The organism is Bradyrhizobium sp. AUGA SZCCT0177, assembly GCF_018130125.1.
GTDB lineage: Bacteria > Pseudomonadota > Alphaproteobacteria > Rhizobiales > Xanthobacteraceae > Bradyrhizobium.
Genome location: NZ_JAFCMA010000040.1, coordinates 1 through 57,354, shown reverse-complemented (window position 1 = coordinate 57,354; position 57,354 = coordinate 1). Strand labels below are relative to the sequence as shown.

The 57,354-nt window shown below is 60.3% G+C and carries 52 protein-coding genes and 3 pseudogenes (1 of these 55 only partly in view); 26 read left to right on the top strand and 29 right to left on the bottom strand.

Features of this window, described 5'->3' with window-relative positions; translation table 11 throughout:
- Positions 1 to 1,777 carry the 5' portion of an adenylate/guanylate cyclase domain-containing protein gene (locus JQ597_RS32805; RefSeq protein ID WP_249148390.1) on the bottom strand. The gene continues 11 nt to the left of window position 1, outside the view, so only the first 1,777 of its 1,788 coding nucleotides appear in the window; its start codon is at positions 1,775 to 1,777; the stop codon falls past the left edge of the window.
- A 399-nt stretch (positions 1,778 to 2,176) separates the two neighbouring features.
- Between JQ597_RS32805 and JQ597_RS32800 the strand changes: the two genes are divergently transcribed.
- Together JQ597_RS32800 and JQ597_RS32795 are read left to right on the top strand one after the other, a co-directional pair.
- Entirely contained in the window at positions 2,177 to 2,473 is a 297-nt protein-coding gene (locus tag JQ597_RS32800) for a hypothetical protein (protein ID WP_212269559.1), read from the top strand.
- A 347-nt stretch (positions 2,474 to 2,820) separates the two neighbouring features.
- Positions 2,821 to 3,510 carry a cyclase family protein gene (locus tag JQ597_RS32795; RefSeq protein ID WP_212269558.1) on the top strand — a complete coding sequence of 230 codons (690 nt, stop codon included), beginning with the start codon at positions 2,821 to 2,823 and terminating at the stop codon, positions 3,508 to 3,510.
- 494 nt (positions 3,511 to 4,004) lie between these two features.
- Here the strand turns inward: JQ597_RS32795 and JQ597_RS32790 are convergent, their stop codons facing one another.
- The 3 genes from JQ597_RS32790 to JQ597_RS32780 all read right to left on the bottom strand — a co-directional run bounded on the left by JQ597_RS32790 (position 4,005) and on the right by JQ597_RS32780 (position 9,659).
- On the bottom strand, positions 4,005 to 5,792 hold the full coding sequence (locus tag JQ597_RS32790; RefSeq protein WP_249148388.1) for an adenylate/guanylate cyclase domain-containing protein: 1,788 nt from the start codon (positions 5,790 to 5,792) through the stop codon (positions 4,005 to 4,007).
- Positions 5,793 to 6,035: 243 nt separating this feature from the next.
- Positions 6,036 to 7,826, bottom strand: a complete 1,791-nt coding sequence (locus tag JQ597_RS32785; RefSeq protein ID WP_249148385.1) for an adenylate/guanylate cyclase domain-containing protein — start codon at positions 7,824 to 7,826, stop codon at positions 6,036 to 6,038.
- Between the two features lie 264 nt (positions 7,827 to 8,090).
- On the bottom strand, positions 8,091 to 9,659 hold the full coding sequence (locus JQ597_RS32780) for a winged helix-turn-helix domain-containing tetratricopeptide repeat protein (protein ID WP_212269555.1): 1,569 nt from the start codon (positions 9,657 to 9,659) through the stop codon (positions 8,091 to 8,093).
- A gap of 169 nt (positions 9,660 to 9,828) precedes the next feature.
- Here JQ597_RS32780 and JQ597_RS32775 point away from each other — a divergent pair, with 169 nt between their 5' ends.
- The gene (locus JQ597_RS32775; RefSeq protein WP_349628930.1) at positions 9,829 to 10,062 is read left to right on the top strand and encodes a DUF1127 domain-containing protein; all 234 of its coding nucleotides are present in this window, start codon (positions 9,829 to 9,831) and stop codon (positions 10,060 to 10,062) included.
- Positions 10,063 to 10,251: 189 nt separating this feature from the next.
- On the opposite strand, the gene JQ597_RS32770 is transcribed toward JQ597_RS32775, so the two are convergent.
- Positions 10,252 to 10,509 carry a DUF1127 domain-containing protein gene (locus tag JQ597_RS32770; protein ID WP_212269554.1) on the bottom strand — a complete coding sequence of 86 codons (258 nt, stop codon included), beginning with the start codon at positions 10,507 to 10,509 and terminating at the stop codon, positions 10,252 to 10,254.
- Between the two features lie 148 nt (positions 10,510 to 10,657).
- Between JQ597_RS32770 and JQ597_RS32765 the strand changes: the two genes are divergently transcribed.
- Entirely contained in the window at positions 10,658 to 12,235 is a 1,578-nt protein-coding gene (locus JQ597_RS32765) for a winged helix-turn-helix domain-containing tetratricopeptide repeat protein (protein ID WP_212269553.1), read from the top strand.
- A gap of 152 nt (positions 12,236 to 12,387) precedes the next feature.
- Here JQ597_RS32765 and JQ597_RS32760 read toward each other — a convergent pair whose 3' ends face one another.
- Complete coding sequence (locus tag JQ597_RS32760) at positions 12,388 to 14,349, bottom strand: adenylate/guanylate cyclase domain-containing protein (RefSeq protein WP_349628929.1); 1,962 nt, start codon at positions 14,347 to 14,349, stop codon at positions 12,388 to 12,390.
- A 171-nt stretch (positions 14,350 to 14,520) separates the two neighbouring features.
- On the opposite strand from JQ597_RS32760, the gene JQ597_RS32755 reads away from it, so the two are divergent.
- Positions 14,521 to 15,483 (top strand): ABC transporter substrate-binding protein, encoded by a 963-nt coding sequence (locus tag JQ597_RS32755; protein WP_212269552.1) that lies wholly within the window; start codon positions 14,521 to 14,523, stop codon positions 15,481 to 15,483.
- 153 nt (positions 15,484 to 15,636) lie between these two features.
- Here JQ597_RS32755 and JQ597_RS32750 read toward each other — a convergent pair whose 3' ends face one another.
- Positions 15,637 to 16,611 (bottom strand): ABC transporter substrate-binding protein, encoded by a 975-nt coding sequence (locus JQ597_RS32750; protein WP_212269551.1) that lies wholly within the window; start codon positions 16,609 to 16,611, stop codon positions 15,637 to 15,639.
- Positions 16,612 to 16,891: 280 nt separating this feature from the next.
- Positions 16,892 to 18,445 carry a winged helix-turn-helix domain-containing tetratricopeptide repeat protein gene (locus JQ597_RS32745; protein ID WP_212269550.1) on the bottom strand — a complete coding sequence of 518 codons (1,554 nt, stop codon included), beginning with the start codon at positions 18,443 to 18,445 and terminating at the stop codon, positions 16,892 to 16,894.
- Positions 18,446 to 18,586: 141 nt separating this feature from the next.
- On the opposite strand from JQ597_RS32745, the gene JQ597_RS38390 reads away from it, so the two are divergent.
- The gene (locus JQ597_RS38390) at positions 18,587 to 19,054 is read left to right on the top strand and encodes a DUF1127 domain-containing protein (RefSeq protein WP_349628928.1); all 468 of its coding nucleotides are present in this window, start codon (positions 18,587 to 18,589) and stop codon (positions 19,052 to 19,054) included.
- Positions 19,055 to 19,470: 416 nt separating this feature from the next.
- On the opposite strand, the gene JQ597_RS32735 is transcribed toward JQ597_RS38390, so the two are convergent.
- The 3 genes from JQ597_RS32735 to JQ597_RS32725 all read right to left on the bottom strand — a co-directional run bounded on the left by JQ597_RS32735 (position 19,471) and on the right by JQ597_RS32725 (position 23,031).
- Positions 19,471 to 20,901, bottom strand: coding sequence for a citrate transporter (locus JQ597_RS32735; protein WP_249148383.1), 1,431 nt, complete (start codon positions 20,899 to 20,901; stop codon positions 19,471 to 19,473).
- 247 nt (positions 20,902 to 21,148) lie between these two features.
- Complete coding sequence (locus JQ597_RS32730; protein ID WP_212269549.1) at positions 21,149 to 22,156, bottom strand: ABC transporter substrate-binding protein; 1,008 nt, start codon at positions 22,154 to 22,156, stop codon at positions 21,149 to 21,151.
- A 251-nt stretch (positions 22,157 to 22,407) separates the two neighbouring features.
- Complete coding sequence (locus JQ597_RS32725) at positions 22,408 to 23,031, bottom strand: tyrosine-type recombinase/integrase (protein ID WP_212269548.1); 624 nt, start codon at positions 23,029 to 23,031, stop codon at positions 22,408 to 22,410.
- Between the two features lie 142 nt (positions 23,032 to 23,173).
- Between JQ597_RS32725 and JQ597_RS38555 the strand changes: the two are divergent.
- Positions 23,174 to 23,418, top strand: a pseudogene (locus tag JQ597_RS38555) (hypothetical protein).
- A 656-nt stretch (positions 23,419 to 24,074) separates the two neighbouring features.
- Positions 24,075 to 24,251 carry a hypothetical protein gene (locus JQ597_RS32720; RefSeq protein ID WP_212269547.1) on the top strand — a complete coding sequence of 59 codons (177 nt, stop codon included), beginning with the start codon at positions 24,075 to 24,077 and terminating at the stop codon, positions 24,249 to 24,251.
- Between the two features lie 24 nt (positions 24,252 to 24,275).
- Here the strand turns inward: JQ597_RS32720 and JQ597_RS32715 are convergent, their stop codons facing one another.
- Positions 24,276 to 24,491 carry a hypothetical protein gene (locus JQ597_RS32715; protein ID WP_212269546.1) on the bottom strand — a complete coding sequence of 72 codons (216 nt, stop codon included), beginning with the start codon at positions 24,489 to 24,491 and terminating at the stop codon, positions 24,276 to 24,278.
- Here JQ597_RS32715 and JQ597_RS32710 point away from each other — a divergent pair.
- Positions 24,458 to 25,169: pseudogene (locus JQ597_RS32710) on the top strand (restriction endonuclease); the annotation flags it as partial. The gene JQ597_RS32715 and the pseudogene JQ597_RS32710 overlap by 34 nt on opposite strands.
- 128 nt (positions 25,170 to 25,297) lie before the next feature.
- Here the strand turns inward: JQ597_RS32710 and JQ597_RS32705 are convergent.
- Complete coding sequence (locus JQ597_RS32705) at positions 25,298 to 27,571, bottom strand: M10 family metallopeptidase (protein ID WP_212269545.1); 2,274 nt, start codon at positions 27,569 to 27,571, stop codon at positions 25,298 to 25,300.
- Between the two features lie 381 nt (positions 27,572 to 27,952).
- Between JQ597_RS32705 and JQ597_RS38550 the strand changes: the two genes are divergently transcribed.
- Positions 27,953 to 28,390, top strand: coding sequence for a YgjP-like metallopeptidase domain-containing protein (locus tag JQ597_RS38550; RefSeq protein ID WP_502754754.1), 438 nt, complete (start codon positions 27,953 to 27,955; stop codon positions 28,388 to 28,390).
- Positions 28,391 to 28,504: 114 nt separating this feature from the next.
- A complete protein-coding gene (locus tag JQ597_RS32695; RefSeq protein WP_212269543.1) occupies positions 28,505 to 29,212 on the top strand; it encodes a hypothetical protein in 708 nt (235 codons plus the stop codon).
- Between the two features lie 59 nt (positions 29,213 to 29,271).
- On the opposite strand, the gene JQ597_RS38545 is transcribed toward JQ597_RS32695, so the two are convergent.
- On the bottom strand, positions 29,272 to 29,403 hold the full coding sequence (locus tag JQ597_RS38545) for an HGGxSTG domain-containing protein (protein WP_502754752.1): 132 nt from the start codon (positions 29,401 to 29,403) through the stop codon (positions 29,272 to 29,274).
- 102 nt (positions 29,404 to 29,505) lie between these two features.
- On the opposite strand from JQ597_RS38545, the pseudogene JQ597_RS32690 reads away from it, so the two are divergent.
- The 10 genes and pseudogenes from JQ597_RS32690 to JQ597_RS32650 all read left to right on the top strand — a co-directional run.
- A pseudogene (locus JQ597_RS32690) lies at positions 29,506 to 29,742 on the top strand (transposase); the annotation flags it as partial.
- 175 nt (positions 29,743 to 29,917) lie between these two features.
- Positions 29,918 to 30,358, top strand: a complete 441-nt coding sequence (locus JQ597_RS32685; RefSeq protein WP_212269542.1) for a hypothetical protein — start codon at positions 29,918 to 29,920, stop codon at positions 30,356 to 30,358.
- Between the two features lie 46 nt (positions 30,359 to 30,404).
- Complete coding sequence (locus JQ597_RS32680) at positions 30,405 to 31,046, top strand: hypothetical protein (protein ID WP_212269541.1); 642 nt, start codon at positions 30,405 to 30,407, stop codon at positions 31,044 to 31,046.
- Positions 31,047 to 31,155: 109 nt separating this feature from the next.
- Positions 31,156 to 31,377, top strand: coding sequence for a helix-turn-helix transcriptional regulator (locus JQ597_RS32675; RefSeq protein ID WP_212269540.1), 222 nt, complete (start codon positions 31,156 to 31,158; stop codon positions 31,375 to 31,377).
- A 125-nt stretch (positions 31,378 to 31,502) separates the two neighbouring features.
- Positions 31,503 to 32,246, top strand: a complete 744-nt coding sequence (locus JQ597_RS32670; RefSeq protein WP_212269539.1) for an LvrA C-terminal domain-related protein — start codon at positions 31,503 to 31,505, stop codon at positions 32,244 to 32,246.
- Entirely contained in the window at positions 32,236 to 32,700 is a 465-nt protein-coding gene (locus JQ597_RS32665) for a hypothetical protein (protein ID WP_212269538.1), read from the top strand. Before JQ597_RS32670 ends, JQ597_RS32665 begins: the two co-directional genes overlap by 11 nt.
- The gene (locus JQ597_RS38540) at positions 32,600 to 32,995 is read left to right on the top strand and encodes an HGGxSTG domain-containing protein (RefSeq protein ID WP_502754750.1); all 396 of its coding nucleotides are present in this window, start codon (positions 32,600 to 32,602) and stop codon (positions 32,993 to 32,995) included. The genes JQ597_RS32665 and JQ597_RS38540 overlap by 101 nt, the downstream gene beginning before the upstream one ends.
- On the top strand, positions 32,992 to 33,561 hold the full coding sequence (locus JQ597_RS32660; RefSeq protein ID WP_212269537.1) for a hypothetical protein: 570 nt from the start codon (positions 32,992 to 32,994) through the stop codon (positions 33,559 to 33,561). Before JQ597_RS38540 ends, JQ597_RS32660 begins: the two co-directional genes overlap by 4 nt.
- A gap of 2 nt (positions 33,562 to 33,563) precedes the next feature.
- Positions 33,564 to 33,755, top strand: a complete 192-nt coding sequence (locus JQ597_RS32655) for a hypothetical protein (RefSeq protein ID WP_212269536.1) — start codon at positions 33,564 to 33,566, stop codon at positions 33,753 to 33,755.
- An 8-nt stretch (positions 33,756 to 33,763) separates the two neighbouring features.
- On the top strand, positions 33,764 to 34,786 hold the full coding sequence (locus tag JQ597_RS32650) for a tyrosine-type recombinase/integrase (protein WP_212269535.1): 1,023 nt from the start codon (positions 33,764 to 33,766) through the stop codon (positions 34,784 to 34,786).
- 257 nt (positions 34,787 to 35,043) lie between these two features.
- Here JQ597_RS32650 and JQ597_RS32645 read toward each other — a convergent pair whose 3' ends face one another.
- From JQ597_RS32645 to JQ597_RS32625, 5 genes are all read right to left on the bottom strand, one after another.
- Positions 35,044 to 36,012, bottom strand: coding sequence for a tripartite tricarboxylate transporter substrate-binding protein (locus tag JQ597_RS32645; protein ID WP_212269534.1), 969 nt, complete (start codon positions 36,010 to 36,012; stop codon positions 35,044 to 35,046).
- 156 nt (positions 36,013 to 36,168) lie between these two features.
- Positions 36,169 to 36,936, bottom strand: a complete 768-nt coding sequence (locus tag JQ597_RS32640) for an RraA family protein (RefSeq protein WP_249132889.1) — start codon at positions 36,934 to 36,936, stop codon at positions 36,169 to 36,171.
- 97 nt (positions 36,937 to 37,033) lie between these two features.
- On the bottom strand, positions 37,034 to 37,918 hold the full coding sequence (locus tag JQ597_RS32635; RefSeq protein ID WP_212269532.1) for a CDP-alcohol phosphatidyltransferase family protein: 885 nt from the start codon (positions 37,916 to 37,918) through the stop codon (positions 37,034 to 37,036).
- 79 nt (positions 37,919 to 37,997) lie between these two features.
- Positions 37,998 to 38,702 carry a phosphatidylserine decarboxylase gene (locus JQ597_RS32630; protein WP_212269531.1) on the bottom strand — a complete coding sequence of 235 codons (705 nt, stop codon included), beginning with the start codon at positions 38,700 to 38,702 and terminating at the stop codon, positions 37,998 to 38,000.
- Between the two features lie 57 nt (positions 38,703 to 38,759).
- On the bottom strand, positions 38,760 to 40,706 hold the full coding sequence (locus tag JQ597_RS32625) for an ABCB family ABC transporter ATP-binding protein/permease (protein ID WP_212269530.1): 1,947 nt from the start codon (positions 40,704 to 40,706) through the stop codon (positions 38,760 to 38,762).
- A 213-nt stretch (positions 40,707 to 40,919) separates the two neighbouring features.
- On the opposite strand from JQ597_RS32625, the gene JQ597_RS32620 reads away from it, so the two are divergent.
- Positions 40,920 to 41,525: an LOG family protein gene (locus tag JQ597_RS32620; protein ID WP_212269529.1), complete on the top strand. Its 606-nt coding sequence runs from the start codon at positions 40,920 to 40,922 to the stop codon at positions 41,523 to 41,525.
- Between the two features lie 21 nt (positions 41,526 to 41,546).
- Positions 41,547 to 41,948 (top strand): RidA family protein, encoded by a 402-nt coding sequence (locus JQ597_RS32615; protein WP_212269528.1) that lies wholly within the window; start codon positions 41,547 to 41,549, stop codon positions 41,946 to 41,948.
- 45 nt (positions 41,949 to 41,993) lie between these two features.
- Here JQ597_RS32615 and JQ597_RS32610 read toward each other — a convergent pair whose 3' ends face one another.
- From JQ597_RS32610 to cysS, 4 genes are all read right to left on the bottom strand, one after another.
- A complete protein-coding gene (locus JQ597_RS32610) occupies positions 41,994 to 42,371 on the bottom strand; it encodes a VOC family protein (RefSeq protein ID WP_212269527.1) in 378 nt (125 codons plus the stop codon).
- Positions 42,372 to 42,483: 112 nt separating this feature from the next.
- Complete coding sequence (gene cimA / locus JQ597_RS32605; RefSeq protein ID WP_212269526.1) at positions 42,484 to 44,082, bottom strand: citramalate synthase; 1,599 nt, start codon at positions 44,080 to 44,082, stop codon at positions 42,484 to 42,486.
- Complete coding sequence (locus JQ597_RS32600) at positions 44,079 to 44,588, bottom strand: GNAT family N-acetyltransferase (RefSeq protein ID WP_212269525.1); 510 nt, start codon at positions 44,586 to 44,588, stop codon at positions 44,079 to 44,081. Before JQ597_RS32600 ends, cimA begins: the two co-directional genes overlap by 4 nt.
- A gap of 117 nt (positions 44,589 to 44,705) precedes the next feature.
- The gene (cysS, locus tag JQ597_RS32595) at positions 44,706 to 46,121 is read right to left on the bottom strand and encodes a cysteine--tRNA ligase (protein ID WP_212269524.1); all 1,416 of its coding nucleotides are present in this window, start codon (positions 46,119 to 46,121) and stop codon (positions 44,706 to 44,708) included.
- 287 nt (positions 46,122 to 46,408) lie between these two features.
- Here cysS and JQ597_RS32590 point away from each other — a divergent pair, with 287 nt between their 5' ends.
- Positions 46,409 to 46,717, top strand: a complete 309-nt coding sequence (locus tag JQ597_RS32590) for a hypothetical protein (protein WP_212269523.1) — start codon at positions 46,409 to 46,411, stop codon at positions 46,715 to 46,717.
- Between the two features lie 168 nt (positions 46,718 to 46,885).
- Positions 46,886 to 48,088, top strand: a complete 1,203-nt coding sequence (locus JQ597_RS32585; protein ID WP_212269522.1) for a DUF2865 domain-containing protein — start codon at positions 46,886 to 46,888, stop codon at positions 48,086 to 48,088.
- Positions 48,089 to 48,150: 62 nt separating this feature from the next.
- Here the strand turns inward: JQ597_RS32585 and JQ597_RS32580 are convergent, their stop codons facing one another.
- The 6 genes from JQ597_RS32580 to JQ597_RS32555 form a co-directional block, all read right to left on the bottom strand.
- Complete coding sequence (locus JQ597_RS32580; RefSeq protein ID WP_212269521.1) at positions 48,151 to 49,707, bottom strand: GMC family oxidoreductase; 1,557 nt, start codon at positions 49,705 to 49,707, stop codon at positions 48,151 to 48,153.
- A 58-nt stretch (positions 49,708 to 49,765) separates the two neighbouring features.
- Positions 49,766 to 51,184, bottom strand: coding sequence for an aldehyde dehydrogenase family protein (locus tag JQ597_RS32575; RefSeq protein ID WP_212269520.1), 1,419 nt, complete (start codon positions 51,182 to 51,184; stop codon positions 49,766 to 49,768).
- Positions 51,185 to 51,294: 110 nt separating this feature from the next.
- Positions 51,295 to 52,242, bottom strand: a complete 948-nt coding sequence (locus JQ597_RS32570; RefSeq protein WP_212269519.1) for a helix-turn-helix domain-containing protein — start codon at positions 52,240 to 52,242, stop codon at positions 51,295 to 51,297.
- Positions 52,243 to 52,335: 93 nt separating this feature from the next.
- Positions 52,336 to 54,087, bottom strand: a complete 1,752-nt coding sequence (locus JQ597_RS32565) for an NAD+ synthase (protein WP_212269518.1) — start codon at positions 54,085 to 54,087, stop codon at positions 52,336 to 52,338.
- A gap of 44 nt (positions 54,088 to 54,131) precedes the next feature.
- On the bottom strand, positions 54,132 to 54,485 hold the full coding sequence (locus JQ597_RS32560; protein WP_192740447.1) for a diacylglycerol kinase: 354 nt from the start codon (positions 54,483 to 54,485) through the stop codon (positions 54,132 to 54,134).
- A 1-nt stretch (position 54,486) separates the two neighbouring features.
- Positions 54,487 to 55,875: a class II 3-deoxy-7-phosphoheptulonate synthase gene (locus JQ597_RS32555; RefSeq protein ID WP_192740448.1), complete on the bottom strand. Its 1,389-nt coding sequence runs from the start codon at positions 55,873 to 55,875 to the stop codon at positions 54,487 to 54,489.
- A 221-nt stretch (positions 55,876 to 56,096) separates the two neighbouring features.
- On the opposite strand from JQ597_RS32555, the gene JQ597_RS32550 reads away from it, so the two are divergent.
- Complete coding sequence (locus tag JQ597_RS32550; RefSeq protein ID WP_349628927.1) at positions 56,097 to 56,999, top strand: alpha/beta hydrolase family protein; 903 nt, start codon at positions 56,097 to 56,099, stop codon at positions 56,997 to 56,999.
- Positions 57,000 to 57,354: the final 355 nt, after the last annotated feature.

Genomic DNA, 57,354 nt, shown 5'->3' with positions numbered 1-57,354 from the left:
ACCCGGCTCGCCGCAATGCTTCTCTGTATCGCGAGAGGTCTTCGGCATGCCGATAGGGGCTCAGCACGTCTTTGAGATTGGAAACACGTAGCGTGGGATTGAGTTGCCGCAGCCGAGCCATTGCGTTGTGTGCTTGCTCCGGCCGTCCGGCCATTGCGTTGCTTGCGGCGGCCTGGCGTAATCCAGGTTGATAGTCCGGATTATCCTGCAATGCCATCGCCGCCCACGATGCCGCTTCGTCATAGCGGCCCAGGAGGAAGTGGGCAAACGCGGTCCCGGCTCGCATTGCTGTCACCCGCGGATCAAGTGGGCTCAGGCGCATGGCACGTGCGAAGCGTCCGATCGCCGGTTCCGGCTCGCCAAGAAAGGTTTTTACCCAGCCACCGTAAAGCCATGCCTCGGCCGAATTGGAATTGAGCCCAAGCGCGCGATCGATTAAGGCGGCGCCTACCTCGAGATCGCGAACAACATACACTAACGCCCACCCGCTGGCGGTGAGCGCGATCGCGTCATCCTTGCCCAACTCAACCGCCCGCTGGGCGAGCCTCGTTACTTCGGCGATATCGTTCGGTGTAACTGAAATCCAGCCATTGACCTTGGCTTGGGTGTAGCAAGTGGCAGCACGACCATAGGCCGAAGCAAAATCCGGGTCGAGCTCGATCGCGCTGTTGAACAGGCGCAGTGCCTCGCCGTTTGCTTGCCGGTTACCAAACTGATAAAGGCTGGCCAAACCGCGTAAATAGAGGGCATAGGCGTCGAGACTTTCGGTCGGCTTGCGCTTGGCACGCTCGATCTCGGCTTTTTCCACCGCTGGCGCGATCGCCCCGACAACGCTCTCGGTCACCTGGTCCTGCAGATCGAAGACGTCGCCGAGCCCGCCGTCGAACCGTTCCGCCCAAAGATGTGCCCCAGTGGCGGTGTCGACGAGCTGTCCCGTGATGCGGACTCGATTTGCCGCTTTGCGAACGCTGCCTTCCAGAACATAACGCACCCCAAGGTCGCGCCCGACCTGCTTCACGTCGACGGCGCGCCCCTTGTAGGTGAAGCTCGAGTTGCGGGCGATGACGAACAGCGCCTTGAAATGAGACAGCGCCGTGATGATGTCATCGACCATTCCGTCCGCGAAATATTCCTGCTCCGGATCGGAGCTCAGGTTGGTGAATGGCAGAACAGCAATGGAGGGTTTATCGGGGAGCGTTAGGGCGGGGTCATCAACACGCAGACGGGTCGGCACAGCTGGCACGGCGCGATCGCGTGGGACGCGCCAGACCCGCATCGGTTCGGCGATATTCTTTAGGGATTGCGAACCCAAATCCTCAAACGCTACATCTACCTTGCCACGAATTTGCCGACGAGCGTCGTCCGAAATGCTGATACCGCCCGGCTCTGCGATCCCTTCGAGACGCACTGCAATATTGACCCCGTCACCAAAGATATCGTTCTCTTCGATAATGATATCACCGACGTGAATGCCGATGCGGAGTTCGATCCGCTTGTCCTGCGGCACGTCGATGTTTTGTTCGGCCATGCCGCGCTGAATTTCGTCGGCACATCGCACGGCGTCGACCACGCTGGCGAACTCAGCAATAGCGCCGTCCCCGGTATTCTTGACGATGCGTCCGTGATGCTCAGCGATTTTGGGATCGAAAAGTGTCTTTCTGAGAGCTTTCAGTTGCGCCAGCGTGCCTTCTTCGTCGATCCCTATTAAGCGGCAAGAGCCCGCGACATCCGCCGCCAGAATAGCCGCCAGTCGCCGCTCTACGTGCGCGCTGCTCAAGATCGACCCCCGGGCTCGGGGAAATTGAATGGTTATATAGCAGGATTGTGGGCCGATGTCCGGCTATGCTCACGTCCGAAACGGGTCAATCGCGTCGCTTTGGCCGCCCGCCGACCTTTTCCGATCTACCCCCATAAACAGACGTTACCGGGGTCGGTCGGCATGTCTCAAAGGTGCCAATAGGCGACATCATTCGATGATCTTGTCGTCCCTAGAGAGTGACATGCCCGGCACGTCGACTACGAGCGCTCGCGGTGGTGGCAGAAATACTGTTCGTTTCGCGGCTGCGAGCAATGCAGTAAGCCCGGACAAAGCGCTGCTTGGGCTGCGCAAACGCATACCTGAAATCCTCCTAACCAAGGTAGCATTATTGCATTCCGCGGTTCTGGAGTTGCGGAAATGCCGATCAAACCGCCCATTGTTACAGAGATGGACCTGATACGCGGTCGTCAGATTGTGCGCTCATTGATGCCCCTCAAACGGCTATCTTGCGACGATGCTCAGATCGTTGCGAGGGCAATTGCCGAAAGCTTCGCGGAGGGTCGCAAACAAGGTTTTGATATAGCGAACGACAACTTGCAAGCATACCCATGGTGTCCCAAGGAAGCCGCAGCGAAGGGGATGCCGCCTATTCCGGAGTTAAAGGAAGTCCTTCGGTTTCTGTCGGGAGACCATGGACAACCAAACCAGGAGTAGCTTGGTAAGACTTCAATTTCCGGGCCTTCCCGCCAAATTGGGAATTCAGAAACCGTTTCTAACTCGCGAAAGGCCGCAGAATGCGGGCTTGCTTCGCACTGTCTCCGGATACGCTCGAAAGCCTAAAAACGAATATCCCCAGGGCTTGAAGGGTGCAACGACAAACAACATGACGACAAGCGGCACGGTGAGAGCCGTCAGAAGAGGATCGGTCCATCGTTCGCGCAAGAGAGCCATGCCCCTTTGTCTTGGCGCAGTACTGGAATGACGCCTTCGAGACGTCCTCTCGCCGAGCACCGCCGCGGCGAAACAAACCGCAACAACCAAGAGCCGCTAAGGAGAACCCCATGGAAATGATCGATCTGAGCCGTGACCTGTTCCACCGCACGCAGACGCATCCCGCCCACCCTCCCGTGATCATCTCCGTGTGGTACGACCACGCCGAGAAGAAGCGCGCGGGAAACACAGACTTTTCCTCCAAGGCTTTGTCCATCGCCTTCAGCGATCATGCCGGAACACACGTGGATGCGCCGGTGCACTTCGATTCCCGTCCCGATGCCCTTTCAATCGACCAGATGCCGCTGGAGAAATTCTATACGTCCGGCATCTGTCTTGATCTGTCCCACGTACCGTTGCGCCATGCCGTGACGGTCCCGGAAATAGAAGCGGCCCTGGCGGCTTCCGGGCAGGAAATCCGCGCCGACGACACCGTGCTGCTGTACATGGCCACTAACGATCGCCTGCTGGGTAAGCCGGGCTACCTCCACGATTTCCCTGGCCTCGCGGTGGATAGCGTGCATTGGCTGGCCGACCGGGGCATCGGCATGTTTGGTGTGGAGGCGGTGAGCCCAGCCCCCGAAGGCGAACCCAACTTCCAGGCCCATCTCGCATGTGGCGAACGGGGGATCACACACATGGAATGCCTTGCCAATCTCGACAAGCTTGTGGGACGCGGTCGATTCCGCTTCATCGGCTTTCCACTCAAGATCCGCGCTGGCACCGCAAGCCCCATCCGCGCCGTCGCGATCTTCGAGTGAACTCGCCAAAATCTGCACGCGACTGCTCCCGCGACCCTTCTCCCGGACATTAACCCGCAACGAGGCAGAGGATCTTGAAGCTTCCGCAGCACGACCGATATGGGTGTCCGCTCTGGGTCAAACTCGGAAGTCGGGGCACCCAACTGGGAAGTCCGCTCGGCCCCCGTCAACGGACATCGTCAGCCCGGACTGTCAGGTCCGTGCCGATATTGTTGCAAAAGTCGAAAATCGAACAACCCTGAAAATCTCGCCAAAGTTGATCTTTGGGCTTCTCTGCTGCTGCGTCGCTTTTCAGCGCTACTACGGAGGTCCGTGATCGATTTTGGATGAAACGATTTGGTCCCTCACGTCGCCGCGCGTAAAACCCATCAGCGGGTCTAAGAATTTTCGTTCGCCATCCCGAAAAGACTTTTGCAACAATATCTGCCAATAGCGGACCCACGCATCGCAGCAAACAGAGAGCGGAACATCACATCGCGGGTCCAAGCGCTCAATCATTCTGGAAGCCCGGCGAGGCGCAAGCCATCGACGAAGGTCTCCAAGTCCTGCGCCCTTCGGAATGGAAGATAATCCGTGAGATTAGATATGCGGATCGTAGGGTTTTGCTCCAACATTTCGTCAACGAACTTGCGTGCTTCGTTCATGTTCCCAACAAGGGCACTAGCTGCCGCTAAAACTAAAATTCCCGACCCCCAACGCTGCTGATGGGCCAGAGATTTGATTGCCCATTCCAACGCCTCGCTATATCGTCCTTGGCATAGATGAGCGGCTGCTATGCCCGTTTTTGGTCGATATCCCTCAGGGTCTTTCGGATTCAGGCGCATAGCACGAGCAAACTCTTCCAAGGCTGGTTCATGTTGTCCGAGATAAAGGCTGGCGGACGCGCGGACTTGCCAGCCTGCCGCCAGGTTGTCGTTGATCGAGAGCGCCTGGTCGATCATCGCTGACCCGACTTCGAAATCTTTGCACACCCACAGCAAGGCATATCCTGCCGAGCAAAGGGCAAGCGCATCATCTTGGCCGATGGCGGCGATGCGCAATCCGAGGCGCCTAGTCTCCGCTTCTTCCCGGGGCTTGTCGACGATCCGGCCCTGTATCTTGCGAAACGCGTAACATCGTGCTGCCATTCCATATGGTGTGGCAAATTCAGGGTCTAATTCGATTGCGCGATAGAATAGCCGTAAAGCCTCATCCTGAGAATCTTTCGTCAGCATGTGGGAACAGGCCATGCCTCGCAGGAAACAGTCGTAGGCATCAAGGTTTTCGACGGGCTTGCGCTTCGCCCGCTCGCTCTCAGCTTGATCGACCCGGGGGGCGACTGCAGCAACGACGTTTGTCGTCACCTGATCCTGTAGCTCGAAAGCATCTATCAGCCCGCCGTCAAAGCGATCTGCCCACAGATGTGCTCCGGTCTCGCTGTCGATGAGCTGGCCTGTAATTCGAACTTTTCCTCCTGCCTTCCGAACACTTCCTTCCAACACGTAGCGGACGCCTAATTCACGTCCGACCTGCTTTATATCGACGGCCTTTTCCTTGTACGTAAACGACGAATTCCTCGCGATCACGAACAGTGACTTGAAACGCGAAAGCGCTGTAATGATGTCCTCGACCATCCCATCAGCGAAGTAGTCCTGCTCGGGGTCGCCGGACATATTCTGGAACGGCAGCACGGCGATGGATGGCTTGTCGGGAAGCGCGAGCGTCGGGGCCGGGACCATGAGGGAAGGCTGTTGGGCTGTCCCAGACTTATGATCACCAGGTTTGACCCGCCAAGCCCGCATCGGTTCCGCAATGTTTTTCAGGTTCTGTGGCCCAATGTCGGCACAAACAAGCTCGACCTTGCCTCGGATTTGTCGATACGCATCGTCGGACAAACACACTCCGCCCGGCTCAGCAATACCCTCTAGTCGAGCGGCAATGTTTACGCCGTCGCCAAATATATCGTTGTCGTCGAAGATAATGTCGCCGACATGAATGCCAATGCGGAACTCGATCCGGGTGTCCTGCGGCACGGTAGCGTTCTGCTCGGCCATGCCACGCTGGACTGCAACTGCGCTGCGCACGGCGTCGACGGCGCTGGCAAACTCGACGAGGATACCGTCACCGGTCGTTTTGACGATGCGGCCGCGATGGGAGGCTATAGCGGGATCAACGAGGGCTTTTCTGACCGCCTTGAGCCGGGCCAACGTGCCTTCCTCATTTGAACCCATGAGACGGCTATACCCGGCGACATCCGCCGCCAGCACCGCTGCCAGTCGTCGTTCTACCCGGTCGTCTGCCAATGGCGCCCCCAAAAGTGACCATACCCTTGAGCCTATCAAAGCATGACGGGTTGTTTGAGGGCTAGGGCCTAATGTCCGCTTTGGGTCCAAAATGAGACCTTGCGCCGCGTCTAGCCTAAGGTCCGTTCATCCTCCGACAGCGGACCTGTCGGACTCGCGGGAACAGGTCGGCTTCGTGCCATTAGCGGAAGTCGCACTCATTCGATCAACTCGTCGCGACAGGGCGACCAACTGGCCGTGATGTCATTCGGGCAGCCCGGCTCGCCGCAATCCTTCTTCATATCGCGAGAGATGTTCGGCCCGCCAAGGGCCCACCACGTTTTTGAGAGTGGAAACACGTAGCGTGGGATTGAGTTGCCGCAGCCGAGCCATTGCCTTCTGTGCTTGCTCTAACCGTCCGGCCATTGCATTGCTCGCGGCGGCGACACGTAATCCAGTTTGGTAGTCCGCACTGCCCTGCAATGCCATTGCCGCCCACGATGCTGCTTCGTCGTAGCGGCCCTGGAGGAAATGGGCATGCGCGGTCCCGGCTTGCATTGCTGTCACCCGCGGATCAAGTGGGCTCAGGCGCATGGCACGCGCGAAGCGCTCGAGCGCCGGTTCCGGCTCGCCCAGCCAGATTTTGGCCCAGCCGCCGCAATACCATGCCTCGGCCGAATTGGAATTGAGCCCCAGCGCGCGATCGATCAAGGCCGCGCCTAGCTCAAGATCGCGAACAATATGCGCTAATGCAAACCCGCCGGCGGCGAGCGCGAACACGTCATCCTTGCCCAACTCAACCGCCCGCTGAGCGAGCCTCGTCACTTCGGCAATCTCGTTCGGTGTGACTGAAATCCAGCCATTGATCTTGGCACGGACGTAGCATAAGGCGGCACGACCGTAGGCTGACGCAAAATCCGGGTCGAGCTCGATCGCGCTGTTGAACAGGCGCAATGCCTCGTCGTTCACTTTCCGGCTACCATACTGGTAAAACTTGGCCAAACCGCGCAAATAGAGGGCATAGGCATCGAGACTCTCGGTCGGCTTGCGCTTGGCACGCTCGATCTCGGCTTTTTCCACCACCGGCGCGATCGCCCCGACAACGCTCTCGGTCACCTGGTCCTGCAGATCGAAGATGTCGCCGAGCCCACCATCAAACCGGTCTGCCCAAAGATGTGCCCCGGTCGAGGTATCGACGAGCTGTCCCGTGATGCGCACCCGGTTGGCCGCTTTGCGAACGCTGCCTTCCAGCACGTAGCGCACCCCAAGCTCGTGCCCCACCTGCTTCACGTCGACGGCGCGCCCCTTGTAGGTGAAGCTCGAGTTGCGGGCGATGACGAACAGCGCCTTGAAATGAGACAGCGCCGTGATGATGTCATCGACCATTCCGTCGGCAAAATACTCCTGTTCCGGATCACCGCTCATGTTGGTGAATGGCAGAACAGCAATGGAGGGTTTGTCGGGTAGCGGGAGCGCCCGAGGTTGGCTCACAGCCGGACCTGATTGTACTGTGGAAGGGGTTTGACCAGTCAGGCGAACCCGCCACGCCCGCATAGGCTCAGCAATATTCTTGAGGGGCTGCGGTCCCATATCATCACAGGCAATCTCGACCTTGCCCCGGATCTGCCGGTAGGCATCATCGGAGATGCAGACGCCGCCCGGCTCAGCAATTCCCTCCAGCCGCACTGCGATATTGACGCCGTCTCCAAAGATATCATTTTCATCGATGATGATGTCGCCGACGTGGATGCCGATGCGAAATTCGATTTGCTTGCCCTGCGGTGCATCGATATTTTGTTCGGCCATGCCGCGCTGAATTTCGACGGCGCAGCGTACGGCATCTACGACGCTGCCGAACTCGACGAGAGCGCCGTCCCCGGTATTCTTGACGATGCGCCCGCGATGATCAGTGATTTTGGGATCAAAAAGCGTCTTTCTAAGAGCTTTCAGTTGCGCCAGCGTGCCTTCCTCGTCGATCCCTATCAAGCGGCAAGAGCCCGCGACATCCGCCGCCAGAATAGCCGCCAGTCGCCGATCTACGTGCTCGCTGCTCAAGATGCGCCCCCGGGGCTGGGGGAAAATTAAATGTTCATATAGCACAATTGTGGGTCGATGTCCGGACATGCCCACGTCCGAAACGGGTCATTCGCGTCGGTTTGACGGTCGGCCAGCCACTTCCGGTCTACCCCCGTCAACGGACATCGCCTGATTGGCTCCGCTCTTCCGACGTGCCGCAGGCGGACATCTACGATTCATTCAATCACCTCGTCGGCGCGCGCAAGGTAAGTTAGCGCCAGTTACGAGGAGCCTTAGCGTGGGTTAATCAGGAACACCGGCGCGGCGAAGTCCTTCGTAATAAGCATCGAATTTCTCGCGCAGGGCGAGCGGAAACCGGCGAACGTGCCGACTTATCGAGAATTGCGGGTCGAGCCCGAGTAGCGTTTCCGCGGCCACCTTCGCCTCCGCGTCTCTCCCCCGCCAGGCTGCGCTCGAAGCAAGAGCGGCCCACCCCGGCAGATAGTTCGGATTGTGCTGCACGGCCCGGTGCGCCCAGTCACTTGCCATTTCCAGGTTCCCGCCGACCTGGTGCGCCACCGCCAGCGCCTGAAAGATCGCGTAGCCACGGGAATCCCGCGGGCTGAGGCGGATCGCATGGTTGAGGTGCTTGATGGCAACTTCCGTATCGCCAGCCCGCGTTCTGACGACGCCGCTTTGCAGATAGGCGTGTGCATGGTTCGGGTTCACCGAGAGCGCCTCGTCGATGTAGGCGATGCCCTTCGCAAGGTCATGCGCGAACCAGGCAAAGCAATGACCGGCAGTGCCGAGCATGAGTGGGTCGAGGCGGTCTGCGCGAAGACCCCGGTCGACGAGATCGAGAACCTCCGCACGTTCTTTCGGTTCGTCAACAACCCAGCCCTGAGTATGCCTTTGTATGTAGGCGCGTGCCGCCAGGGCGTAGGCCGGAGCAAACGTTGGATCAAGTTCGATCGCCTGAAGGCAGTTGACCAGCATGGCCTGAGAAGAGTCACGCGTAAATGCATCGGTCAGCGCCTGGGCGCGCAGATAGTAGTCGTAGGCGCCCAGATTCTCGGGCCGCTTGCGCCGCGTGCGCTCGATCTCAGCAAGTTGGATCGTGGGTTCCAGAATGCCCACCACCGCCACGGTGATCCGGTCCTGCAAGTCGAACAGGTCTTCCGCTTCTCCGTCGTACTTTTCGCCCCAAACATAGTTGCCGGTGGCGGTATCGACGAGCTGCGCAGTGAAGCGGACACGGCTGCCGACCCGCCTGACGCTGCCTTCCAACACATACCTTACGCCAAGCTCGCGCCCGATCTGGCGCACATCCACGGTACGACCCTTGTATGTGAAGCTTGAGTTGCGCGCGATTACGAATAGCCAGCGATGCCGTGATAGCCCCGTCAATATGTCCTCGGCCATGCCGTCGGCGAAGTATTCCTGCTCCGGGTCGCCGCTCATGTTCTGAAACGGCAGTACCGCGATAGAGGGTTTATCGGGGAGCGGCAGGACTTTCGACGGTTCCACCGGCTTGTCGGCAATTGCCTCGCCCGTCGGCTCATGCGCTTCCAGCACCGGGCCGACAAAACGGAAGCCCTTGCGCGGCAGGGTCTTGATAAGGCGCTGTTCAGACCCGGTATCGCCGATCAGGCTCCGGGCGATATTTAGGCGGGTCGTCACTGCAGCATCGGATACGATACGCCCATTCCAGATGGCGCCGATGAGATCATCCTTGCTGACGACGCGCTCCCTGTTGCGGATCAGGTAATCGAGCAGGTCGAAGACCTGGGGCGCAACGGCGACGACGTCCGCCCCGCGACGCAGCTCGCGCCGGTCGGTATCTAATGCGAACTGCTCGAAAAGATAGCGCAAGCTGCCGTTCCCTCGGGACAACCCCCATCGCCGGTAGGGAGCTCTGGCACCGCTTAGAGCGCAAAGCGTAAGCCGCTGGTGAGGAAAATGTAAGCTCAATGTTAAGCGCGTCGTGCCCCGTTCTGGCATCCTCATCCGGGTAGAAACGATACCTTGAGGAGATACCGCTATGAACATGGCCCATAGTGCAGCCGAATTTGGAAATACGACCGACTCGGATTGGCGAGTCTTAAGCTCCCTCACGAGTTGTTGGGTTGCGTTTCAGCAATGGCGCAGACGTGGGAGGCTGCAAGCTGAATTGTGCGATCTGAGCGATCGGGGACTAATGGATATCGGTATTGCGCGCGGCGAGATCGAATACGCCACTTCGATCCAAGGTAGCGAGCCGCCGAGAGGCTTCTGACCCACCCTCGATGAATGTCTGTCATCCGGCACCGATCAATGACCGGACTTGGGGCACATGGTTTCCGTGGCTCGACTTCCGCTTTGGGTCATTCGCGTCGGTTTGGCCGGACCACGGCGACGTCTGGTCTACCCCGGTGAACGGACATTCTCAGGATAGGCAGGCATGTCTGAAAGGTGCCAATGGCGGTCATCTTAGGGTGCCGACATCAGACTTCCAACGGAGGGGATCGGGCGAGATGGAATGGTTCGAGGCGACGTAGTCGATCTCACCGCGCGTGATACCAATGTCCATAAGCTCGTTGTCCGTCAGGCGACACAACTCGGTTCGCTGCCTCTCGCGTTTGCGCCACTCCTGAAACGCATTCCAATATGTTTCGAGAGGACTGTAGACCTGTCGCTTTGCGGTTGTCAGTCCCAGCTCGGTGGTCCCTTGGATCGTGCTCATTGCGGTGTGTCCTGTCTGGACTATGTACCCGGGCAAATTGCCGCAAGATGCGGTGGCGCGCTTAACCGGTGGCTTACATTTCCCTTACCGGCAGCTTATTCTTTGTGCTCCAGGGGCTTCAGAGGGGACCCCGAGAGGGAATGGCAGCTTGCGCTATCTCTTCGAGGTTTACACATTTGATACCGAACGGCGCGAACTGCATCGGAGGGCGGATGCGGTGTCGATCACACCGCAGGTTTTTGACCTGCTCGAATACCTGATCCGAAACAGGGAACGCGTGGTAAGCAGAGACGACCTCATCAACGCCGTTTGGAACGGACGCATCGTCTCAGATGCCGCGCTGACGACCCGCCTAAATGCCGCTCGCAACGCAATTGGCGACAGCGGTGACAAGCAGCGCTTAATCAAAACATTGCCGCGCAAAGGCTTCCGTTTCGTTGGCGCAGTGCAGGAAGGGCAGACGCTCGCAACTGCGTCGGCTAGTTCGGCGCCGAACGATGGCGCAACGCAAAGGTCGTTTTCGCCGCCCCACCTTTCCATCGTAGTTTTACCTTTCTCCAACCTAAGCGGTGATCCCGAGCAAGACTATTTCGTCGATGGTGTGACCGAGAGCCTGACTACGGATTTGTCGCGCATCAGAGGCACGTTTGTCATTGGCCGACATACAGCATTCACTTACAAAGGCGCCGTCGATCTCAAACAGATCGGCCGAGACCTAAACGTGCGCTACGTGCTTGAGGGCTCGGTACGGCGGGGTCAAAATCGACTTCGCGTCAACGTTCAGCTTGTGGACGCAGAAACGCGCACACACCTTTGGACAGATCAGTTCGACAAGCCGGTTACCGATCTGTTCGAAATGCAGGATGAAGTCACCGCAAGAATTGCTCCCGCGCTTAACGCCCCGCTTATCGAAGCCGAAGCGCAACGTGGGCAACGTTCGCTGCATCCCGATGCATTAGATTTCTATTTCCAAGGGCAGCACTACTTAAACCAAGGGGTTACACCTAAGTACATCGCACTTGCTCGCCGCTTCTTCGAACAAGCGTTGGCGCTCGATCCGGAGAACATCGCCGCGTTAGTTGGCATCGCAAATGTCGAATTACAAGATGTCACAAACTTTATGGTTGATGATGACCGGGGTTCGCGCCTCGCTCAGGTCGAAGCGACGCTGATTAAGGTCTTGTCAGCGGCCCCACGTCACGCCTTCGCTCATCTCATACTGGCTGGATTGCAACTATTCACAAACCGCGCAACGCTGGCCGTTAGAGAATGCGAACAAGCACTGGAGCTTGATCGCAATTTGGCCTACGCGCACGCATTCCTCGGATTTGCAAAGGTCTTCATTGGTCGTGGGGCAGAAAGTGAGGCTCACATTCAGCAAGCGCTGCACCTTTCCCCACGCGACATCAACGCCCATCGTTGGATGTACTTGCTTGGCGTTGTGAAGTTGATCCTCGGCGTGGACACCGAAGCGGTTGAGTGGCTGCGCCGGTCGTTGGAAGCCAATCGAAACTATCCATTCGCGCACTTCCAGTTCGCTGCCGCATTGGCTCTCGTCGGTTCAGTGGAAGAAGCGCGGGCCGCTGCGCTCGCGGGATTCGCTTTGGATCCGGATTTTACCATTCGCCGGACGAGAGGGCTTTCCTTGAGTTCTGACCCGATCTTCCGTGCTGGCAGCAACCGCATCCGCCAGGGAATGCTAATGGCCGGAATACCAGATGAGTGATGCCAGAGCTGGGTTAATCGCGTCTTTTTGGTCGTCGGCCGCCTACTTCCCGGTCTTACCCTGGAAACGGACATCGTCAGGGTCGGGCGCCATGTCTCAAAGTGCCATGACCGGACTCTAACTTTTGGCGGCGCGTGTTTCACATCTCCTGATTACTCCGGCAACCCTGCCTTTCGTAAAGCCTCGACCCACTTGGCGAAATCCTCTTCTCGGCGCAGCGGGAGTAAATCCTTGAGATTGGAAATGCACAACGCTGGATCGAGCTCACGCATGCGCGCCATATGCTTGCGCGCTTCATCGAGGCGCCCGGCGAGCGCGTGACTGGCTGCGGCCCCGCGCACAGCAGTGAGCCAAGTGGGTCGCGCGCGCACCGCTTTTTCCGCCCAGGAACTCGCGTCGTCGTAATGACCAGCAAAAAAATGCGCGTAGGCGATGCCGCAATGCATCCGGAAAATAAGCGGATCGAGTGGGCTCAAGCGCATGGCCCGCGCCGCGTGTTCAATCGCGTCTTCCGGCTCGCCAGAATACACTTTCAACCAACCGCTCACGTACCAGGCAGCCGCTAGATTGGAGTTGAGAACAAGCGCACGATCAAGATAGGCGATCCCGTCGTCGAGTTCGTGGGCGATATAGGCAAGCGCGAAGCCGCCCCAACAGAGCGCTGCCGCGTCGTGATCGCCTAGCTCCACTGCTCGCCGACACAAACGCGTGGCTTCCGCAGTCTCTAGCGCGCGGTCGGCCATCCAGCCATTGCTCTTTCGAGTAACGAATATCCAAGCCGCCCAACCATAGCACACGGCAAAATCGGGATCGAGTTCGATGGCCCGGTAGAACAAGCGCAGTGCCTCGTTGTCGCCTTCTCTTGTGTACGGAATAGCGCTGGCCACCCCGCGCAGGTAATAGTCGTAGGCGTCGAGATTTTCGGTTGGCTTGCGCTTGGAGCGCTCGATCTCTGCCTGCTCCAGCGTTGGCGCGATAGCGCCCACGACGCTCACGGTCACCTGATCCTGAAGTTCGAAAATATCATCCAGCCCGCCGTCGAAGCGATCCGCCCATAAATGCGCACCTGTCATCGCGTCGACCAGCTGCCCGGTAATACGCACTCGGTTCGCCGCTTTTCGAACGCTACCTTCGAGTACGTAGCGCACGCCAAGTTCACGCCCAACCTGTTTGATATCAACAGCCGTTCCCTTGTAGGTGAAGCTCGAATTGCGTGCGATCACGAACAACGCCTTGAACCGCGACAGTGCCGTAGTGATGTCTTCGACCATGCCGTCGGCGAAATACTCCTGCTCTGGATCGCCGCTCATGTTCTCGAATGGCAAAACCGCGATGGAGGGTTTGTCGGGCAGCGAAAGGGGAGATTTGCCCGTATCGAGCACGCTCGAGATCGTTGCTTGTATGTTGCTTCGCGCAGCCACCTTCGGTTCACCTGCGCGTGCGGAGTACACGCGAACGGGACGCTCAATATTCTCTAGGTGCCGCTCGCCCATGTCATCAAATGTGAAAGATGTCTTGCTACGGATCTGCTCGAAGGCATTTCCGGAGAGATACACACCTCCAGGTTCGCATTCCGCTTCCACTCTTGCAGCTACATTCACGCCATCGCCATAAATATCGCCCTCGTCGATGATGATATCGCCCACGTTGATGCCGATACGGAATTTGATCCGATGATCTTCGGGGATGGCCGTGTTGCGTTCAGCCATAACGCGCTGGATTTGCATGGCGCAGCGCACTCCATCGACCGCGCTCGAAAATTCGACTAAGGCGCCGTCACCTGTAGTCTTGACAATTCGACCGCGATGCTCAGCAACCTTGGGGTCGATAAGCTCGCTTCGATGAGCCTTGAGCGCCGCAAGAGTACCTTCTTCATCAACGCCCATCAGGCGGCTATACCCGGCAACGTCGATTGCGAGGATGGCTGCTAACCTACGGTCCACCCGGTCTTCCGGCATGTAGTCGCTCCCGGGAAACCTGCCATTGTTGATAAGATAGCATGTAGGCAGCTCGAACGTCAGTAGGCGATCAACGTTGCGCGTGCGGCAAAACTGCTCGCCTTTCCCGACGGGGGTGATCGAGTAGCGGCTCGCGGCATGTCCGTTCAGGGTCATTCGCGTCACTTTGACAGCGCGCCGCGAACTTCCGCTCTGCCCCGATCAACGGACATCCCCGATCAGGGTGCGTCAGGTCCGAAAAGTGCCAACAGCGGACACACCGCTAGATGGACCGGTGCTGCGATTGTGATAAGGTCACTCTGATCAATTAACGTGGAGCGCAGGCTCATGCGTCGACCGATCGTCCGCCGCCGAATGCTGACGGCTTGTCTTGGTCTCTTAGTGGCCGGAGCGGCGAAGGCGGATCGTTCGCGGCAGTGGCGCGTGGTCTACGTCGGCTCTGGCAGAACCACAGTAGCCGTACCGATCTTACGGGAAGCGCTTCGGCAGCTTGGTTATGAAGAGGGTAAAAACCTCATCCTCGATGTCCGTGCTGCGAATGGGCAATACGCCATCCTACCCGATCTCCTGAAAGAGGTAGTTGGCCTAAGGCCAGATGTCATCGTTGCAGAGGCCACGCCAGCCGTCGCGGCCGCACAGAAGGCGACGTCGACCATTCCGATTGTGATGTCCCCGGCGAGCGATCCTGTTGGGTCCGGATTCGTCGAGAGCTTTGCTCGGCCTGGTGGAAATATCACTGGCGTGGCAAACATGTTCGGCGATGCCACGACGAAGACGCTGGACATAATCCGTCTGGTGCTTCCGAACGTAAAAATGATCGGGGTCTTGATCTCGAATAATCCAACCCATCCACGCCTGTTCGAGGTCGCCAAACAGGCCGCCGCCTCCATGGCCATTCCCGCAGAGCGCTTTGTCGCGCCAAATCCCGAGGACCTTGAACGGGCATTTGCGGGAATGAAGTCCGCTAATTGCGACGCTGTGTATGTTCTGGCAGACCCAGTTCGTCCAGCCATTCCCGGTATCGCGCTGAAATACGGATTGCCCGCGATTTATCAGGTGAATACCTACGTAACGGAGGGCGGCCTAATGAGCTACGGCCCTGATGTCCCAGGTTTCTTCAGTTTAGCCGCCCGATACGTCGACCGCATTCTGAAGGGCGGGAAGCCAGCCGAGATACCCGTCGAACAGCCTACAAAATTTCTGTTCGCCGTTAACCTCCGCACAGCCAAGGAGCTTGGATTGACCATCCCGGAGTCGGTGCTGCTCATGGCGGACAAGGTGATTGAGTAGCTCTGACCAATCGACGTCGCTCCGCCTACAACTGCAGACATCGGATTTGCGGGCTGTGCGCCGCGCCGCCCGTGCCTCGGGGAAGCCTATATCGACAGAATTGCCGGGGAAGGTCCGTTGTGTGCCACAAGCGACTATTCAGCAAGGTCAGAACTATTCTATCACCTTGTCGGCGCCGGCAAGAAGATGTGCTGGGATTTCGAGACCCAATGTTTTTGCAGTCTTGAGGTTGATGTAGATTTCGTATCTATCTGGTTGTTCGACAGGAAGATCGGCGGGCTTTGCGCCTTTGATAATCTTATCAACATAAACCGCACCCTGCCTTGCTATCGCAAGAAGATCAGGCCCCAAGCTAATCAAACCTCCTGCTACGACCGTTTCCCGAAACCCATGGCAACTTGGTAGACGATGAGCGAGAGAGAGCTCGGCGATCATTTTTGCGTTTATGGCGGTGAGAATGCCCGCGATTACGAGCAACCCGCTGACGCGACTTCGTTCTATCTGATCGAATGCGGTAGGTAGGTCATCGGCTGTCTCGACATAAACCGTGGTCAATGCGACACTCATCGCAGAGGCAGCCTTCTCAATCGACTTCAGGGCGAACTCAACATTCGGATCACCCTTCGCGGCTAATACGGCGATCCGGGCGAAGGTCGGTACGACCTCCTTCAGCATCTGTAATCGCTTCGCATACGTTTCTGTCGCCGCTTCAAACGTAACCCCGGTCATGTTCCCGCCGGGGCGGGACAGGCTCTGAACTAATCCAATGTCGACGGGAGCGCCGACTGACAGAAAGACGGTGGGAAGACTGGAATTTACGCGCTTTGCTACTGCTCCACCAAGCGTTCCCCATACCACCAGAATGTCGCTGTCAGGGAGCAGCCTCGTGATGGCGAGTTCGATTGTCTTTGCCTCCGGCAGCACATTCACGCGGCTTACGACAACGCTCTTTCCCTGGAGATAACCGAGAGTTTCCAGTTTTTCCGTGAAGGCCTGTAGCAGTTGATCGCCTATTCCAGCCGTGCCGACGTAGCCAAGCCGCCAACGTTTGCCGGATTGCTGCGCGCGCGCCGCAAACGGCCAAATGATCACACCACCGATAAGCGCGATGAACTGCCGCCGTCTCATGAGGTTTCACCCCCAAAGGTGCCGTCCCGCAATCAGCAGACTATATAGCAGCCTCGAACCGCCCGCGAGAGACAAGTGACACGCGCTAGTCTCACCGGCGGATCGGCCTGACTTCCGAAATGGGTCATTCGCGTCGGTTTGGCCGGACCACGGAGACTTCCGGTCTACCCCCGTCAACGGACATTCTCAGGATAGGTAGGCATGTCTCAAAGGTGCCAACTCCGGACCCATGGACCGCAGAAGAGTGCCGCGATTCGATCACCTCGTGGACATTGGAGAGCTACTCGGTCAATCCCGCTTTCCGAAAACCCTCAATCATCAGCTTCGCAGTTTTTGATAGCTGGCTCCGGGCGATCCACGCCGATATTGTGAAAGCGGGATCGATCTCAAGCATACGAGCCGCGGCCTCACGGGCCTCAGCGTCGCGTCCGAGATGGGCGAAAGCGGACGCGAGGCAGCGGTATGGTCCTGGATAGCACGGGTTTACACGCTGGGCTTTCTTCGCTGCAATGATGGCCTCGTCAAAGCGACGAAGCTCGATAAGGGCAAATCCAATCCCGGTCAGCGCTGTGAATGTTTGCGGGTCTACCGGGCTCATTCGCATGGCACGTTCAAAGCTCCGGATCGCTTCCTCGGGCTGCCCCGCAATCTTATGGACCCAGCCTCTGCAGAGCCACGTGTGATATGAATTCGGGTTGAGCTTAACCGCCCGGTCGGCCATCTCGATCTCGGTCTCACAATCGCCGACCAAAAGTGCCGAGGTCAGGGCAGCCCTTGCTAGTGTGTTTGGATCACCATCGTCGAGGCTCAATGCCAAGCGCATGAGCCGAACGGCTTCCTTGCGTTCGAATTGAGGATCGATGGCATAGTTCCTAACCACGTTTTCCAGGTGACAGGCACCTGCCAGAGCGGCGGCACCAGCAAACCCGGGGTCAAGCTCCAGGGCGCGCTGGACCAGTCGGAGTCCCTCGGCCAACCCTTCGCGGGTCGATGGGCCAATCTGCTGCATAGCCCGGAGACAAAGAACATATGCGGTGAGGTCTTCAGGCCGCCGCCGCGACGCCAGTGCAATTTCTGCTTGAAATATCTTTGGTTGAATAGCTGAGACAACGGCGAGCGTGACTTCATCCTGCAACGCGAAAATATCTGTCATGTCACGCTCGAACTTGTCCGCCCAAATGTGTGCGCCCGTAGCCGCTTCAATCAACTGGCCCGTGATGCGAACTTTCTCCGACGCCTTGCGCACCGCCCCCTGAAGGACATAGCGCACGCCAAGCTTGCGCCCGACTTCCTTGATATCGACGGCTTTGCCCTTAAAGGTGAAACTCGAATTGCGAGCGATCACGAACAACCATCTGAATCGCGAAAGTGCGGTAGTGATCTCCTCAACCATCCCGTCCGCGAAGTACTCCTGCTCGGGATCGCCAGACATGTTCGCGAACGGCAGCACGGCGATGGAGGGCTTGTCGGGAAGTGCAGGAACGCTCTCGGGCGCATCGCCAGGGTTTAGACCTGCAACCTTTCGCGCCTCCCGTACCTGTCCGACGAAGCGGAAGCCCTTGCGCGGTAGTGTTTTGATGAAGCGTTGTTCCTCGCCGGAATCGCCGATTGCATCCCGGGCGGCATTCAGGCGGGTCGTCAGCGCCGCGTCAGATACGCTGCGCCCATTCCAAATGGCTTTGATGAGGTCGTCCTTGCTGACAACCCGCTCCCTGTTGCGGATCAGGTATTCGAGCAGGTCAAAAACCTGCGGTGTGATCGACACCGCATCGGTCCCCCGATGCAGCTCGCGCAGGTTGGTGTCGAATGCGTATTCCTCGAAAAGATAGCGCAAGCTGCCATTCCTTCCCGGGGTTGCCTCTGTACTAGCGCACGAAGAGTAAGCCGCCGGTAAGAGAAATGTAAGCCACCAGTTAAGCGCGCCCGCGCATCTTGCGGCATTGCCTAGTGGACAGTCCAGACAGGACACATCCTAATGAGCACGATCCGCGAGACCACTGAGCTGGGGCCGGTAACCGCAAGGCGGCAGGTCTACAGTCCTCTCGAAACATATTGGAATGCATTTCAGGAGTGGTGCAAACGCCAGAGATTGGCCAACTTGTGCGACCTAAGTGACAGGGAGCTAATGGATATCGGTATTACCCGCAGCGAAATCGACTACGTCGCCTCGAACCGAGGTATCGACCCGCGAGGCATCCGATCCACCTGTGGCACGTTCCTTATTGTGATGGTCTGCACCGCGTGCGTCCTCCCATTCTCGAGCGAAGCCAGAGCTCAATGCACCGCGCGCGATGTCCTGCAGAACCAACTGAGGCTCAAGAAAATCCCCTCAGTCAGTAAGCCGCAAATTCTAGTTAGATCCGCCGTCGATGTTCCGGCGTGGAAGACGATTAGGGTACCCAACTCTGACATAGGTGGAGTTCGTCATCCGCCTCAAATGTGAACATGTTCACACCAGTGCATCCCGGGGCAGGGCAAAATCGAGCGTAAAAGCGCACTACCCTCCAGCCTACGGAGTGCTCAGTGACTGACGAACGTTGGCCGTACTTCGCCGCTATTGCATCGATCATCTTAGTGATATCCGTTGTGTACTTGGTTGAGCAGAAGTGCCAAAGAGAGCTTGCATTTCAGCGTTTCTTTCCATCCGCGCTGTCCGAGCTAATTGTAGGAAGTGAGCCGATTCGGTGTTGGTTCAGTAATTAACGTATGTGGAGGCCGACTTCCGCTCTGGGTCAATCAGCGTCGGTTTGACGGTCGGCCAGCCACTTCCGGTCTACCCCCGTCAACGGACGTCGCCAGATCGGCCGGGCTCTTCCGCTTCGTGCCAAAAGCCGACATCATATCCGCGCTAGGCCCGCCTTACGGGCGGCCAGCCACTCCCATTTGGATAGTCACATCCAGCGCAACACGCTTTTTGTGTGGAGCGTCAGGATTCCAACCAACAATGGTAAACATCACGAAGAAACCAACAATATACGCTACAGCGACAAACCAGCCGTGCCGCAGCCACCGGCCCACCGACTTGGCCTCAGGGTACATATTGGCGATCGCGACGCCCGCAGACGAGCCGAACCAGATCATCGATCCGCCGAAGCCCACGGAATATGCAAGAAAACCCCAGTCATAGCCGCCCTGCTTGAGTGCAAGTGCCGTCAGCGGGATGTTGTCGAACACGGAAGACAGGAAGCCGAGCCCCAGAACCGTTTGCCACGAGGCCCCCGGCAATTCCTCGACCGGCATAAAGGACGCATTGGTGACAAGGGCCAGAAGGAAGACCGTGCCCTTGAACGTTTCCGGCATGATCGCCCAATCCGGCCGACGCAGCGGCGCGGCCGCGAGAATGACGATCCACACCGCAAGTCCGATCACGGGGACGGCATCGAGCACCGCCGGAAATTTCAGGTTGGCGATGACGTTGGCCACAATGGCGATGGTCAGGATTGCAGCGACAATTCCCACATAGGTCCAATCGATGTGCCGGCCGCGCTGCGCATCCTTCTCTATTGGAGAATGGCGGTGTTGGATCAATGAGGCTGGTATCCCGTAGATCAGGAAGCCGGCGACGGCGGCGACGTAGGCCTCGACGACACGAAGCGGGCTGATGCCGTCGATCCACATCATGGTGGTGGTGGTATCGCCGACGACGCTGCCAGCGCCGCCAGCATTGGCGGCCGCAACGATGGCGGCAAGGTAACCGATATGTACTTTGCCCTTGAACAAGTGCCGCGCCATCGTGCCGCCGATCAGGGCCGCGGCAATATTGTCGAGGAAGACCGACATCACGAAAACAATGGCAAGCAGAACCAGACTGCCGCTCCAGCCGTTTGGCAGGAACGCGGGCATCGCGTCGGGGATTCGGCTGTTCTCGAAATGCCGCGACAGGACGGCGAAACCCATCAGCAGAAAAAACAGGTTGGCGAGGATCACCCATTCGTGGTGAAGCTGGAGCATCATGCCGATCAGGCCCGTGCCTTGTCGGAAGCCAGTAAATACGAGCTTGTAAAGTGTAACGGCCACGAGCCCGGTCAACGCCACCTCCAGCGTCTTGTGGTGGAATACCGCTACACCCAGCAGCGTCAGGCCGAACAGAATGAAATCAACCGGAATGCCGAACAGGAAGACCGGCTGAGCAGAATACGGGCCAGTTGTGGATGCTGCCGCGGCTGGATTTGCGAACAGGACGGCTGCCAGGGCCACCCCGGCTACAAGGAGAAGCAGGGGCACATTCAAGGGCCGCCCGGTGAGGGATTCGGCACGAAGGATTTCATCGTCTGACGGTCGACGGTTCATTGGGCGCGCGCTTTCCGCGTGGCGGCCCGACCATCGCTTGACCTGTCACTGCCACATGCAGCGAGCACCCGACCACCGTTCTACACGCCAACCGAAAGAAAGCAATGTGTGCCAGAGGCTGATGTCCGCTTCGGGTCATTCGCGTCGTTTTGACCTTGCCCGTTCACTTTCGGTCTTCCCCGACAAGCGGACATTCTCCTGGTCGGTCGGCATGTCTCAAAGGTGCCAACACCGGACCTGTGCATACTCACTCAATTACCTTATCGGCACTCGCGACGAGCGCAGGAGGTACGGAAAGCCCCAGCTGCTTGGCTGCCTTGAGGTTGATGGACAACTCAAATTTGGTTACTTGGTAGATCGGGATGTCACCGGGCTTTGCTCCTCGGAGAATCGCGTCGATGTTGTTGGCGACGCGCTTATACAATTCGATCAGGTCGAAGGAATAGGCCATTAAGCCCCCGGCCTCGACGGGGGCAGGATGCGTAAAAATCGCCGGAAGCTTCGCGTCGCCGACCAACTTAGCGACCAAAGTGCTGTTTTGATCGACCTCAGGCGAATCGAGGACCATGACCGCATTTGCACCGTCGCGGGAGATACTCTCGATCGCCGCCCGATAGTCTGCTTCGCTGGCACCAATTTCCAGTAAAGACACCGCGAGAGGGAGGCCTGCCGTATCGGCCGCTGCGCGGATTCCGGGACCGGTGACTGGCCCATGCCATTGCTGTCGAAGACCGAGACAGCCAAGTTTTGACATCGTCGGAACCATCTCGCGCAACAGTGCAATCCGTTTTCCGTGAATGGATGGACCGGCGTCGATGCTGGCTCCCGTGAAATTGCCGCCCGGGTGAGCCAGACTTTCGGCGAGCCCTTGCCTAACAGGGTCGCCAGTTATCACTACGATCGGAATACGCGATGTTAGCTTTTTGAAAAAGACTCCGCCAGGACCAACGACAAGGATGACATCCGGGTTACTTCGAACGATTTCCGTCGCCAGCGCTTCGGGGCCGGACGTGTTTTGCTCTCGGCCGTAACTTTCGACCTTGAGGTTTTGTCCCTCGATCTGCCCCAACCGCCGAAGTTCAGCGAATAGAGCTGGGGAAACTTTGCTTTCGCTATGCTCATGCAAGTCCGCGCTTGGCTGTGATGGGCTGAAGATAGCAAGACGCTTGCGATTGGTGCTCTGCTGTGCCGCCGCAGCGAGCGGCCATACGACCGCCGCACCGCCAAGAAGACTGATGAAATCGCGCCGTCTCATGCTGCCCTCCAAGGAGGCTCAGGACCACGCTAAATCCAGGTCGAAGCATACCACATCGCGGCATGGGAGTCCGGGAGTTGGAGGCGCAAGATGTCGAGCGCGGCAACCCGCTATTCTGCGTTGCGCCATGACCGCTAAGGGTCATCAACGGACCTGACGGTTCAGCAATGGGACTTCCGCTATGCCCCGGAAAGCGGACATTGCGACGGGGATATTCGTTGTCCCACAAGCACGCCGAGACCGGGTTTCGGTCAATCTCGCCAAAAGTCCTTGAAGCGCCCCGGCGACAGTTCGGTATATCGCACGGTGTGTTGAATGTTCTTGTGGCCGAGGTAGGCTTGAAGCGCCCGCGTGTCGTGGCCCTTGGATGCCAACGCGAAACCACAGGCATGCCGCAGCATGTGCGGATGCGCCTTGAAGCCGAACCCAGCTTCCACCCCTGCCCGCTCGATCATGCGCGCAAAGCCGGCCGTGGTGAACGGTGAACCACGTTCCGAGGTGAACACGAAGGGAGACTTTGGCTCCTGTTCCCGCTGGAGCCGCCGCAGGGAGCGCAACTCATCGCCGAGGATCGGATGGGTGCTCGGGCTGCCCTGCTTGACCCTTCGGACATGCAGGGTGGCCGTCCCGAAGTCCACCTGATCCCAGCGCAGGTCCGCTGCCTCGCTTGCCCGCAGGCCGTGCCGGTAGGCCACCAAAATCATTGTGGCGTCCCGGTGCGCCCAACGGTTTCCCTTGGTGGCTTTCAGCAACCGCTCGACCTCGGCTTCCGTCAGGTATTCGCGGGTTCGTAGGTCGGCGTTGGGCCGTCGCCTGGGGGTAACTGTTCGTTTTTCGGTGATTGGCTTCACCAGCTTGAGATTCGATTTGGCCATTGTTTGACGTCTTCCCGCTCAATTACTGTTCGTATAATACTCCAAATACGAACAGTTTGCAAGTGGCTCCCGGCAACTTGCGGTCTCTGCTTAGTGGCCGGAACGAATTTGCAGGCGAAGGATTCATCCACAGGAGCTTTTAATGCGGATGACGTCGCTACGCGGATGGGCGATCGCGGTACTGGATGACGCGCAGCCATCCGGGAGTGCGAGGACCACGGCTGGATGAGGGAGCGCGCCGATCCGCATGCGCGCGAGAGAGCCAGCACCCTTGCTCGGCAAGATCCTCCACCTGGCGGGCGAACACTGGGGCCGACATTTCCTCGAATGATGCGCGGGGGGACGTTGCATCCATTCGGTCGTCAGGAATTGTTCCACTCCCTTTAACGACCCTCCCCGTCATGTCGATTGCGTCCCGTCACCCAGCGCATTTTGGAAATGAACCCCGCCCCCAGCCAGCCAGCTTGGGCGGGGTTTTTCATGGCTGCTCATTTCGACATTCCTGCGAGAGATAGAGATAACGTCTCGGTGAACGAAACCGATTGCCTTCCCCCACGCAGTCGTCCGGAAACGAAGCCGGAGCAGTCTCATCGTCACAGACAACAGGGGATTTCAAAATGATTGCTCTCACAGTCACCGCCCTTTTGGCCGTCTGCGCCGGGACATTGATCGCGCTGGCATCGAGCGAATTGGGCCCCGAATTAGTCCTCGCCGTTGTCAGCATCGTATAACGCTCCGTTTGCGCGGGCAAAGAAAATCCCGCCGGTAACTGCCCCCAGCGGGTTTCCTTACGCATAACTCTCGCGGGGGGCTTTGAGGGCTGTTCCGCGATTGCATTCATGATGAGCGTCGATGGTTAAACAATCGAGATGTGAAGCTGGGGCCGTTTCCTTAATCACGGCCCTCGACGATTAATTGCCCCGCAAGGAACGGGACAAGCTTTACTTAGTTGGCACTGTATCACCGCCCTGCCAGTGGCTTTTATCGGTGATGTGAACGCCGGTTGCGCTCTCGCCTCCCCAGGATGGAGAAGCCCGCGTCTCATGAAGGATTACCAAGCATCTATCGAAAAGTTACGAAAGGACGCCGCAGAAGCAGCGCTGGTCCGCGATCTGACTACGGACAAGGTCAAGCGCGACGTGTACAGCCGCCTGCACGATCACCTTAGCCGGCTTGCCGATGAAGTCGAACGCGCAATGAGCGCCGCTAAAACGGCTTAAAAAATGCCGCCTGACGGGCTCCTTTTAGTAGTCAAGACTGCCAAGGGACGGCTCGGCGGGATCGCTGTCCTCGTCTTCGGCGTTCTCCGGGCCGTCCAGTTCGTCGTCACCCTGCGGGTTGTCGTCGATCGAGTCCTTCAACTCGCGCGAAACGTAGTCATTAGTTTTATCGAGGAAGCCGATCAGGCGATCAATCTCGTCGCGGGGCCAAGCTGCGAGATGAAGAAGGGTTCGCCGCAATCCAATGTAAATTTTATCACAGTTCCTATCGCGTTCGGAAGGAAGACGTCGACAGCTTCATCTCAGCTTCAGGCAAGCCGCCATTTAAGCGTCGAGTCGTCATCGACAGCACTGAAAAGTCTTGGAGCGAAAACGCCGAAACCATGATTCGGGGACAGGCGATCCCGGTCCTGCGGATCGGCCTCGCCGAAATACAAGAAAGCCCGATCCGTTGGGAGACCTTTGCCAACCAGGGCAAGGTGGTGTTGGCGGAAAAGAAGAGGCCGCGTCCCCACCAAAAAGATGCGCTAACGGCTGTCCGCAGCGGGCTGGCCGAGGCGAATCGTGGCAAGTTCATCATGAGCCTGCGGCACCGGCAAGACTTTCACAAGCCTCAAGATCGCAGAAGACCTCGCCGGCGCAGGCATGAGCGTCCTGTTTCTCGTGCCTTCGCTCGCCCTAATGTCGCAGACTGTGCGCGAATGGACGGCTGACACCGACATCCCACTGCGGTCCTTTGCTTTGTGCTCGGACACCCAGGTCGGAAAGCGCCGCCAGAGCAACGACGACGTGGCCGAGATTGACGTCCTGGACCTCGCCTTCCCCGCAACTACAAGTGCAGTCTGGCTCGCGCGGAGCGCAAGCGTGATAGTCCCGTCCAAGATGAGCGTCGTTTTCGCGACGTATCAATCCATACAGGAACGCCTCCGCCGCCGCCCATCGGACCGCGGACGATCTCCAGGATCGCGAACATCGTTTGCCACCCAGCACGTCAGAAGTGGGATCCAGCTCCCTTAGAGAGAGGCAATCGGTAGGCCGCCTCGATTTCACGGAACGAACAAGAAATCGGACTGAGTCATGCTCGCCAGCGTGGTGCCAACCAGCCTGATCGTGTCCGTAGCATCGAGGGTGATCAGGACATCAGCGCCTGAGGCGCTCATGGCATTCTGGACCGCGGTCCAATCGGCGAACACCGCGGTCGAGAACACGATTGTATCGTCGCCCGCGTCGTCGAAGTCGGTGATCCGATCCATCCCGAAGTCCGGCCTGAAAGCGAAACTCTCGTTGCCGCCACGGCCGGTCATCAGATCATTGCCGCCGCCGCCCGTTAGGACATTGCCGACCTCGTTGCCGCTGATCTGGTCGGCGCCGGCGCTCCCAATGACGTTCTCGATCGAGATCAGCTTGTCCTCGCCTGCCTGGATACCGAAGCCGGAACCCGGCCCCCCGTTCTGCCCGAGCGTGACGGTGATGCCCGCTGTCAGTGCGGAGTAGTCGACAGTGTCACTGCCGTTGCCGCCGTTGTAGACATCTTTGCCATCGTTGACTGTCGCCTTGATTATGTCGTTACCGTCACCAGCGAGCACCGTGTCCTGCCCATCGCCCGGCGTGATGGTGTCCGATCCGGCGGTGCCATTGAGCACGGCAGCAACATTGGTATCAATGATCTCAACCGCGTCGGTCACGGTGGCGGTAATCGCCTGGGTGTCGGTGGCGAAGCTCGTGTCCGTGACGGTCACAACGAGGTCGTAGACGTTGTCGCCACCGATCGGAGCTTCGAAGTCGGGTGCGGTGCGGAACGTAAGGTCGCCGTTAGTGGCGATCTGGAACAATGCCGCATCGGCGCCGGATAGCCCGAAGGTCAGCGGATCGCCGTCGGAATCGGTGGCTACCACGTGAGTGACAAAGTACGTGTTCTCGGCCACCGAAACCGCCAGATCGTTGCCGCCGTTCGAGGTGATGATGGGCGCCGCGTTTTCAAGTTCCGCCGCCGTGAATGTGCCGTCAAGAAAGACGAACGTCTCCACATTCAATACTCGATCCGTTCCCAATCCCGCCGACGTGCGATCGGCAATCGTCAGATCGGTGGCCGTGCCAAGGATGACGAAATCCGCCTTATTGCCGGCAAAATTCGCCGTATCGCTGTCGCTACTGCCGTCGAGGTAGTCGCTGTCCATGCCGCCGGCCAAAGAATCATCGCCGCCGCCACCGAGCAGCGTGTCCTGACCGGCGTTGCCGCGCAGGACGTTGCCGGCGACATTTCCGGTGATGTTGTCGTTGCCGGAGCCGCCGCTAGCGTTCTCGATGATGACACCGTGCTCAGTGCCGACATCGCCGAGCACATTGCGGATGTCGCCCGCAATGGTGAAGCCCGCGGACGTCCGGCCGTCCGCGAAGGTGAAGTAGGACAGATAGCCGCCGCTTCCCGCGGTGCCGTCGAGCGTTGCTGCTCGCAGATCAATGGTGGCTGCATTCGTTCCAAGATAGATGATCTCGTCGGTCCCGCCCGTGTCCCAGATGCTCGTCCATTGGAAGGCAGCCGCCGGCGTCGCGAGATCGTAGGTCGTGTTGCCGGAGTTGAACGTGGTGTTGGCACCGTAGAGCAGCTGGATGGCCGCAATGTCGTACGCCATCGGCGTCGCCATCGTGTTGAGCCTGTTGCCGCCTGCACCATCCGGAACGACCTGGAGATTGTACGACATCAAAGTGTAGAGGTCCTGGTTCAGCGAGTTCGTGCCGAGGTCGGATACGACGGTCACCCCCGGCCATAGCAGCGGGTTGCCAGTACTCCCGTTGTGAGGGTGCTTGAGCCCCAGGGCATGGCCGATCTCATGCAAGATCAACTCGAAGCCGCCCCCTGTGATGTTCCCAGCAGCGTCGAATATGTTCATGTTAGTGCCGTTGAATCCAATGAAGCCGCCGGGATCGATGTGAATGTTGATCTGCCCGGTCTGAGAGACAACCACGGCTCCGTCCGTGAAGGTCTGGTTGGCGGTGGTCGGCACGTCGGCAGGAATGCCGGAGTAGCCGCCGAATCCGTTCGTATTGTTGTCGCGGATCAGAATGATCTCGGCGTCGTTCTGGGTCGTTGTCTGCTGGAACGTGATGCCGGTTACGGTGCCCCAGGTGTCGAAAATAGTGTCGAGGGTCGCGATCTGGGCTGCGGTCCAGGTTGCACCGGCGAACCACTCTACGACCGTGTAGTTCCAGGCTACCGAGCCGGCCAATAGTGAACGCACATTCTCGGTTGTTGTCGCCGTTGCATTGATGAGCGCGCCGATGTTGATCGTGGTCGTCGCCGTCGTGTCATTGAATGACATGGAGTTGTCTCCTGAATCCTACAACCGCAAGGATGCGCACGCCATCGTGTGAAGGATGGCGATGCCTTTCAGTTTCTGGCAGTCTATGGAAAGGAAATGGGCGTAACGGGAGCTTGTCTCTACTCCGCGTTCGCCCCAGTTGCGCTACCGGGTGGGCCGGTCTCGAGGAGAAGCTCCGATCGATGAGCTATGGACAGCATGTACTCCCCCTATACGCTGCGTACGCCACTGGAGAAGCAAACCGATAAATTCGGTCGCCGACATAAAACGACTGCAAACCACTATCGCAACTTCGCCCGACGTGACCATTCGGGAGTAATGTAAAGAGTAAGGACGCCAAATTGTCCTTCTTTGATACGTGGGTAAACCGGAAAAAGTGGTATAGCGACGAGTTGTCTCAGCGTACGTATTCGTAACGGCAGCAAGCGCTGTCGGATCGGTCGAAAGCCACGGTTGATCCGAGTCGCAGAGTTCAGGACGGGTTGGGGGTCATGCGGCGCACATGGTACGGTAAACATCGACTGGCGTCTGATATTCGCCCCCAAGCGGGTGCTTGAATATGTCGTCGTTCACGAGCTTGCACATCTCCGATACCGATCCCACGGCAAGACGTTTTGGGAATACCTCGGGCAAATATTCCCAACTTACGTAGCGTCGAAAGCATGGCTGGACGCTCATCAAGCCGGCCTCGACGGAGACTTTTTTAAAACGGTGATTGTACTGGTCGACGAGCACGTTGAGACCTTTTACGCGAAGGCTCGCCAGGTTCGCGTCTTACCCGAGGACTCGCCCGGGGGAACGCCGATACCGACACGCTGAAATTTCGCGTCGCACGAACCATGATGCTGCCGGTAGCTACAATAGGAGAGACGTGTGAGAGATATAACCCCTATGGCCCAATATCTCATTTGGGCAATGGAAACTCGTCCACCTATGACAAATCCCGAAATCTATAAAGCCACTCAAGAAGTTTGCGCGCGGCATGGGCGACGGCTACCAGAAAATTGGGAAGCTGAAATCCGTCAAACCTTGCAATCTCATTGCGCTTCCAGCCCGCAGTACAATGGTCAAGATGATTTCTTCGTCCATCACGACCGCGGGGTTTGGTCCTGCAAAGTGACGTCCCCTATGCGGTTCAAAGCGAGCCAACACTTAAAGATGGCCGCCCTGCTAGATAAGCAGGCGGAGCTGTCCCGCGAAAGGGCGCAAAAGCAAGCGTCGATGGCGGAAGTGTTTCGGATGCTCGCGCGCAGGGCGACAGCGAAAGAAGCGGAAATCGAACCGCGGCTGGCGCTGCCTGCGCCTCCGGGACCGCACGAGCCCATTGAAGTATGGGAGAATTTTCTGACTGAAGTGACGGCCATGTCGGAAGCAGCGCAGAAGCCGCGAACAATACTGTACGCCGAACACATGATTGCCCTCAAAAAGGAAGAACTCGTTCCGACCCCGAGCAACTTGCCGTTCCTGGTGGCAATGATCGACGAGCCGGGACCTTTCGGCGACAACTTATCCGAATGGCGGCAGCTTCTGTCCGACGTGGAGCAATTGCCCGACTCGGTCCAAAAGCGGCACACCGTCAACAGAGCCAAGCAAATGATCGCCACGAAGCTGTGGGAGAATAAGACGGGCTCGTCACTTTAACGACGCTTGTGCAATTCCTAGCAAATGAGTGGCCTCCCGCAACCACAGGCGGGTGGCCGCTACGTCTTTGGAGTATTTGCCGTGCTTGTAGTTCCCGTCCTCTCTCCTTGCGGAGCGCGACTACCGGGAGCGCCACCATGCATCCGGCACCGATGGCGCCCTTTTACGGGTGCAGATTTGCAGGGGTTCACCGGATCTCGTTCGAGCACTGCAACGTGAGACAGTTGGCGTTGACCTGCCCTGCCGATCTCCTCCAGTTGAAGCTAGAGTCCGGCCTTCTGAAGGACGGACAAATGAAGCGAGCCAGGTTTACGGAAGAGCAGATTATTGGGGTGCTGCGTGAGCATGACGCGGGAGCAAAGGCCGCCGATCTTGCGCGCAAGCACGGCGTCTTCGGAGCGACGCTGTATAACTGGAAGGCCAAATACGGCGGCATGGACGTTCCCGAGGCCAAGCGGCTGAGGCAGCTTGAAGACGAGCACGGCAAGCTGAAGAAGCTTTTGGCGGAGCAGATGCTGGATGCGGCCGCCCACCTCACGGCAACATGCGATCGGCTGCGCAACCCCGACCAGCTCCGCGGATCGCATGTTGCTCCACCTGCGCCAGCCGGCGTAAAACCCGCCGAGACTCTAATCGCAACTGGATGAAACTTCAGAGGCAGATCATATGGCGACGATACGACGGTCGACCTGGTGAAGAACGATCTTGGTACGATTAGGCGCCATCTGGTGCGAGACCGACGCCGAAGCCGCCAACGACCTGATGTCGGGCCAGTACAAGGATCCGCTACGGGTTGTCGCCTTCAACACCGTCGAGCGCTGGTCGGAAGATGTATCGGAATACATCGCCCGCGAGATACGGAGACGCTTCGATCTTCAGCTTTTCGGTATAGGCCCAACCGCCAATAGCGATTTTGTCGACGGGCAAGGATCACTGGCCGACAGCGATACGGAAAGGTTAGTTGAGCATGGACCGATCCGTGAGACGATCTCCATGTCGACGTCTCACCCCGTTGATAGGCAGACATCGCGAACCAAGCCGAATTTCCGCGCGGCGGCGATCCACAGGCTTTCCTATAAGGATCTAGCTCATCATGACTCGCAAATTGAAGCGGAAGGCCGGGCGTCAAACATTGTTTGTACCTGAGAGTGTTTCGCACGAGCAGGCACTCCAAATCGTGCGAGAGACGGCCGTGAAGAACACCAGCGACGAGTTCGATACAGCGTTTTTGGAAGAAAGACTTAATCAGATCCTCGACATTTACGCCGTTGAGCGAGCAACGCCAACAAAAAAGCAATCCTCCGCGGCGGTATTGGCGGTACGCCTTGCACTCAGGGCGCTGGTCAACGAGCTGCCCGAACCCGGCACTGTTGCATTTCGCGCGATCGTTGCCGCAGGCGATGAATTTGCCCGACGTCATGGAGAGCACTCGGGGCTAAGTCCAATCCATCACCCCGCCAGCCGCTCCATTCCTGCTCCAGCATCAGCAAATCGGCGAATGGTGCCTACCCCTCCCGCAACTACGGATTACCGAACAGCGGAAAGACTTGGCGATACCTTCGCTTACGTAAAAGCTCTGTCAGAGTGGCTCCATAATCTTCCAATTGTCCCTGGGCGTACTCGTCGTACCTCTCCAATCGTTTGGCTTATCGGGGGCGGCTTACCCACGGTGTTTGAAGACACTTTCAATAAGAAATTTGGTAACGGTCGCATCGGGCCAGGTGCCCGCTTTGTAAAAGCTGTGCTCTCGATTAGCGGCAGACGGTCGCCCATTTCGGAGGAGACGATCAAGACATATCGGACCGAATGGCTGAAAGCCAAAAATAGGGTGTAAACAGGCGAAAAATTTTAACTCCTTAGCCCCTGCCCTAGTCGTTAGTTCAAGCTCAGATTTGATCAAGAGTGAACATGAGTACTCAGATCATATCTGACGGACAAATGCCTTGGCAGAACAAGCCCCAAAAAAACAGGATGAGTTTGACAAAGTTAGGCTAATTACGCGCAAAGAGTTGCAGCAGTTGATGCCGCTTAGTGGCATGACTATCTCGCGCATGGAGAAGAACGGAGTTCTTCCCAAGCACATCCTTATCGGCCGCAAAGCCTTTTGGCGGCAAGCCGACATACTCGAATTTCTAGACAACATTGCCAACGCGGGTGACACATGACCCGCCCGGCTCCTCAGAGCAAGCTGCCATGGATGAAGTTTTACCCGGCGGATTGGCGTGCCGACCCCGCCCTTCGCATGTGCTCGCTCGCCGCACGGGGTTTATGGCTGGAGATGCTATTTATAATGCACGAAGCCGTTCCGCGCGGCTCGCTTCTCATCAATGGGAAAAACATAAGGGAAAAGCAACTCGCTGGCCTGTGCGGCGCAAGAAGCGTTCGCGAATCGACCGCCTTGTTGACCGAACTGGAGGCGGCCGGCGTTTTCAGCCGGGACCAAAACGGGATCATATTTTCTCGACGCATGAAACGCGACGAAGTAAAGGCCGAACGGGATAAGGCTAACGGTAAGACCGGAGGTAACCCTCGGCTTAACGCAGGGGTTAACCCCCAGGATAAAGCCCAGAGACCAGAAGCTAGAAGCCAGAATCCAGAAGCCAAAAGCCAAAAAGAACAAACGGGAAGAACGCGCGCAAGCGCGCTGGCGGCTCCTTGGACAGAGGCTGATCGCGAACGATTTTGGGCAGCATATCCGAACAAGATCGGCAAAGCCGCCGCAATGAAAGCCTTCGACCAAGCCTCAAGAAAGGTCATGCCGGAGGTGCTATTTCCCGCCTTAGACCGCTACGCGAACAAATCCGACGACCGACCATTCTGCAACCCTTCAACATGGCTTCACCAGGAGCGTTGGCTGGACCAGCCAGCGGCGCAAAACCATGGCCAAAGACCTTACAACTCCCCCGGCAAACGTGCTGGCAATGATTTCCTCGCCGGAATGTGTGACTTGGCAGCGGATATCGCTGGGAACAATCAAGCACGAGGGCCAGCCGACACGGACATACCTGTCGGGAGGATCAACATTGACGGCTGAAGAGCGCTTATCCATTCGCCGGGGAGTCGCAGAGTTGCGCGCCGCAATTGAGCCCGACGACGGGCCCGAGAATCGCATGGCTCGCCTTCAATTGATTACAAGTCTCCTTCTGGCTTATCCGATCACGAATGCAGCCCCGGGGGCTGCACGCGCGCAGGGGGAGGCTTATCTGGCGGCGCTTGACGACATTCCGCCGAAGATCGTCGAGGAAGTGATTAGGCGCTGGCATCGCGGCGAATACGGACCAAGTCACAACTATCGTTGGCGTCCGTTGCCTGCGGAAATGCGTCAGCTTTGTCAGGAGCACTTGCGCCCCGGAAGGGAGACTATTGCCCGTTTGAACACTTTGCTGAATGCGTTGTCCTTTGAACGAGCAATGGACCCCAAGCCGATTGATCCCGTCGTCGAATCCGACAGTGCTCATGTGGTGCATGTCAAGACTCGGCGGGCATGAGCATCCGGGGGTATCGAAGATTTTTGAGGTCGACCCTATGAGCCATTGTCCTTCTAAGTCTGATACTCCCATGAATGACGCACCGCGCTGCGGAGCCCGTACCCGCGCTGGATCGCCTTGCGGGTGCCTTGCCATGCCCAACGGGAAATGCCGGGTTCACGGCGGCGCCAGCCCCGGCGGGCCCCTTGGGGCTGCCAATGGGAGGTTCCAGGACGGACATTGGACGCGCGAGGCCATCGAGGAACGCAAGTTCATTCGATTGCTGATCAACGGCACCTTGTGGGACAAGCCATGAGCAAATCTGAAAACCTACCAGCGACGTCGCGCCGGTACCGCCAGATGCCGCCCGCGACAATCAGGATCAAAGGCATCCAAGGCAACGTCGTCTCGTTTGGCTCGCCGGGTCCATCCCACTTGGTGTGGCGCAACCAACTAAAGACGGCATTTGGCACGGTTTCCGACGAATTTGTCGATATGGCCCTCCATCATCTGGAGCGCGCCGCCCGAATGCCCGGCGACGGCGCCTCGGACCTGGCAATCAACGGCGCCATTGCGATGATTGTCGCCTTCGCCCCGAAAAACGAGATGGAAGCCGCATTGGCGCTCCAAGCGGCCTGCACACACATGGTGGCGATGGCTGTGATGTCGAGGATCGGAGGCGCCGGGGGGGGCCCTCAGCGGTTGCCCGGCTTAGCATCGGCAACAGCCAAACTGTTGCGGGCCTATTGCACCCAGGTCGAGACCTACCGGCGCCAGCGCGGTGGTGGCGATCAAAACATCCGCGTCGAGCACGTCCATGTCTACGAGGGCGGCCAGGCCATCGTCGGCGCTATCAATAGGAGCAGCGAGGTGGAAAGCTAAAATTGAGCCGTGCCGTTCCCTTCACCAAGGCCCAGGTTCGTCGGGCTGTGAAAGCAGCCGAGAGCGCCGGCCTGCGTGTGGTTGGGGTGACTGTCCGGCAGGATGGAACCATCCGCATCGAGACGGGGGATAAAGCCGGCGCGGCCGTTGACGCCCCGCAGAAGACCCTCGCAGCATCGTGGGACGACGCATGAGGCGGGGCATGGCAAAGATCAAGCTGAAGTACGTCAACGAATACATTGACCACACGGGCAAGCTGCGCCGGTACTTCCGCAAGCGCGGCAAGCAACTCGGAACGCTGCCCGGTGAGGTCGGTTCCGAGGAGTTCATGACGGCCTATGCCGCCTTCCTTGCCGCGGAGCCCGCGATCGCAAAGCGCCCGGTCCATGAGGACTCGCTGGCGAAGCTGATAATCGACTTCTATGGCTCCCGTCTGTTCACCGACCGCAAGCCATCGACGCGCCAGCTCTACCGCTACGCGCTCGACCCGATATCCAAAGAGCACGGGCACCGCTCGGCAACCCTGATGACTGCGGAGAACGCGGAAAAGATCATCAACAAGATCGGCGCGACCAAACCGGGGATGGGCAACCTTACGCGCGCCGTGATGCGCCGGGTGTTTTATTTCGCCGTCAAGACGAAGCGTCGAAAGGACAACCCCGTGCTCGGCATCGACGCCTTCAAGGTCGGCGAGCACCACACATGGACGGACGCAGAACTGCGCCAGTACGAAGCCAAATGGCGGCTGGGAACGCGCCAACGGCTTGCCTATGCGTTTTTGCTCTACACGGGCCAGCGCGTCGGGGACGTGGCTAAAATGAACAGGGCCGACGTTGCGGACGGGCTGATCCATGTTGTGCAACAAAAGACGGGAGCCGAGCTATGGGTGCCAATTCATCCCGAGTTGGCGAGGGCTATGAAATCCTATTCAGCGCAGGGTTTGTCACTGATTGGCGACGGATCGGGGCGGCCACTCAAGCGCGCTGCCCTCTCCTCTTTGATGAGGCTGGCAATTAAACAAGCCGGCTTGCCTTCTCGCTGCGTATCACACGGCCTACGCAAGGCGGCGATGCGTCGGATGGCCGAAAATGACGCCACGGCCAACCAGATCGCGTCTATCTCCGGCCACAAGACGCTGAAGGAAGTCGAACGTTACACCAAGGCGGCCGATCAGAAGAAGATGGCCCGCGTGGCGATGGGCAAGGTGCCTAATGAAAAATCGTGAATTGCCTAATCCGCCGAAAACGTGAGAGAAATCAAAGCCTATTTCTGGTAGAATCTATAAGACGCGTAAAGGTTAAGCGCGGCTGTGCCGTACAATTGCGAGGGCCGACGTCCCGGGCGCAGGAATCCGTCAAAATATCGGCGCCATTTGCCGGATCAAGGGCCCTGGCGCGATCGCAACCTTTCGCTAACCATAATGCGCCGGCAACCGCGGACCGCAGGGGCAGTCCATTCAATCGATCAACTCGCTCGGTCAGTTCACTGCGCCTGTACGCCGATGCCGGCGGATTTGATGATCGGCCACCATTTGTCGATCTCGGCCTTCTGGAATGCGGCCAGTCCTTCCGGCGTCTGCTGTGCGCGCGGGGCGACGTCGAGCCCCAGCTCGGTAAAGCGTTTCTGGATCGCCGGATCGGCAAGCGCCTCGACGGTTGCCGCGTTGAGCTTGGCAATGATGTCCTTTGGCGTTCCCTTCGGCGCCCAGAAGCCGAACCAGCCCGACATATAAAGTCCGGGCACGCCGGTCTCGTCCGCCGTCGGGATATCAGGCATCGAGGCGGAGCGCGCCACCGACAGATTGGCCAGCGCCTTGATCGCGCCGGCGCGGATTTGCGGCAGCGCCACCGCACCCTGCACAACCAGAAGATCCACCGTACCCGCGACGAGATCGGTCATCGCCGGTCCTGCGCCGCGATAGGGAATGAACTGCACCTTCTGCCGGGTCAGCTTCTCAAACATGACGCCGGTGACATTGGCGGCCGCGTTCTGGTTGACGAAATTGATCTTGTCGGGATTGGCCTTCATCCAGGTCACGAGTTCGCCAAGCGTGTTCGCCGGCAGATCTTTCTTGGCGACCATCAGCTGGGGGTTGTTGGAGATCAGCGCGATCGGCTCGAAATCCTTTTCCAGATCATAGTCGAGCTTGTAGATGATGCTGCCGACATGGGTGTCCCATTGACCGATGTCGAAGGTGTAACCATCCGGTGCCGCGCGGGCGACACGACCGACGCCGATGCTGCCGCCGGCACCGCCGACATTTTCGATCACGATCGACTGCCCGAGCGTTGCGCGCATCCGCTCGGCCATGATCCGGGCGGCGGCGTCGGTGGATCCGCCCGGCGGAAAGGGAACGACGAGCGTGATGGGCCGCGACGGATAGGTTTGCGCCTCGACCTCCGCGACGCCGGCAATGACAAGCAATGACAGCGCCGCCCAAAAGGCTCTCATGACGTTTCCCTCGCTTGTTGATGACCCCGGCTTTTTGCCGGTGGCTTGTTGTCGCTAGAGCGTTTTCAAGCGAAGTGGACACCGGTTCGCATCAAGAAAACGCGTCAAAACAAAAGGCTAGAGCCCGGTTCTGATTCAATCAGAACCGAACCGGCTCTAGTGAATCTCGGCCGACCGCTTCAAAGCCTCTTTCAGTTTCTCGAGCGTGAAGTCCGGGCTGCGCGCAATATCGAGGATTGGCGTCTCCCGGCGGCCGCAGAGTTCGGCGGCGTCCGGAATCTTGGCGGCGATATCGATCGGAATCACGATCGCCCCATGCTGGTCGGCATGGATCAGATCATCGGAATGCACCGTCATGCCGGCGACGCGCACTTCGCCGCCAAAACTCTCGGCATGCACCCAGGCGTGCGACGGACCAATCGATCCGGCCAGCGCCTGGAAGCCCGGCGCCCATTGCGGGATGTCCCTGATAGAACCATCGGTGATGACGCCGAGGCAGCCGAGCGCCTTGTGCACGTTGCTCTGCACTTCGCCCCAGAACGCACCATAGCCGACGTCGGCGCCGTCGATATCCTGGATCACGGTGATGCGCGGGCCAAAGCCGGTGCCGACATATTCATAATAGGCGATGCGGCGCCTTGCCTGCTCATCGGCCGGAAGGTCGGACTTGAGCACCGAGCGGATCGACACGGTACGGGCATAGCCGACCATCGGCGGCAGATTGGGAAACGGGCAGACCAGCGGCTTGGTGGTATAGCCGATCAGCCGGCGCTCAGGCGCCACGATCTCCATCGCATTGCAGATCGTCGGCGTGTCGTAGCGGGCCAACGCTTCAAGCACGGAAGCCGGTAGCGGGGCGGAAGCGGACTGGGTCACTGCGTTTCTCTCCTGATTTTTGGGCCGGAATTCTGGACAGCCGGACATCGTAAGCCCTATAGCCGAGATTGGGGTCGAACCCAACTCGGCCAGCGCTCATGGCAGATATAACGGAAGGCTCGTATCCGGAGGTCTTGCAGGCGGCTCAGTTCAGCCGCGCCGGCCGGTCGTCATGCTCGGCGTCGGCCGGAGCCGCCGGGAATACGGTTGCCGGACCGGCGGGTGCCGCGGCATCGGTGGTCGCGGCCGCCAGCGCGGCAGCGGCGTTTCGCTCGTGATCGCGATAGGTTTTCCAGCCCCACGGCAGGCTCAACAGATACAGCACCGTCCCGACCGAGAGAATGTACCAGGGATAGCTCACGAGCAGCGCGATGAAGAACACCACCGAAACGAAAACCGGCAGCACCATTTCCGGCGGCACGCGCATGCGCACGGTCTTGCCGGAAAGCACCGGCAGCCGCGACACCATCAGGAATCCGATCAGCAGCGTATAGAACGCGGTCAGTATGGCCGGCGGCTGCGGGACGCCCAAAAAGACCAGATAGATCGGCAGCATCACGGTCAGCGCACCGAGTGGCGCCGGAACGCCGGTGAAATAATTTGCCGCGAACGCGGGCTTGTTCGGATCGTCGATGCTGGCGTTGAACCGCGCCAGCCGCAGGCCGCCTGAGATCGCATACACCATGGCCGCGATCCAGCCGCCATTGCCGAGTTCATGCAACTGCCAGAAATACAGCATCAGGCCGGGCGTGACACCGAAATTGACGAAGTCCGCGAGGCTGTCGAGTTCGGCACCGAATTTCGACTGGCCCTTGATCATGCGCGCGACGCGGCCATCGACCCCGTCCAGCACCGCCGCGAAAACGATCGCGGCAACTGCGAGCTCCATGCGGCCTTCGATCGACAGCCGGATCGCCGTCAGCCCGGCGCAGATCGCCAGCAACGTGATGAAGTTCGGCACCAGCATCCGGATCGGAATCGGACGAAACCGGCGGCGGCGCATTTCCGGAGATTTGGGATCGGGTATCATCATGGCTCGCCAATATATAGCAAGCGCCAGCCTGCACCGCCATTGTGGCGGCCGGCAGGCGCCTCAGCCATTCGGATGGTTAATCGGCGCGGAAGGTCCGCCCCTGCTCGCTGGCGCCGCCGAGATCGGCCAGCACGGTCTCGCCGGCGACCGCGGTTTGGCCCTCGGAAACCAGCGATTTGCCGCCTTCGGGCAAATAGACGTCGAGCCGCGAGCCGAACCGGATCAGGCCGAACCGCTCGCCGGCGCCGATCGTCTGCCCCTCGCGCACGAACGAGACAATACGTCGCGCCACCAGGCCTGCGATCTGGACCACGCCGATGCGGCCATGGCTGGCGGTCGAGATCACCAGCGAGTTGCGCTCATTGTCTTCGCTGGCCTTGTCGAGCTCGGCATTGATGAAGGTGCCGGGCCGGTAGGCAATACGGTCGATCCGGCCTGCCACCGGACTGCGATTCACGTGGCAGTTGAACACGCTCATGAAGATCGAGATGCGCAGCAGCGGCCGGTCGCCGAGACCAAGCTCGGCCGGCGGCAACACCTGAGAGATCATCGAGACCCGTCCGTCGGCCGGCGACACCACAACGCCTTCGCGTACCGGGGTGACGCGCACGGGGTCGCGGAAGAACAGCGCGCACCATACCGTCAGGATCGTGCCGATCCAGCCGAGCGGCGTCCAGATCCAGAACAGGACCAGGCTTGCAAGCGCAAAGCCGCCGATGAAGGGATAGCCCTCGGGATGGATCGGCGGGATTTGCGCGCGGATGGAATTGGCAATCGACATCAAGGCTCACTATTGGCTGGCCCGGTCCCGTTCTTTCGGGATCGAGCTGTATTTCAATTATTCCGCAGCGGTGACCAGAGGATCCTGGACCGGCGGCGGGGTGCGGTTGGGCGCCTCGTTGTCGTCGTCGATCTGCGCGAGCTTCTCCCGCGCCTCCTCGGCTTCGCGCTGCCTGTTCCACATACTGGCATAAAGTCCGCCGGAAGCCAAAAGCCGGGCATGCGTGCCGCGCTCGGCAATGCGGCCCTGATCCAGCACGATAATTTCGTCGGCGCCGACGATGGTCGAGAGCCGATGCGCGATCACCAGCGAGGTGCGGCCGCGCGAGACGCGCTCGAGCGATTCCTGGATTTCATGCTCGGTATGACTATCGAGCGCCGAGGTCGCCTCATCGAGCACCAGGATCGGCGGCGCCTTCAACACGGTGCGCGCGATCGCGACGCGCTGTTTCTCGCCGCCGGACAATTTCAGTCCGCGTTCGCCGACCTGGGTCTCATATCCCAGCGGAGACATCCGGATGAAGCTGTCGATCTGCGCCAGTTGCGCGGCCGCCTCCACCTCCGCATCGCTGGCGTCCCAGCGGCCGTAGCGGATGTTGTAGCGGATGGTGTCGTTGAACAGCACGGTATCCTGCGGCACCATGCCGATCGAGGCGCGCAGCGACGCCTGGGTGACGTTCCTGATGTCCTGGCCGTCGATCAGGATCTGACCGCCGGAAACGTCGTAAAGGCGGAACAGCAGCCGCGAGATCGTCGACTTGCCCGCCCCCGAGGGCCCGACGATCGCAACCGTCTTGCCCGCCGGCACCTCGAAGCTGAGGCCTTTCAGGATCGGACGCTCGGGGTCATAGGCAAACCGCACGTCTTCGAAACGCACATTGCCCGAACCGACCACCAGCGGCACGGCGCCCGGGATATCCTTGATTTCAGGGTTGCGCGACAACACGCTGAACATCTTCTCGATGTCGATCACCGCCTGCTTGATCTCGCGATAGACCATGCCCATGAAATTGAGCGGCTGGTACAACTGGATCATCATGGCGTTGACCATGACGAAGTCACCGACGGTGTTGGTACCGTTGCGCACGCCGATCGCGCACATCAGCATGGTCGCGGTGAGACCGAGCGTGAAGATGACCGCCTGCCCGGTGTTGAGCACCGCGAGCGACGTGTAGGTCTTCACGCTGTTGTGCTCGTAGCGCTCCATCGAGCGGTCGTAGCGCGCGGCCTCGCGCTGCTCGGCGCTGAAATATTTTACGGTCTCGTAGTTGAGCAGCGAGTCGATCGCCTTGGTGTTCGCCTCGGTGTCGGAATCGTTCATCTTGCGGCGGATCTCGATCCGCCATTCGGTCGCGATGTAGGTGTAGTACATATAGATCACGACCGTGACCGCGGTGACCAGCACGTAGCGCCAGTCGAACTGCCACAGCAGCACCGCCATCAACAGCGACACCTCGACGATGGTCGGGATCAGTTGCAGGATCACCATCCGCACGATCACTTCGATGCCGGTGCGGCCGCGCTCCAGCACGCGGGTCAGTCCCCCGGTCTTGCGCTCGAGGTGGAAGCGCAGCGACAGCTCGTGCATGTGTACGAAGGTGATGTTGGCGAGCTTGCGTACCGCATGCATCGCAACGCGCGCGAAGATGCCGTCGCGCCACTGCGTCAGCACCGCCATCAGCACCCGCACCGCGCCGTAGCTTGCGGTCATCAGCAAGGGTGACGCGATCAACCACAGCGTCCAGTTCGACGGTTCCACCGGCGCACTGCCGTGGCCGTTGAGCGCGTCGATCGCCCATTTGAAGGTGAAGGGCACCGTCAGCGTCGCGAGCTTCGCGACCAGCAGCAGCACCATCGACCAGACCACGCGCATTTTCAGGTCGGCGCGGTCGCCGGGCCAGATATAGGGCCACAGATGCGCCAGCGTCCCGATCAGGGTCGCCTTTTCGAGGGAGGAGCTATCGGGCAGTGGCGCTTCGTCGGCTCGCGAATCAGTGTCGGCCATGGATCAAGCGCCCAAAAGTCTGATGGCGCGCCCGTTCGCCGTTACATGGTTTCCATTGATCGTCATTCTGCTCGTCATATAGAGCGTTTAAACGCCGCGTACAGCCTTGAAAGGCAAAACTTTCTCCGGTTTGCCCGCATTTCGGGTTCAAAACCACTGTGGCAGTATAATCTCGGACTTGAGCTTTCTACGCTGCAGTGCCACATAAATTACATGAACCAAATCAAAACCGTCTGCGTCTATTGCGGCTCCGGCTCCGGCTCGAACCCCCGTTTCGTGGAAGCTGCGATCGCGCTGGGCAAGGTGTTCGCCGAGAACAGTATCCGCCTCGTCTATGGCGGCGGATCGGTGGGCCTGATGGGCGCGGTTGCCAAATCCGTGCTGGATCACGGTGGCACCGTTACCGGGATCATTCCGGATTTTCTCGCCAACCGCGAGCGCATGAATCCGAACCTTACCGAACTGGTCGTCACGCCTGACATGCACGAGCGCAAGCGGCTGATGTTCGAACGCTCCGACGCATTCGTCGCCCTTCCCGGCGGCGTCGGCACGTTGGAGGAACTGGTCGAGCAGATGACCTGGCAACAGCTCGGCCGGCACACCAAACCGGTGTTGCTCGCCAACATCGACGATTTCTGGGAGCCGCTGATCGCGTTGCTGACGCATATGCGCGCCAATCAGTTCATCCGCCCTGCCCTGGACGTCGAGGTCCTGAAGGCCGAACGCGTCGAGGACGTCCTGCCTCGCCTGCGCGCCGCCGCAGCCCTTGCGCCCGCGGGCACCCAGGAGATGGCGCCGGACGTCGCGCGACGGCTGTAAGTAGGTAGAAGGATTCCGGGCATGAGCACGCTGGAGCACCCTCGCCCGCAAGGACTGCTGCACAATGCGGCCTTCTCGCAAGTCGTCGCAGCCACCGGGACGCGCACGATCTACACGGCGGGACAGGTGTCGATCGATGAGCGCGGCGAACTGGTCGGCGCCGGGGATCTGGCCGCGCAAACCGAACAGGTGATGCGCAATGTCGGGCTCGCCCTTGCCGCGGCCGGCGCCGACTTCGGCGACGTCGTGAAGATCACCACCTATGTCGTGAACTACAAACCCGAGCATCGGGCCATCGTCGGCAAAGCGCGGGCACCGTTCTTCGCGAAAGGTACGCCACCGGCGAGCACGCTCGTCGGGGTATCCGCGCTCGCACTGCCCGAGTGGCTGGTCGAGATCGAGGCCGTCGCAGTCGTCGACTGAGCTGACGGAGCTTCGTCGCTATCGCTGCCTGGCTTCCGATCATTGCTACAAATCGGGAAACGTCACCGCCTCGATGCGGTTGCCGTCGGGATCGATCACAAACGCCGCATAGTATTTCACGCGGTCGTGCGGACGCAAGCCCGGCGCGCCGTCGGAGCGGCCGCCTGCGCTGAGCGCCGCGGCGTGAAACGCATCGACCGCATCAGTTGACCGCGCGCGAAGGCAGATGTGGACGCCGCTCTCCGGCGCGACCGGCGGCATGCCGGCACGCAGGTTGATCCAGAATTCGGGATAGGTTTTGCCGAAGCCGATTGTTGCCGGGCGCGTCACCAGCCGTGACAGGCCGAGCGCGGCCAGTGTCGGTTCATAGAAGCGCGCCGCGCGTTCGAGATCGGCAACGCCGACGGAGACGTGATCGAGCATGCGGCACCTTCTATCGATCGCCCGTAGCCCGGATGAGCGCAGCGACATCCGGGATCAACAATAAACGTCAGTCCCGGATTTCGCTGCGCTCATCCGGGCTACATTCTTGGCCTCACACCGGCGCGCCTGATTTCACCAGCTTGTAGACCACCGAATCCATCAGCGCCTGGAACGATGCGTCGATGATGTTGGGCGAGACGCCGACCGTGATCCAGCTATCACCGTTTTCATCCTCGCTCTCGATCAGCACCCGCGTCACCGCCTCCGTACCACCATTGAGGATACGGACGCGGTAGTCGATCAGTCTCAGGCCTTCGATGTATTTCTGGTATTTGCCGAGGTCCTTGCGCAGCGCGACGTCGAGCGCGTTGACGGGGCCGTTGCCCTCCGCGGCCGATATCAGCCGCTCGCCGGCGACATCGACCTTTACCACCGCGAGCGCCACCGTGACGCGCTGGCCGTTGGAATTGTAGCGCTGCTCGACATTGACGTCGAACTGCTCGACCCGGAAATATTCCGGCACCCGCCCAAGCGTACGCCGCGCCAACAGATCGAACGACGCATTGGCGGATTCGTAGGCGTAACCGGCCGCCTCGCGCTCCTTCAGCTCCTCGACCAGCCGCGCCAGCTTCGGATCGCTCTTCTCGTAAGGGATGCCGGCACGATCCAGTTCAGCCATCACATTGGAACGGCCGGCCTGATCGGACACCAGCACCTTGCGATGGTTGCCGACCAGTTCGGGCAGCACGTGCTCATAGGTGTGCGGGTCCTTCATGACAGCGGAGGCGTGGATGCCGGTCTTGGTCACGAAGGCGCTTTCGCCGACATAGGCGGCGTGGCGGTTCGGCGCGCGGTTCAGCATGTCGTCGAGCGTCCGCGACACCTTCATCAAGGTTGCCATCTTTTCATCGGTGACGCCGATCTCGAAGGCGTCCGAAAATTCGTTCTTCAGGCGCAAGGTCGGGATCAGCGAACAGAGATTGGCATTGCCGCAGCGCTCGCCGAGCCCGTTCAGCGTGCCCTGGATCTGCCGCACCCCGGCGCGCACCGCCGCGAGCGAGTTGGCGACCGCCTGCTCGGTGTCGTTATGGGCGTGGATGCCGACATTACCGCCGGGAATGAGCTTGATCACGTCGCCGACGATGGTCTCGACTTCATGCGGCATGGTACCGCCATTGGTGTCGCACAGCACGACCCAGCGCGCGCCGGACTCATAAGCCGCCTTGGCGCAGGCCAGCGCGAACTCGGAATTCTCCTTGTAGCCATCGAAGAAGTGCTCGCAATCCACCATCACCTCGCGGCCGGCGGCCTTGGCGGCACTCACGCTGTCGCGGATCGAGGCGAGGTTCTCTTCGTTCGTGGTTTCGAGCGCGACGCGCACCTGGTAGGCGGAGGCTTTCGCGACAAAGCAGATCGCATCCGCCTTGGCCTCGATCAGTGCCGCCAGCCCCGGATCGTTCGAAGCCGAGCGGCCCGGACGCCGCGTCATGCCGAACGCGGTAAAGCGCGCATGGTCGAGCTTCGGCTTGGTGGCAAAGAACTCGGTATCGGTCGGATTGGCGCCGGGATAGCCGCCTTCGACATAATCGATGCCAAGCTCGTCGAGCATGCCGGCGATGATCTGCTTGTCATGCAGCGTGAAGTCGACGCCGTTGGTCTGCGCGCCATCTCGCAGCGTGGTGTCGAACAGATAAAGGCGTTCGCGGCTCATTGTGGCGCTCCCGGCGCGGCCTCGGCCAGCGTCTTCTGCATCGTGGTATTGGCGAGCCATTCACCGTTGATGGTGACGGTGTTGCGCTGCATGGCGACGTAACCGCGCTTCAGGAAGAATTCCTGCGCGTTGTCGCTGACGTCAACGGTAAGAATCCTGGCGCCGCGCGCACCGGCAAGCTTTTCCAGCGCATCGCACAGCATGGCGCCGACGCCCTGCCCCACCGCGCTGGGGTGCACGAAGAGCATCTCGATGTGATCGGCGCCCTTCAGGGAGGCAAACCCGACCGGCGAATTCTGCAGCGTCGCGATCAGGGTCAATTCACCGGCCCGCTTCTTGCCGAATTGTTCCTCATCATCGGCCGCCGACGCCCAGGCCTCCTGCTGCGCCTCGCTGTAATCGTCGCCGGTCAATTCCTGGATCGCGGCAACGAAGATCGCCGCCACAACAGGGGTATCCGCCGCAAGAAACGGCCGTAGTGCGGGTTTGGGCAACGACTGTCCCATCGCGTCAAAATACTCCGAACAATCTCAGCACGAGCACGACCGCCGCAACGATGACAGCCCATTTGATGAAGATGTAGTAGCGCCAGTGCTTTGGGAAAGGCGTGTCGGGCTTGTCCATCACGCGATCTCCCAGGTGGTCACAGGTTTGCCATCGGCGTCCTTGCCGTCCTTGATGACAACGCCCATCGCGGCGAGCTCGTCGCGGATCCGATCGGACTCCTTGAAGTCCTTTCGCGCCCGCGCGGCGGCGCGGTCAACGATCAGCCGATCGACCTGCGCTGCATCGATGCCGCTCGCCTGCTGCTTCCGACCTTTCCAGTCTGCCGCACTCACGGACAGGAAACCGAGCAGCCGAAGGGACGCGGCGAACTCGCTTCGTTCGCGATCGCCACCGGACGCCGCTGCGTTGCGCAGGCCGTGCAAAACCGCCATGGCCTGCGCCGTGTTGAGGTCATCATAGAGGGCTTCGGTCAGGGCCGGCGACGGCTCACCGGCGTCGGCGTCGGCTGCGACGGCGTACCAATCATCCAGCGTCCTGGCACTTTCTTCCGCCCCTTTGGTGGTCCAGTCGAGCGGCGACCGGTAATGCGTCTTGAGCATGCTCAAGCGCAGCACCTCGCCCGGCCAATCGGCCAGCATCTCGCGGATCGTGAAGAAGTTGCCGAGCGACTTCGACATCTTCTCGCTCTCGAGCTGCAGGAATCCGTTGTGCATCCAGACCTCAGCCATGCGGTCGGAATGAAAGGCGCAGCAGGTCTGCGCCAGTTCATTCTCATGGTGCGGAAACACCAGGTCGATGCCGCCGCCATGGATGTCGAATTTCTCGCCGAGATGTTTCCAGGCCATCGCCGAGCACTCGATGTGCCAGCCCGGGCGACCTTCCACGGTGATACCGGCCGGCGACGGCCACGACGGCTCGCCCGGTTTGGACGGCTTCCACAGCACGAAGTCGGTGTTGTCGCGCTTGTAGGGCGCGACGTCGACGCGGGCGCCCGCGATCATCTCGTCGAGCGAGCGCCTCGACAATGCGCCATAGCGCGGCATCACCGAATTTGCGGCATTCATGGCCTGCGGCGAGAACAGCACGTGGTCTTCGGCGGCATAGGCAAAGCCGCCGGCAACCAGCTTCTCGATGATCGCCCGCATCTCCGGGATATGCTCGGTCGCACGCGGCTGCACGGTCGGGGCCAAGCAGCCGAGTGCCGTGACGTCGTCCTGATACTGCTGATAGGTGGTTTCCGTGACCTTGCGGATCGCCTCGTTCAGCGGCACGCCGGGATAGTCGCGCGCGGCGCGCACGTTGATCTTGTCGTCGACGTCGGTGATGTTGCGTACATAGGTCACATGATCAGCGCCATAGCGATGGCGCAACACGCGAAACAGCACGTCGAACACGATCGCGGCGCGACCGTTGCCGATATGGGCGAAGTCATAGACCGTCGGTCCACAGGCATACATGCGGACGTTATTGGAATCGAGCGGCGTGAACGGCCGCTTCTCCTTGGTCAACGTATCGTAGAGTCGTAATTGCATGGGTATCCCGTACCTTACGGCCGGGCGTCCAGTGATCTCATTTGAGAAAAGACGGCCTCAGCCAGCGAATCGCTAGCTAATAATCTCGCGGCAAATGCTGCAGATGGCGAGGAAACCGTTCATGGTTCCACCATGTCCCAGCCCGGGGGATGACGTCAAGGCCCGCCTGCGCCCGTTTTTGAGCCAAATTCGCCGCTAAACGCCCGGCAACCGGCTCATGGTTAATCATTGTTAAGACTTTGGGCTTATCTGAGAGGGGCGATCCCTTTTCCTTATTGGGTGCCCCCATGCGAATTTCAGCAGCATTTTTTACCAACGCATTCCTGCTCGCCGCCTCGGCCGCTTATGCCGATAGCCGCGTTTTCATCATTGCCAATCAGGCCGACAGCTACGGCATCGACCAGTGCCTCGCCAAAGGTGACAAATGCGGCGCCCATGCCGCCCGCTCCTATTGCCAGTCACGCGAATTTGCTTCTGCCACCGCCTACCGCCGCGTCGATCCCGATGAAATCACCGGATCGGTTCCGAGGGGCGGAAACGACAGGTGTAGCGGCAGCGGCTGCGACGAATACGTCGCCATTACCTGCCAGCGCTGACCCGGATCGCCACAACGGGCCGTTGCTGCATTGCCACACCGGCGCCGCGGAAACGACGTGACGCTGCCCCGAGAAGCAGCTATGGGATGCGGCCTCGGCCGCACCATGCCGCCCTGGCCGCGCCTTTTCGGCTATAAAGCCGCGCGGATTCGTTTCTGATGGCTGGACATGCCCCTGACGCTGACTACTCCCTTCTCCCGGTGGATTTTGACCTGCGCCGTGCTGCTTGCTGGCATCGCCGCGACGAATTCGGCTGCGACCGCACAAGCCGATCCCGCGCAATCCAATATGGACGCGCTCGCACAAATGCCCCCCGGAGCAGCGCCGCCTCCGCAGCAACAGGGCGCGCAAGCCAACCCGATCTGCATCCGGCTTGAAGGACAATTGGCAGCCGTCGACCGCGGTGCCAGCGGCGGCGATCCCGCCAAGGAAGAACAAATCCGCCGCTATCAGGAAGCGGCAACCAAACAGCAGGCCGAGCTCGACCGCGTCACGATGCAAGCAAAGCGAATGGGCTGCGAAAGTTCCGGCTTCTTCTCGCTGTTCAACGGCCAGTCCGCACAATGCGGACCGGTCAATAACCAGATTCAGCAGATGCGCGGCAATCTCGAGCAGATGACGACCAGCCTCGAGCGGTTGCGCTCAGGCGGCATCGGCGGCGCCGACCGCGAAAACCAGCGCCGTTCGGTGCTGACGGCGCTCGCGCAGAACAATTGCGGCCCGCAATACGCCGCCGCCGCGCGCAGCGGGGGCAGCTTCATCGACAATCTGTTCGGCAACAACACCATCCCTCCGCCGAGCGCCGATCTTGGTGCGCCGTCCGGCACGTTCCGCACGGTGTGCGTGCGCACCTGCGACGGCGCCTATTTCCCGGTCTCGTTCGCCACCTACCAGGCGCGCTTCCAGGACGATGAGAAGACCTGCAAGGCGCTGTGCCCGGCAACGGAAGCATCGCTGTTCACCTTTCGTAATCCCGGCGAAGACATCAACCAGGCGGTCTCGGTCAGCGGCCAGCCCTACTCGTCGCTGCCCAACGCGTTCAAATTCCGCACCGAGTTCAATCCGTCCTGCGCCTGCAAGGCCGCGGGCCAGACCTGGTCGGATGCGCTGAAATCGATCGACGAGAAAGCCGCCGCCGAACAGCAGGGCGACATCATCGTCACCGAAGAGAGCGCGAAGAGGATGCAGCAGCGCGCGATGCCTCAGCAGAAGACGGCCCCCGTCGCCAAGAAAGGCACGGCACCGGCAGGCACGACGGCCGCCGCGCCCGCTCCTGCAACTCCGGCGCCTGCCGCCGAGTCAACCGGCGCGACGGACGAGAAGAAGCCGATCCGCACCGTCGGGCCGACCTTCATCCCGCCGAAACAGTAATTGCAGCGTAATCCTGTCCCGCACCGGGATCACGGGATGATGCCGGTGCGCAACCTTACACGTCACGAACCGGACAAGATGATGTCGGCGGCTTTCTCGGCGATCATGATCGTCGGCGCGTTGGTATTTCCCGACGTGACCTGAGGCATGATCGAGGCATCAGCAACCCGCAGACCCGCAATGCCGTGAACCTTCAGACATGGATCCACCACCGATAGGGCGTCCCTCCCCATTTTGCAGGTGCCGACCTGATGGTGATAGGTGGTCACGGCGCTGCGTGCGTAGTCGGCCAGTTCTTCATCGGTCTGCTTGTCCGGACCGGGATAGATCTCGCGGGCGGTCCATTCGGCCAGCGCCGGCTGCTTTACGATTTCGCGATTGATCCGCATGTTCTTGACCAGAGCCGCGACATCGTAATCCGTCGCGAGAAGGTTGGGATCGAGCATCAGCGGAGCCTGTGGATCCGCACTGGTCAGACGCAATTCACCTCGGCTGGTGGGGCGAATGCCGGCGGCGTTCAACGTGTAGGCATTCGGCGTCACCGCCTCCTGCTCGGGCAAATAGGTGGGCACGTGGAAAAACAGCGGTTGCAGATCTGGGCCCGGCAGCGCCGCGTCCGTTTTCATGAACGCGTGGGCGTGCAGCGGCTGAATGGCCAAGTTGGTCGGCGGCGGAATCTCCTTCGAGCCCTCGAAGATCATGGCGCATAGCGTGTGGTCGTGCAGGTTCTTGCCGACGCCCGGCAGTTCCTTGATCACGGGAATGCCAAATTCCTCGAGTTGTGCGCGCTCGCCGATGCCCGACAGCATGAGCAAGCGGGGCGATTCCAGCGCTCCCGCCGACAAGACGACCTCACGGTTGGCTCTTACCGAATGCAACGCGCCATCCAGCATGTAGGTCACGCCGACCGCCCTAAGGCCATCGATCTCGATCCTTTGCACCAGCGCGCCCGTGACCACGCTGAGATTGTTGCGCCCAAGCGCCGGACGCAGGAAGGCCGCAGCGGTGGAATGGCGCAGGCCGTCCTTTGTTGTGAGATGCGTGTAGCCGACGCCCATGATGTCGGCGCCGTTGCAATCGTCGTTGGCGGGATGGCCGGCCTCGACCGCGGCAGTGACAAAGGCTTTCGTCAGCGGATGCGGCTCGAAGTCCGCCGTGACGTGCAGCGGCCCGCCGACGCCGTGAAAGCTGTGCTCTCCGCGCTGGTAGTCTTCGGACTTCCTGAAATAGGGCAGCACGCTGACGTAGTCCCATCCGGGATTGCCGGCATAAGCCCATGCGTCGTAGTCGCTGGCGTGGCCTCGGACATAAATCATGCCGTTCAGCGATGACGAACCACCAAGCGTTTTGCCGCGTGGCCAATAGATCCGGCGCTGGTGGCAGTGCCTCTGCGGCGCGGTAGTGTAGCCCCAGTCGTATTCCGTCTGCCACAACTCGATCAGGCGCAGCGGCGTCGAAATCATGTCGGAATTATCCGGACGTCCGGCCTCGATCAGCAGCACGCTGGCGCCATCGGCGGTCAGCCGGTTGGCGAGCACGCAGCCGGCCGAGCCGGCGCCGCAAATCACATAGTCGAATGTGCCGTCGAGTGCATGATTACCGTTCGGTTTGTTGGTCATCGGCGTGTGCTTCCTCAAGCGAAACGAGAGCTGGTGAATGGCGATCGGCGGCGAGAACTCAACTGAATACAACCTGGATATCGGTGTATTGCTGCAGGCCTTCCTCGCCAAACTCGACGCCCAGACCCGATTTCTTGACCCCGCCAAATGGCGCGTTGGGTTGAATCATGCCGTGCTTGTTGATCCAGACCGAACCGCATTCCATGCGCCTGGCAATCTCGCGCGCCCTGTCGATGTCGGCGGACCAGACCGAGCCGCCAAGTCCGTTTTCGGAGGCGTTGGCCTGTGCGATCGCGTCTTCGACGTCGCGGTATTTGATGATCGGCAACGCAGGGCCGAACTGCTCCTCGTCGACCAGCGCATCGCCGTTGGTCAGGCCGGCGATGATGGTCGGGTTGAAAAACAACCCGTCGGCCGGCGCGCCGCCGAGGAGGACGCGTCCCCTGCCCCTGGCGTCCTCGACCAGACGGCTGACCTTGTCGAATTGCATCTTGTTTGCGACCGGTCCGAGAATGCTGCTCTCGTCCATGCCGTCGCCCATTGGGATCTTCCTGGTGTATTCGACCAGGGCCTCGCAGACGGCGTCGTGCACGTCCTCATGCACGTAAAGCCGCTTCATCGCGGCGCAGGTCTGGCCCATATTGATGAAGGCGCCCCAGAACAGGCCTTCGGCGATGGCCTCTGGATCGACGTCCGGCAACACGATGCCCGCATCGTTGCCGCCCATCTCGAGCGTCAGACGCTTCATGGTTTCCGCCGCCGACATCATCACCTTCGAGCCGGTGGCGCATGAGCCGGTGAAGACGATCTTGCGGATGCCGGGATGCGACGCCATCGCGCCGCCCAGATTGTTGGTCGCATCGTCGCAGGAAACCACGTTGACCACGCCCGGCGGCAGGACCTCATTGATCAATTCGACCATGCGCAGGGTCGACAGCGGCGTGTAAGGCGAGGGTTTGGCGACGACGGTGTTGCCGGTGCGGACGGCGGGCAGGATGTGCCAGGTGGCGATCAAGGCAGGCCAGTTCCAGGGCGTGATCGAGCCCACCACGCCGAGCGGCTTGCGGTACATCTCGACCCGCCCCTCATTGTTGTCCTGGAGAAGCTGCATCGGCAGGGACAATGAGGCGGTATAGCCGGCCCACGCCTGCACCCCGCCCATTTCGAAGCGCGAACCGACGCCGTTCAGCGGCTTGCCCTGTTCCTGGGTAACCAGGGCGGCGAGTTCTTCGGCATGCTCGCCGATCTTCCGGGCGATCGCCACGCAGGCCGCTGCACGCTCGGAATCCGGGCTTGCCGACCAGCCCGGAAAGGCGCGCTCGGCGGCCGCGACCGCCTTGTCCAGATCGGCCGCAGTGCCGTTAGGTGCAAGGCCCACGATCTTGCTCGTCGCAGGGTTGGACACCGGGAAACTTGAGGCGGCGGCGACGGCCTTGCCGTCGATGACCATCGAATAGGTTGTTGCAGTCTCGGACATCCCGTCGTTTCCCCCGTGGCCCGCCGGCGGTTCGCCGGCATGACGCACATTGGAAAACGGCTTGCGGGACTGTCTTGGAGCTACGCGACAGCGCGATATGGACGGAAACGTCAATCCGCGGCGCTGACCCCCGGGCGCGCGGCACAGCCGGGCGCGACGCCGTAGCGCTTGCGAAACTCGCGATAGAAATATGAGAGATCGTTGAAACCCTGCTCATACGCGATCTCGCTTACCGTCCGCGGTCCGGCCGCGGGCGATCGCCGCCGCAACGCCTCATGGGCGCGCGCCAGCCGCGTCGACATCAGCTTCCGGCCCGGCGTTTCCTCGATCTGCCTGAATTCACGCTGCAGCTTGCGCAGCGACACGCCAAGATGACCGGCAAGTTGCTTGGGGCCGAATTCCGGGTCGCTGGCGTACAAGTCGATGGCACGCACCGCCGCGGCAATCAGGCTTCGATCATCTGCGATTTGCGGACGCGCGCCATTGCGGCGTTCGAACAGAAACGCGCCGAACACGCTAAAGAATGCTTCGGCGAGACGATTGCTGCCGCCCGACTGGCCATCGAGCATGCGCTCGAGGACCGAGCGCATCGCAAGGCTCAGCGCATCTTCGCGTCTGAGATCGATCCCGCCATGGACGCTGTCTCCGAAGCGGCTGATGACTTCGTCGCGCGGCAGATGCAACGATATCTGTTCGCCGTAGCGGCCCTGAAACTCGAAGCTCGCCGGCTCAGCCGAATCCACCAGGAACATGTCGCCCTCGCGCAGCAGCGCGCGATAGCCGCCCTGGCGCATCAAAACCCTGCCCCTGGACTGAATGATCAGGAAGAAATAGTCCGCGTCATCGGTCCTGATATCGCGCTGGTCGCGCACCACGCGATCCGCATCGAGACCGATGGAGGCGATCTCGACGCCGCAAAACCGGTCCAGTGCGATCCGCCCCTTCATCTGCCCGCTTCGGCTTGCCGGGCTGACGTTGAAATGACCGCAAACGCTGGTGATGTCGGCCTGGAAAGAGTCGACATCCAAATAGGAGCGTGACGTAAACGGCGGCATCATCAGCCAAGGCCTTCTTCGTGCAGGACGGCCACAACCTTCCGGCAAGCAAAAGGCGTACCATCCTAGGCAAGATGAAGACGAGGAGTCAAAGCCTTAGCCGTCGAACACGTCCGCCGAGGCGCGCCCCGCGCGGGCGACCAGTTTCTCGTCAGGCGCCGGCAATGCCTTGCCGTTGTCGCGAAAACGGTTGGTGATGGGATAGCGGCGGTCGCGGCCGAAATTCTTTTCCGTGACCTTGACGCCCGGCGCCGCCTGACGGCGCTTGTATTCGGCGATGTTGAGCAGCCGGTCGATCCGCGTCACCACATCGGCCGGGAAACCCGCCGCGATGATGGAAGCCAGCGGCTCCTCGCGTTCGACCAGCCGTTCCAGGATGCCGTCGAGTATCTCGTAGGGTGGCAGCGAATCCTGGTCGGTCTGGTTCTCGCGCAATTCCGCGGTCGGCGGGCGGACGATGATGTTGACCGGAATGACCTCGCCCGACGGGCCCAGCGCGCCGTCCGGCTTCCATTCGTTGCGCAGGCTCGACAGCCGGAACACTTCGGTCTTGTAGATGTCCTTGATCGGATTGAAGCCGCCGTTCATGTCGCCATAGAGTGTGGCGTAGCCGACCGACATTTCCGATTTGTTGCCCGTCGTGACCACCATCGCGCCGGTCTTGTTCGAAATCGCCATCAGCAGCGTGCCGCGGGTGCGCGCCTGCAGATTTTCTTCGGTGATGTCGCGCGGCAGGCCGGCGAAGGTGCCGGACAGAATCTTCTCGAACCCGTTCACGGCGTCCGCGATCGGCAACACCTCGTAGCGGAAGCCCAATGCAGCCGCGAGCTTTGCCGCGTCGTCCAGCGACACCTGCGCGGTGAAGCGGAACGGCAGCATCACGCCGCGAACACGCTCCGCGCCGAGCGCATCGACCGCGATCGCCGCACACAAGGCCGAGTCGATGCCACCGGAGACGCCGAGCAGCACACCGGGAAAGCCGTTCTTGCGGACGTAATCGCGCAGGCCGAGCACGCAGGCCGCGTAATCGCCCTTGTCGCCGTCGATCAGCGGCACTACCGGTCCATTGCAGCGCCAGCCGTCCGGGCTCTTGGTCCAGATCAACGTCGTGATGTTTTCCTCGAACGCCGGCATCTGCGTCGCGACCGAAAGGTCGGCGTTGAGCGCGAACGATGCGCCGTCGAACACCAGTTCGTCCTGCCCGCCGATCTGGTTCAGATACACCAGCGGCAAACCGCTCTCGGTGACGCGGGCGACCGCGATCGACAGCCGCAGATCGTTCTTGTCGCGGGCGTATGGCGAGCCGTTCGGCACCACCAGAATTTCTGCGCCGGTCTCGGCGAGGCACTCGACGACATTTTCGTATTCTTCTGATTCTTCGAGCCAGATGTCCTCGCAGATGGGGACGCCGACCCGGACTCCCTTCACCGTCACCGGCCCTGCGGCGGGCCCGCGTGCGAACAGGCGCTTTTCGTCGAACACGCCGTAGTTCGGCAGATTGGCCTTGAAGCGCAGAGCCGTAATGCGGCCCTCATCGAGCAGCGCGCAGGCGTTATAGAGCTTGCCGTCCTCGACCCAGGGCGTGCCGATCAGGACAGCCGGACCACCACCCGCGGTCTCGCGCGCCAGTTCCTCGATCGCGGAGCGGCAAGCCGCCTGGAACGCCGGTTTCAGCACCAGGTCTTCCGGCGGATAGCCGGTGATGAACAATTCCGGCAGCACGAGCAGATCAGCGCCATCGGCTTTCGCCTGCTCACGCGCGGCGCGCGCTTTCGCGGCGTTGCCCGGGACATCGCCTACGGTCGGGTTCAACTGCGCCAGCGTAATTGTGAATTTCGGTTCGCTCATACGCCAATGGTGCCCTGCACACGCCGAAACTTCAATCGCTGCCTTTAGAACGCGCCTATGCGTTCGGCGATGGCAAACAGCCAGAACGCGCCGGACATCAACAGCGCCACGCCGACCGCGGCCGATCCCATGTCCTTGACCCGCCCGATCTGCGGATCATGGTCGGTGGTGAGCCGGTCGGCGAGCTTTTCGATCGCGGTGTTGAGGATCTCGACGACAAGGACGAACGCCACCGCCGCGACCAGTTCCACCCGGCGCATCACGGTGGCGCCGATCAGCCAGGCCAGCGGCACCGACAGCGCCAGCGCAAACAGTTCCTCGCGGACGGCCTGCTCCGACCGGATCGCAAAAGCGAGGCCGTTACGCGTATTGATCGTGGCGCGCCAGAGTCGCAGCAAGTCAGAAACCCGCTGCAGCCGGTATCGGTTTGACCTTGCCGGCGCGTTCCTGCTTGAGCAGTTCGGCGATCAGGAAGGCCATGTCGATCGATTGTTCGGCGTTCAAACGGGGATCGCAGACCGTGTGATAGCGGTCGTTGAGATCCTCGTCGGTGATGGCGCGGGCGCCGCCGATGCACTCGGTGACGTCCTGCCCGGTCATTTCCAGGTGAATGCCGCCGGCATGGGTGCCTTCCGCCTGATGGATGGCGAAGAACGACTTCACTTCCGACAATATCCGGTCGAACGGGCGGGTCTTGTAGCCTGAATTGGAGCTGATGGTGTTGCCGTGCATCGGATCGCACGACCAGACCACGACGCGGCCTTCCCGCTGCACCGCGCGGATCAAGGGCGCCAGATGATCGCCGACCTTGTCGGAGCCAAAGCGGTTGATCAGCGTGAGCCGGCCCGGCTCGTTGTCGGGATTGAGGATGTCGATCAGCTTCAGGAGTTCATCGGGCTTGAGCGACGGGCCGCATTTGAGGCCGATCGGGTTCTTGATGCCGCGGAAATATTCGACATGGCCGTGGTCGAGCTGGCGGGTGCGGTCGCCGATCCAGATGAAGTGGCCCGAGGTGGCGTACCAGTCGCCGGTGGTGGAATCGACCCGGGTAAAGGCCTGCTCGTAGCCCAGCAGCAGCGCCTCGTGGCTGGTGTAGAAATCGGTGGCGCGAAGCTCGGGGTGGCTTTCGAGGTCGAGGCCGCAGGCGCGCATGAAGTTCAGCGCGTCCGAAATACGGTCGGCCAGTTCCTTGTAGCGGCGTGACTGCGGCGAGTCCTTCAGGAAGCCCAGCATCCACTGATGCACGCTGCCGAGATTGGCAAAACCGCCGGTCGCGAACGCACGCAGCAGGTTGAGGGTCGCCGCCGACTGCCGATAGGCCATCAACTGGCGCTGCGGATCGGGGATGCGCGCCTCGGGCGTGAACGCGATGTCGTTGATGATGTCGCCGCGATAGCTCGGCAGCTCGACGCCATTGATCTTCTCGGTGTTCGACGAGCGCGGCTTTGCGAACTGCCCGGCGATGCGGCCGACCTTCACCACCGGCAGCGCGCCGGCATAGGTGAGCACGACGGCCATCTGCAGCAGCACGCGGAAGAAGTCGCGGATGTTGTTGGCGCCGTGCTCGGCAAAGCTCTCGGCGCAATCGCCGCCCTGCAACAGGAAGGCTTCGCCGGCGGCGACGCGCGCGAGCGATTTCTTCAGATTGCGGGCCTCGCCGGCGAACACCAGCGGCGGAAAGGTAGCCAACTGCGCCTCGACATCAGCCAATACCTTGGCATCGGGATAATCGGGCACCTGCAGCACCGGTTTGGCGCGCCAGCTATCGGGTGTCCACCGCTCGGACATGACGTTAACTCCTGAGCAAAAACCGCGACTTACCCGCAGTTACGAAGGGCCGGGTTATACACAGGGCGATGGCCAACCGCCATGAGATTTCCACCTGCCCCGTCAAGCCCTTGCGGGTGTCCCCGTCAAGCCTTGCGGGTCTCCCCGTCAAGCCCTTGCAGCAAAAGCCGAATTCGCATTTGTTAGGGCCAAATCGCGAAAAGCGAGGAAGGAAATCGCGGGTGGCCGAGCTGGGGCTGGACGACGTATTCATCGACGATATCACGCTTCCCGCGGCGGATGGCTATCCGCTGGGAGCTACGCTGTTCTTGCCGCGCGGGGCCAAGCGCCACGCCGTGCTGATCAATTCGGCGACCGCGGTCCACCGCAAGGTCTATCGCGGCTTTGCCGGCTACCTCGCCAAGCGCGGCTGCGCGGTGCTGACCTATGACTACCGCGGCACCGGCGACTCGCGGCAGAAGTCGATGACCGGCTACAACCAGCCGAAATCGCTGGTCGGCTTCAACGCCTCGATGTCGGACTGGGCCGCGCAGGATGTAACCTCCGCGGTGGCCTGGATGCGCGAGCGCTACAAGGCGCTGCCGTTTGCCTATGTCGGGCATTCCTTTGGCGGCCAGGCGCTGGGTCTGCTGCCGAACAACACCGAGATTTCGCGCGCGCTGTTTATCGCCGCCCAAGCCGGCACCTGGAAACTGATCGCGGTGCCCGAGCGCTATCGCGTCTATGCGATGCTCAATGCCGCGGTCCCCCTCACCCGCGCGTTCGGCTACACGCCGGGCTGGCTCGGGCTCGGCATGGACATGCCGAAGGACGTATTCCTGCAATGGGTCTCCTGGGTGATGAGCCCGCGCTACATGTTCGACGACAAGAATCTGGCGGCCTTGCAAAATTTTCCGAACTACAAAGGCGCGTTGCGCGCGCTGTGCATGTCTGATGATCCCTGGGCGACGCGGCCGGCGGTGGAGTTGCTGTGCTCGGGATTTACGGCCGCAAAACCCGAGATCATCACGGTGACACCCAAGGACACCGGCGCCAGCCGGATCGGCCATTTTGGTTTCTTCCGCCCTGAGCATCGCGACACGTTGTGGCGTGGGGCGGCGGAATGGATCGAGGCGGCGGAGTAGTTGTTGATGTCGTCCCACTCGTCGTCCCGGCGAAGGCCGGGACCCATACCGCGTGATCTCTCAATAGAAGCTCGGTAGCAGAGACCTTTCGCAAAACGTCTCCCTGTGGTTATGGGTCCCGGCCTTCGCCGGGACGACGTGGATATAGTTTCGCATTCTCGCGACGCGTTGCGCCCGAGCTTTGCCAGAAACTTCCCGCCCTCTTCAAACAGAGGGCGCAGGGAAGACCGGGTGCGCGCTGCACCCGCGGTCTCGTGTGCGGTTTGCACAGAAAAGTGTGCACACGAGCATACAGGGCAGCGGAGAACACCCGGCCTTCCCTGCGCAATGGCTTTACGGCTTATGCCGTGATCTC

Excerpts from the sequence above, each read along its gene's own strand:
- JQ597_RS32800 (WP_212269559.1), top strand. The coding sequence starts at position 2,177 with ATGCCGATCAAACCGCCCATTGTTACAGAGATGGACCTGATACGCGGT.
- JQ597_RS32795 (WP_212269558.1), top strand. The coding sequence starts at position 2,821 with ATGGAAATGATCGATCTGAGCCGTGACCTGTTCCACCGCACGCAGACG.
- JQ597_RS32775 (WP_349628930.1), top strand. The coding sequence starts at position 9,829 with ATGAACATGGCCCATAGTGCAGCCGAATTTGGAAATACGACCGACTCG.
- JQ597_RS32770 (WP_212269554.1), bottom strand. The coding sequence starts at position 10,509 with ATGAGCACGATCCAAGGGACCACCGAGCTGGGACTGACAACCGCAAAG.
- JQ597_RS32760 (WP_349628929.1), bottom strand. The coding sequence starts at position 14,349 with ATGACCCTGAACGGACATGCCGCGAGCCGCTACTCGATCACCCCCGTC.
- JQ597_RS32755 (WP_212269552.1), top strand. The coding sequence starts at position 14,521 with ATGCGTCGACCGATCGTCCGCCGCCGAATGCTGACGGCTTGTCTTGGT.
- JQ597_RS32750 (WP_212269551.1), bottom strand. The coding sequence starts at position 16,611 with ATGAGACGGCGGCAGTTCATCGCGCTTATCGGTGGTGTGATCATTTGG.
- JQ597_RS38390 (WP_349628928.1), top strand. The coding sequence starts at position 18,587 with ATGAGCACGATCCGCGAGACCACTGAGCTGGGGCCGGTAACCGCAAGG.
- JQ597_RS32735 (WP_249148383.1), bottom strand. The coding sequence starts at position 20,901 with ATGAACCGTCGACCGTCAGACGATGAAATCCTTCGTGCCGAATCCCTC.
- JQ597_RS32730 (WP_212269549.1), bottom strand. The coding sequence starts at position 22,156 with ATGAGACGGCGCGATTTCATCAGTCTTCTTGGCGGTGCGGCGGTCGTA.
- JQ597_RS32725 (WP_212269548.1), bottom strand. The coding sequence starts at position 23,031 with ATGGCCAAATCGAATCTCAAGCTGGTGAAGCCAATCACCGAAAAACGA.
- JQ597_RS32720 (WP_212269547.1), top strand. The coding sequence starts at position 24,075 with ATGAAGGATTACCAAGCATCTATCGAAAAGTTACGAAAGGACGCCGCA.
- JQ597_RS32705 (WP_212269545.1), bottom strand. The coding sequence starts at position 27,571 with ATGTCATTCAATGACACGACGGCGACGACCACGATCAACATCGGCGCG.
- JQ597_RS32695 (WP_212269543.1), top strand. The coding sequence starts at position 28,505 with ATGACAAATCCCGAAATCTATAAAGCCACTCAAGAAGTTTGCGCGCGG.
- JQ597_RS32670 (WP_212269539.1), top strand. The coding sequence starts at position 31,503 with ATGCACGAAGCCGTTCCGCGCGGCTCGCTTCTCATCAATGGGAAAAAC.
- JQ597_RS38540 (WP_502754750.1), top strand. The coding sequence starts at position 32,600 with ATGCGTTGTCCTTTGAACGAGCAATGGACCCCAAGCCGATTGATCCCG.
- JQ597_RS32660 (WP_212269537.1), top strand. The coding sequence starts at position 32,992 with ATGAGCAAATCTGAAAACCTACCAGCGACGTCGCGCCGGTACCGCCAG.
- JQ597_RS32650 (WP_212269535.1), top strand. The coding sequence starts at position 33,764 with ATGGCAAAGATCAAGCTGAAGTACGTCAACGAATACATTGACCACACG.
- JQ597_RS32645 (WP_212269534.1), bottom strand. The coding sequence starts at position 36,012 with ATGAGAGCCTTTTGGGCGGCGCTGTCATTGCTTGTCATTGCCGGCGTC.
- JQ597_RS32640 (WP_249132889.1), bottom strand. The coding sequence starts at position 36,936 with ATGTCCGGCTGTCCAGAATTCCGGCCCAAAAATCAGGAGAGAAACGCA.
- JQ597_RS32635 (WP_212269532.1), bottom strand. The coding sequence starts at position 37,918 with ATGATACCCGATCCCAAATCTCCGGAAATGCGCCGCCGCCGGTTTCGT.
- JQ597_RS32630 (WP_212269531.1), bottom strand. The coding sequence starts at position 38,702 with ATGTCGATTGCCAATTCCATCCGCGCGCAAATCCCGCCGATCCATCCC.
- JQ597_RS32625 (WP_212269530.1), bottom strand. The coding sequence starts at position 40,706 with ATGGCCGACACTGATTCGCGAGCCGACGAAGCGCCACTGCCCGATAGC.
- JQ597_RS32620 (WP_212269529.1), top strand. The coding sequence starts at position 40,920 with ATGAACCAAATCAAAACCGTCTGCGTCTATTGCGGCTCCGGCTCCGGC.
- JQ597_RS32615 (WP_212269528.1), top strand. The coding sequence starts at position 41,547 with ATGAGCACGCTGGAGCACCCTCGCCCGCAAGGACTGCTGCACAATGCG.
- JQ597_RS32610 (WP_212269527.1), bottom strand. The coding sequence starts at position 42,371 with ATGCTCGATCACGTCTCCGTCGGCGTTGCCGATCTCGAACGCGCGGCG.
- cimA (WP_212269526.1), bottom strand. The coding sequence starts at position 44,082 with ATGAGCCGCGAACGCCTTTATCTGTTCGACACCACGCTGCGAGATGGC.
- JQ597_RS32600 (WP_212269525.1), bottom strand. The coding sequence starts at position 44,588 with ATGGGACAGTCGTTGCCCAAACCCGCACTACGGCCGTTTCTTGCGGCG.
- cysS (WP_212269524.1), bottom strand. The coding sequence starts at position 46,121 with ATGCAATTACGACTCTACGATACGTTGACCAAGGAGAAGCGGCCGTTC.
- JQ597_RS32590 (WP_212269523.1), top strand. The coding sequence starts at position 46,409 with ATGCGAATTTCAGCAGCATTTTTTACCAACGCATTCCTGCTCGCCGCC.
- JQ597_RS32585 (WP_212269522.1), top strand. The coding sequence starts at position 46,886 with ATGCCCCTGACGCTGACTACTCCCTTCTCCCGGTGGATTTTGACCTGC.
- JQ597_RS32580 (WP_212269521.1), bottom strand. The coding sequence starts at position 49,707 with ATGACCAACAAACCGAACGGTAATCATGCACTCGACGGCACATTCGAC.
- JQ597_RS32575 (WP_212269520.1), bottom strand. The coding sequence starts at position 51,184 with ATGTCCGAGACTGCAACAACCTATTCGATGGTCATCGACGGCAAGGCC.
- JQ597_RS32570 (WP_212269519.1), bottom strand. The coding sequence starts at position 52,242 with ATGATGCCGCCGTTTACGTCACGCTCCTATTTGGATGTCGACTCTTTC.
- JQ597_RS32565 (WP_212269518.1), bottom strand. The coding sequence starts at position 54,087 with ATGAGCGAACCGAAATTCACAATTACGCTGGCGCAGTTGAACCCGACC.
- JQ597_RS32555 (WP_192740448.1), bottom strand. The coding sequence starts at position 55,875 with ATGTCCGAGCGGTGGACACCCGATAGCTGGCGCGCCAAACCGGTGCTG.